This window comes from Paenirhodobacter sp., assembly GCF_047600745.1.
In the GTDB taxonomy this organism is placed as follows: Bacteria; Pseudomonadota; Alphaproteobacteria; order Rhodobacterales; family Rhodobacteraceae; genus Rhodobacter.
In genome coordinates this window covers 1-54,495 of sequence record NZ_JASGKI010000005.1, presented here as the reverse complement: position 1 = coordinate 54,495, position 54,495 = coordinate 1, and the positions used below count along the sequence as shown (strand labels likewise).

The 54,495-nt window shown below is 64.2% G+C and carries 58 protein-coding genes and 8 pseudogenes (1 of these 66 only partly in view); 34 read left to right on the top strand and 32 right to left on the bottom strand.

Annotation, left to right across the window (positions count from 1 at the left end):
* Positions 1-1,069, bottom strand: the 5' portion of a protein-coding gene (locus tag QM789_RS18905; RefSeq protein ID WP_420353408.1) for an ABC transporter substrate-binding protein. The gene continues 251 nt to the left of window position 1, outside the view; 1,069 of the gene's 1,320 nt are visible here — the first part of the coding sequence; it begins with the start codon at positions 1,067-1,069; the stop codon falls past the left edge of the window.
* 100 nt (positions 1,070-1,169) lie between these two features.
* Here QM789_RS18905 and QM789_RS18900 point away from each other — a divergent pair, with 100 nt between their 5' ends.
* Positions 1,170-2,156 (top strand): sugar-binding transcriptional regulator, encoded by a 987-nt coding sequence (locus QM789_RS18900; RefSeq protein ID WP_420353407.1) that lies wholly within the window; start codon positions 1,170-1,172, stop codon positions 2,154-2,156.
* A 104-nt stretch (positions 2,157-2,260) separates the two neighbouring features.
* A complete protein-coding gene (locus QM789_RS18895; protein WP_420353406.1) occupies positions 2,261-2,659 on the top strand; it encodes a GntR family transcriptional regulator in 399 nt (132 codons plus the stop codon).
* Here QM789_RS18895 and QM789_RS18890 read toward each other — a convergent pair.
* The 8 genes and pseudogenes from QM789_RS18890 to QM789_RS18855 all read right to left on the bottom strand — a co-directional run bounded on the left by QM789_RS18890 (position 2,651) and on the right by QM789_RS18855 (position 7,907).
* Positions 2,651-3,532: pseudogene (locus tag QM789_RS18890) on the bottom strand (IS5 family transposase). The gene QM789_RS18895 and the pseudogene QM789_RS18890 overlap by 9 nt on opposite strands.
* A gap of 87 nt (positions 3,533-3,619) precedes the next feature.
* Positions 3,620-4,919: pseudogene (locus QM789_RS18885) on the bottom strand (IS701 family transposase).
* Positions 4,920-5,003: 84 nt separating this feature from the next.
* The gene (locus QM789_RS18880; RefSeq protein ID WP_420353405.1) at positions 5,004-6,113 is read right to left on the bottom strand and encodes a hypothetical protein; all 1,110 of its coding nucleotides are present in this window, start codon (positions 6,111-6,113) and stop codon (positions 5,004-5,006) included.
* Entirely contained in the window at positions 6,076-6,447 is a 372-nt protein-coding gene (locus QM789_RS18875; protein ID WP_420353404.1) for a toxin-activating lysine-acyltransferase, read from the bottom strand. Before QM789_RS18875 ends, QM789_RS18880 begins: the two co-directional genes overlap by 38 nt.
* Positions 6,444-6,935 carry a hypothetical protein gene (locus QM789_RS18870; RefSeq protein WP_420353403.1) on the bottom strand — a complete coding sequence of 164 codons (492 nt, stop codon included), beginning with the start codon at positions 6,933-6,935 and terminating at the stop codon, positions 6,444-6,446. The genes QM789_RS18875 and QM789_RS18870 overlap by 4 nt, the downstream gene beginning before the upstream one ends.
* Positions 6,936-7,091: 156 nt before the next feature.
* Positions 7,092-7,310 (bottom strand): hypothetical protein, encoded by a 219-nt coding sequence (locus tag QM789_RS18865; RefSeq protein WP_420353402.1) that lies wholly within the window; start codon positions 7,308-7,310, stop codon positions 7,092-7,094.
* 129 nt (positions 7,311-7,439) lie between these two features.
* A complete protein-coding gene (locus tag QM789_RS18860) occupies positions 7,440-7,604 on the bottom strand; it encodes a hypothetical protein (protein WP_420353401.1) in 165 nt (54 codons plus the stop codon).
* A 132-nt stretch (positions 7,605-7,736) separates the two neighbouring features.
* Complete coding sequence (locus QM789_RS18855) at positions 7,737-7,907, bottom strand: hypothetical protein (protein ID WP_420353400.1); 171 nt, start codon at positions 7,905-7,907, stop codon at positions 7,737-7,739.
* Between the two features lie 666 nt (positions 7,908-8,573).
* Here QM789_RS18855 and QM789_RS18850 point away from each other — a divergent pair.
* Together QM789_RS18850 and QM789_RS18845 are read left to right on the top strand one after the other, a co-directional pair.
* Entirely contained in the window at positions 8,574-9,362 is a 789-nt protein-coding gene (locus QM789_RS18850) for a MetQ/NlpA family ABC transporter substrate-binding protein (protein WP_420353399.1), read from the top strand.
* Complete coding sequence (locus QM789_RS18845; RefSeq protein WP_420353398.1) at positions 9,350-9,613, top strand: hypothetical protein; 264 nt, start codon at positions 9,350-9,352, stop codon at positions 9,611-9,613. The genes QM789_RS18850 and QM789_RS18845 overlap by 13 nt, the downstream gene beginning before the upstream one ends.
* Before the next feature lie 705 nt (positions 9,614-10,318).
* Here QM789_RS18845 and QM789_RS18840 read toward each other — a convergent pair.
* Positions 10,319-10,838, bottom strand: a pseudogene (locus QM789_RS18840) (peroxidase-related enzyme).
* Between the two features lie 63 nt (positions 10,839-10,901).
* Between QM789_RS18840 and QM789_RS18835 the strand changes: the two are divergent.
* Together QM789_RS18835 and nac are read left to right on the top strand one after the other, a co-directional pair.
* Positions 10,902-11,108, top strand: a complete 207-nt coding sequence (locus QM789_RS18835) for a hypothetical protein (protein WP_420353397.1) — start codon at positions 10,902-10,904, stop codon at positions 11,106-11,108.
* Positions 11,109-11,835: 727 nt separating this feature from the next.
* The gene (gene nac, locus QM789_RS18830; RefSeq protein ID WP_420353396.1) at positions 11,836-12,735 is read left to right on the top strand and encodes a nitrogen assimilation transcriptional regulator NAC; all 900 of its coding nucleotides are present in this window, start codon (positions 11,836-11,838) and stop codon (positions 12,733-12,735) included.
* Here nac and QM789_RS18825 read toward each other — a convergent pair.
* Positions 12,732-13,640 (bottom strand): DMT family transporter, encoded by a 909-nt coding sequence (locus QM789_RS18825; RefSeq protein ID WP_420353395.1) that lies wholly within the window; start codon positions 13,638-13,640, stop codon positions 12,732-12,734. The genes nac and QM789_RS18825 overlap by 4 nt on opposite strands.
* A 244-nt stretch (positions 13,641-13,884) precedes the next feature.
* Here QM789_RS18825 and QM789_RS18820 point away from each other — a divergent pair, with 244 nt between their 5' ends.
* The 6 genes from QM789_RS18820 to QM789_RS18795 are packed head-to-tail and all read left to right on the top strand — an operon-like array spanning position 13,885 to position 18,363.
* Positions 13,885-14,193 (top strand): acetyl-CoA carboxylase biotin carboxyl carrier protein, encoded by a 309-nt coding sequence (locus tag QM789_RS18820; RefSeq protein WP_420353394.1) that lies wholly within the window; start codon positions 13,885-13,887, stop codon positions 14,191-14,193.
* Positions 14,190-15,542: an acetyl-CoA carboxylase biotin carboxylase subunit gene (gene accC, locus QM789_RS18815; RefSeq protein ID WP_420353393.1), complete on the top strand. Its 1,353-nt coding sequence runs from the start codon at positions 14,190-14,192 to the stop codon at positions 15,540-15,542. Before QM789_RS18820 ends, accC begins: the two co-directional genes overlap by 4 nt.
* On the top strand, positions 15,539-15,907 hold the full coding sequence (locus QM789_RS18810; protein WP_420353392.1) for a hypothetical protein: 369 nt from the start codon (positions 15,539-15,541) through the stop codon (positions 15,905-15,907). Before accC ends, QM789_RS18810 begins: the two co-directional genes overlap by 4 nt.
* A complete protein-coding gene (gene pxpB / locus QM789_RS18805) occupies positions 15,904-16,584 on the top strand; it encodes a 5-oxoprolinase subunit PxpB (protein WP_420353391.1) in 681 nt (226 codons plus the stop codon). The genes QM789_RS18810 and pxpB overlap by 4 nt, the downstream gene beginning before the upstream one ends.
* Positions 16,581-17,576: a biotin-dependent carboxyltransferase family protein gene (locus QM789_RS18800; protein WP_420353390.1), complete on the top strand. Its 996-nt coding sequence runs from the start codon at positions 16,581-16,583 to the stop codon at positions 17,574-17,576. Before pxpB ends, QM789_RS18800 begins: the two co-directional genes overlap by 4 nt.
* Positions 17,577-17,592: 16 nt before the next feature.
* The gene (locus QM789_RS18795) at positions 17,593-18,363 is read left to right on the top strand and encodes a LamB/YcsF family protein (protein ID WP_420353389.1); all 771 of its coding nucleotides are present in this window, start codon (positions 17,593-17,595) and stop codon (positions 18,361-18,363) included.
* A gap of 55 nt (positions 18,364-18,418) precedes the next feature.
* Here QM789_RS18795 and QM789_RS18790 read toward each other — a convergent pair whose 3' ends face one another.
* The 4 genes from QM789_RS18790 to QM789_RS18775 are packed head-to-tail and all read right to left on the bottom strand — an operon-like array spanning position 18,419 to position 22,346.
* Positions 18,419-19,522 (bottom strand): ABC transporter ATP-binding protein, encoded by a 1,104-nt coding sequence (locus tag QM789_RS18790; RefSeq protein WP_420353388.1) that lies wholly within the window; start codon positions 19,520-19,522, stop codon positions 18,419-18,421.
* Positions 19,523-19,531: 9 nt separating this feature from the next.
* Positions 19,532-20,605, bottom strand: a complete 1,074-nt coding sequence (locus QM789_RS18785; protein ID WP_420353387.1) for an extracellular solute-binding protein — start codon at positions 20,603-20,605, stop codon at positions 19,532-19,534.
* A gap of 29 nt (positions 20,606-20,634) precedes the next feature.
* A complete protein-coding gene (locus QM789_RS18780) occupies positions 20,635-21,438 on the bottom strand; it encodes an ABC transporter permease (protein WP_420353386.1) in 804 nt (267 codons plus the stop codon).
* The gene (locus QM789_RS18775) at positions 21,435-22,346 is read right to left on the bottom strand and encodes an ABC transporter permease (protein WP_420353385.1); all 912 of its coding nucleotides are present in this window, start codon (positions 22,344-22,346) and stop codon (positions 21,435-21,437) included. The genes QM789_RS18780 and QM789_RS18775 overlap by 4 nt, the downstream gene beginning before the upstream one ends.
* Positions 22,347-22,773: 427 nt before the next feature.
* Here QM789_RS18775 and QM789_RS18770 point away from each other — a divergent pair, with 427 nt between their 5' ends.
* The 7 genes from QM789_RS18770 (at position 22,774) to QM789_RS18740 (ending at position 28,692) form a co-directional block, all read left to right on the top strand.
* Positions 22,774-23,520: an SDR family oxidoreductase gene (locus tag QM789_RS18770; RefSeq protein ID WP_420353384.1), complete on the top strand. Its 747-nt coding sequence runs from the start codon at positions 22,774-22,776 to the stop codon at positions 23,518-23,520.
* 15 nt (positions 23,521-23,535) lie between these two features.
* Positions 23,536-24,738: a pyridoxal phosphate-dependent aminotransferase gene (locus QM789_RS18765; RefSeq protein WP_420353383.1), complete on the top strand. Its 1,203-nt coding sequence runs from the start codon at positions 23,536-23,538 to the stop codon at positions 24,736-24,738.
* Positions 24,738-25,430, top strand: a complete 693-nt coding sequence (locus tag QM789_RS18760) for an SDR family NAD(P)-dependent oxidoreductase (RefSeq protein ID WP_420353382.1) — start codon at positions 24,738-24,740, stop codon at positions 25,428-25,430. The genes QM789_RS18765 and QM789_RS18760 overlap by 1 nt, the downstream gene beginning before the upstream one ends.
* A gap of 735 nt (positions 25,431-26,165) precedes the next feature.
* A complete protein-coding gene (locus QM789_RS18755) occupies positions 26,166-26,363 on the top strand; it encodes a CopG family ribbon-helix-helix protein (RefSeq protein ID WP_420353381.1) in 198 nt (65 codons plus the stop codon).
* A gap of 721 nt (positions 26,364-27,084) precedes the next feature.
* On the top strand, positions 27,085-27,324 hold the full coding sequence (locus tag QM789_RS18750) for a type II toxin-antitoxin system VapB family antitoxin (RefSeq protein WP_420353380.1): 240 nt from the start codon (positions 27,085-27,087) through the stop codon (positions 27,322-27,324).
* Between the two features lie 242 nt (positions 27,325-27,566).
* Positions 27,567-27,746 carry a hypothetical protein gene (locus QM789_RS18745; protein ID WP_420353379.1) on the top strand — a complete coding sequence of 60 codons (180 nt, stop codon included), beginning with the start codon at positions 27,567-27,569 and terminating at the stop codon, positions 27,744-27,746.
* A gap of 214 nt (positions 27,747-27,960) precedes the next feature.
* Positions 27,961-28,692 (top strand): DeoR/GlpR family DNA-binding transcription regulator, encoded by a 732-nt coding sequence (locus QM789_RS18740; protein WP_420353378.1) that lies wholly within the window; start codon positions 27,961-27,963, stop codon positions 28,690-28,692.
* On the opposite strand, the gene QM789_RS18735 is transcribed toward QM789_RS18740, so the two are convergent.
* A complete protein-coding gene (locus tag QM789_RS18735) occupies positions 28,678-29,232 on the bottom strand; it encodes a hypothetical protein (protein WP_420353377.1) in 555 nt (184 codons plus the stop codon). The two genes, QM789_RS18740 and QM789_RS18735, sit on opposite strands and share 15 nt — an antisense overlap.
* 362 nt (positions 29,233-29,594) lie before the next feature.
* Here QM789_RS18735 and mprF point away from each other — a divergent pair, with 362 nt between their 5' ends.
* Both mprF and QM789_RS18725 read left to right on the top strand, forming a co-directional pair.
* Positions 29,595-32,225 (top strand): bifunctional lysylphosphatidylglycerol flippase/synthetase MprF, encoded by a 2,631-nt coding sequence (mprF, locus tag QM789_RS18730; protein ID WP_420353376.1) that lies wholly within the window; start codon positions 29,595-29,597, stop codon positions 32,223-32,225.
* Positions 32,222-33,562: an AcvB/VirJ family lysyl-phosphatidylglycerol hydrolase gene (locus QM789_RS18725; RefSeq protein WP_420353375.1), complete on the top strand. Its 1,341-nt coding sequence runs from the start codon at positions 32,222-32,224 to the stop codon at positions 33,560-33,562. Before mprF ends, QM789_RS18725 begins: the two co-directional genes overlap by 4 nt.
* Here the strand turns inward: QM789_RS18725 and speB are convergent.
* Positions 33,559-34,536 (bottom strand): agmatinase, encoded by a 978-nt coding sequence (gene speB / locus QM789_RS18720; protein ID WP_420353374.1) that lies wholly within the window; start codon positions 34,534-34,536, stop codon positions 33,559-33,561. The genes QM789_RS18725 and speB overlap by 4 nt on opposite strands.
* A 74-nt stretch (positions 34,537-34,610) precedes the next feature.
* On the opposite strand from speB, the gene QM789_RS18715 reads away from it, so the two are divergent.
* Positions 34,611-34,775 (top strand): hypothetical protein, encoded by a 165-nt coding sequence (locus QM789_RS18715; RefSeq protein WP_420353373.1) that lies wholly within the window; start codon positions 34,611-34,613, stop codon positions 34,773-34,775.
* Between the two features lie 51 nt (positions 34,776-34,826).
* Here the strand turns inward: QM789_RS18715 and QM789_RS18710 are convergent, their stop codons facing one another.
* From QM789_RS18710 to QM789_RS18700, 3 genes are all read right to left on the bottom strand, one after another.
* Positions 34,827-36,371 carry an alkaline phosphatase gene (locus QM789_RS18710; RefSeq protein ID WP_420353372.1) on the bottom strand — a complete coding sequence of 515 codons (1,545 nt, stop codon included), beginning with the start codon at positions 36,369-36,371 and terminating at the stop codon, positions 34,827-34,829.
* Positions 36,372-36,616: 245 nt separating this feature from the next.
* The gene (locus QM789_RS18705) at positions 36,617-37,624 is read right to left on the bottom strand and encodes an alpha/beta hydrolase family esterase (RefSeq protein WP_420353371.1); all 1,008 of its coding nucleotides are present in this window, start codon (positions 37,622-37,624) and stop codon (positions 36,617-36,619) included.
* Positions 37,625-37,650: 26 nt separating this feature from the next.
* Positions 37,651-38,067, bottom strand: a complete 417-nt coding sequence (locus QM789_RS18700; RefSeq protein ID WP_420353370.1) for a CopG family transcriptional regulator — start codon at positions 38,065-38,067, stop codon at positions 37,651-37,653.
* Positions 38,068-38,506: 439 nt separating this feature from the next.
* Between QM789_RS18700 and QM789_RS18695 the strand changes: the two genes are divergently transcribed.
* From QM789_RS18695 to catB, 6 genes and pseudogenes are all read left to right on the top strand, one after another.
* Entirely contained in the window at positions 38,507-38,713 is a 207-nt protein-coding gene (locus tag QM789_RS18695) for a cold-shock protein (RefSeq protein WP_420353369.1), read from the top strand.
* A 93-nt stretch (positions 38,714-38,806) separates the two neighbouring features.
* Positions 38,807-39,088: a DUF982 domain-containing protein gene (locus QM789_RS18690; protein WP_420353438.1), complete on the top strand. Its 282-nt coding sequence runs from the start codon at positions 38,807-38,809 to the stop codon at positions 39,086-39,088.
* A 1,527-nt stretch (positions 39,089-40,615) separates the two neighbouring features.
* Positions 40,616-40,999, top strand: coding sequence for a hypothetical protein (locus QM789_RS18685; protein WP_420353368.1), 384 nt, complete (start codon positions 40,616-40,618; stop codon positions 40,997-40,999).
* Between the two features lie 160 nt (positions 41,000-41,159).
* Positions 41,160-41,204, top strand: a pseudogene (locus tag QM789_RS18680) (hypothetical protein); the annotation flags it as partial.
* 53 nt (positions 41,205-41,257) lie between these two features.
* Entirely contained in the window at positions 41,258-41,488 is a 231-nt protein-coding gene (locus QM789_RS18675; RefSeq protein WP_420353367.1) for a hypothetical protein, read from the top strand.
* Positions 41,489-41,637: 149 nt separating this feature from the next.
* Positions 41,638-42,273, top strand: coding sequence for a type B chloramphenicol O-acetyltransferase (gene catB / locus QM789_RS18670; protein ID WP_420353366.1), 636 nt, complete (start codon positions 41,638-41,640; stop codon positions 42,271-42,273).
* Positions 42,274-42,656: 383 nt separating this feature from the next.
* Here the strand turns inward: catB and QM789_RS18665 are convergent, their stop codons facing one another.
* The 3 genes from QM789_RS18665 to QM789_RS18655 all read right to left on the bottom strand — a co-directional run bounded on the left by QM789_RS18665 (position 42,657) and on the right by QM789_RS18655 (position 45,055).
* Complete coding sequence (locus QM789_RS18665; protein ID WP_420353365.1) at positions 42,657-43,436, bottom strand: hypothetical protein; 780 nt, start codon at positions 43,434-43,436, stop codon at positions 42,657-42,659.
* A gap of 157 nt (positions 43,437-43,593) precedes the next feature.
* Positions 43,594-43,725, bottom strand: a complete 132-nt coding sequence (locus QM789_RS18660) for a class I SAM-dependent methyltransferase (RefSeq protein ID WP_420353364.1) — start codon at positions 43,723-43,725, stop codon at positions 43,594-43,596.
* Between the two features lie 52 nt (positions 43,726-43,777).
* On the bottom strand, positions 43,778-45,055 hold the full coding sequence (locus QM789_RS18655) for an NADH:flavin oxidoreductase/NADH oxidase family protein (RefSeq protein WP_420353363.1): 1,278 nt from the start codon (positions 45,053-45,055) through the stop codon (positions 43,778-43,780).
* Positions 45,056-45,192: 137 nt separating this feature from the next.
* Here QM789_RS18655 and QM789_RS18650 point away from each other — a divergent pair.
* A pseudogene (locus tag QM789_RS18650) lies at positions 45,193-46,492 on the top strand (IS701 family transposase).
* A gap of 67 nt (positions 46,493-46,559) precedes the next feature.
* Positions 46,560-46,967, top strand: a complete 408-nt coding sequence (locus QM789_RS18645; protein WP_420353362.1) for a MerR family transcriptional regulator — start codon at positions 46,560-46,562, stop codon at positions 46,965-46,967.
* A 314-nt stretch (positions 46,968-47,281) separates the two neighbouring features.
* On the opposite strand, the gene QM789_RS18640 is transcribed toward QM789_RS18645, so the two are convergent.
* From QM789_RS18640 to QM789_RS18620, 5 genes and pseudogenes are all read right to left on the bottom strand, one after another.
* The gene (locus QM789_RS18640; protein WP_420353361.1) at positions 47,282-47,824 is read right to left on the bottom strand and encodes an AAA family ATPase; all 543 of its coding nucleotides are present in this window, start codon (positions 47,822-47,824) and stop codon (positions 47,282-47,284) included.
* A gap of 23 nt (positions 47,825-47,847) precedes the next feature.
* The gene (locus QM789_RS18635; RefSeq protein ID WP_420353360.1) at positions 47,848-48,687 is read right to left on the bottom strand and encodes a DUF429 domain-containing protein; all 840 of its coding nucleotides are present in this window, start codon (positions 48,685-48,687) and stop codon (positions 47,848-47,850) included.
* 79 nt (positions 48,688-48,766) lie between these two features.
* Positions 48,767-49,867, bottom strand: a complete 1,101-nt coding sequence (locus tag QM789_RS18630) for an NADH:flavin oxidoreductase/NADH oxidase (RefSeq protein ID WP_420353359.1) — start codon at positions 49,865-49,867, stop codon at positions 48,767-48,769.
* Positions 49,868-50,051: 184 nt separating this feature from the next.
* A complete protein-coding gene (locus tag QM789_RS18625) occupies positions 50,052-50,285 on the bottom strand; it encodes a hypothetical protein (RefSeq protein ID WP_420353439.1) in 234 nt (77 codons plus the stop codon).
* Between the two features lie 193 nt (positions 50,286-50,478).
* Positions 50,479-50,892: pseudogene (locus QM789_RS18620) on the bottom strand (transposase); the annotation flags it as partial.
* Positions 50,893-51,156: 264 nt separating this feature from the next.
* Between QM789_RS18620 and QM789_RS18615 the strand changes: the two are divergent.
* Positions 51,157-51,372 (top strand): type II toxin-antitoxin system Phd/YefM family antitoxin, encoded by a 216-nt coding sequence (locus tag QM789_RS18615; protein WP_420353358.1) that lies wholly within the window; start codon positions 51,157-51,159, stop codon positions 51,370-51,372.
* Entirely contained in the window at positions 51,369-51,770 is a 402-nt protein-coding gene (locus QM789_RS18610) for a type II toxin-antitoxin system VapC family toxin (protein WP_420353357.1), read from the top strand. Before QM789_RS18615 ends, QM789_RS18610 begins: the two co-directional genes overlap by 4 nt.
* Positions 51,771-51,988: 218 nt before the next feature.
* Here the strand turns inward: QM789_RS18610 and QM789_RS18605 are convergent, their stop codons facing one another.
* Together QM789_RS18605 and QM789_RS18600 are read right to left on the bottom strand one after the other, a co-directional pair.
* On the bottom strand, positions 51,989-52,114 hold the full coding sequence (locus QM789_RS18605; RefSeq protein WP_420353356.1) for a hypothetical protein: 126 nt from the start codon (positions 52,112-52,114) through the stop codon (positions 51,989-51,991).
* 167 nt (positions 52,115-52,281) lie between these two features.
* Positions 52,282-52,854, bottom strand: coding sequence for an SRPBCC family protein (locus tag QM789_RS18600; protein ID WP_420353355.1), 573 nt, complete (start codon positions 52,852-52,854; stop codon positions 52,282-52,284).
* A gap of 124 nt (positions 52,855-52,978) precedes the next feature.
* Between QM789_RS18600 and QM789_RS18595 the strand changes: the two genes are divergently transcribed.
* Positions 52,979-53,305 (top strand): hypothetical protein, encoded by a 327-nt coding sequence (locus QM789_RS18595; protein ID WP_420353354.1) that lies wholly within the window; start codon positions 52,979-52,981, stop codon positions 53,303-53,305.
* Here QM789_RS18595 and QM789_RS18590 read toward each other — a convergent pair.
* On the bottom strand, positions 53,272-53,646 hold the full coding sequence (locus tag QM789_RS18590; RefSeq protein WP_420353353.1) for a hypothetical protein: 375 nt from the start codon (positions 53,644-53,646) through the stop codon (positions 53,272-53,274). The two genes, QM789_RS18595 and QM789_RS18590, sit on opposite strands and share 34 nt — an antisense overlap.
* 131 nt (positions 53,647-53,777) lie before the next feature.
* Between QM789_RS18590 and QM789_RS18585 the strand changes: the two are divergent.
* Positions 53,778-53,934 (top strand): annotated as a pseudogene (locus QM789_RS18585) (transposase); the annotation flags it as partial.
* 14 nt (positions 53,935-53,948) lie between these two features.
* On the opposite strand, the pseudogene QM789_RS18580 reads toward QM789_RS18585, so the two are convergent.
* Positions 53,949-54,495, bottom strand: a pseudogene (locus QM789_RS18580) (IS66 family transposase); the annotation flags it as partial.

Sequence of the window (54,495 nt, the reverse complement as noted above, 5' to 3'; positions counted from 1 at the left end):
GGTATTCGGCATTCGCGTAGAGCGAGTTCCGCGTGCCGGGAGGAGCGGCGCGCCATCCCTCTTTCGAGGCGACGAGTTCGGTGTATTCCTTCGACGTCGCCCAGGCGATAAAGGCCTTCGCGGCCTCGGCCTTCTTGGACGATGCCGGAACGGCCAGGTTCCAGGACCACAGCCAGTTGCCGTGATTCTCGACGCCTTCCCTGTTCGGGAACTGCGCATAGCCGACCTGATCGGCCACCTTCGATTCCTTCGGGTCGCTCACGAAGCTGGCGGCGACGGTGGCGTCGATCCAGATCCCGCATTTGCCCTGCTGAAAGAGTGCGAGGTTCTCGTTGAAACCGTTGGTGGAGGCGCCGGGAGGGCCGGCCTCGGCCATGATCGCCACATAATCGGTCAGCGTGGCCTTCCACTCGGGGCCGTCGAACTGCGGCTTCCAGTCCTCGCCGAACCAGGCCGCGCCGTAGCTGTTGGACATGGCGGTCAGGAAGGCCATGTTCTCGCCCCAGCCTGCCTTGCCCCGCAGGCAGATGCCGTAGACCTCGGCGTCCTTGTCGGTGATCGCGCGGGCGGCGGCGAAGATCTCGGTCCAGGTCGGCGTCTCAGAAAGCGTCAGCCCCGCCTTCTCCACCAGATCCTTGCGGTACATCACCATCGCAGATTCGCCGTAAAAGGGCGCGGCGTAGAGCTTGCCCTCGACCGAAAGCGCGCTGCGCACCGCCGGCAGCAGGTCGTCCGCGTCATACCCCTCCGGCAGCCCGTCGAGCGCCAGAAGCCAGTTCTGCCGAGCCCAGATCGGCACTTCGTAGTTGCCGATCGTCACCACGTCATACTGACCGCCCTTGGTGGCGATGTCGGTTGTCACCCGCTGACGCAGGGTGTTTTCCTCAAGCGTGACCCATTGCAGCTTGATGTCGGGGTGCTGCGCGGTGAAATCGTCCGTGAGCTTCTGCATGCGGATCATGTCGCCGTTGTTCACGGTGGCGATGGTCAGCGTGGTCTCGGCCCAGACGGGCAATGAAAGAGCGCCAAGCGCACAGGCCCCCCAAAGAGAGCGGATCATGGCAGACATTGAAATTACTCCTCCTCGGGATGCGACATTTGCCCGCATCACTGGCAAATGCTCGACAAAAGTGAAAGAGTTGTCAAACCCAATTTTTTCGGAATGCGCGATGAGACACGAGACGAAGCATGAACCGCAGCGAAACAGGAGGCTCGATCAGGCCGCCAAGGCCGCCTGGCTGTCCTATGTCGCGGGGCGCACGCAGGACGAGATCGCGGAGGAGATGGGCGTCTCGCGCCAGACGGTGCAGCGGCTGGTGGCACAGGCGCAGGCCGCCGGCATCCTGCGGATCCGCATCGACCATCCGCTGGCGCATTGTCTGGAACTGGGCCAGCGGATGAAGGAACGCTTCGGGCTGCGGTTCTGCGAAATTGTGCCCTCGGCGGGGGGGCTCTCCGGGGTCGGGATGGCGGTGGCGACGTTTCTCGAACGGGAACTCGCCCGCAGCCAGCCCCTCACGCTCGCCATCGGCACGGGGCGCACCCTCCATGCCGGGGTGCGAGAGATCATGCGGATCGACTGCCCCCGGCACCGCATCGTTTCGCTGACCGGCAACATCGCTCCCGATGGCTCAACCGCCCATTACAACGTGCTGTTTTCCCTGTCGGATCGGGTGACCGCGCGCAGCTTTCCCCTGACGATGCCGGTGATCGCCGCCACGGCGGAGGAATGCGAGGCCCTTCGGCGCCAGCCCGGAAACGCACGGGTGCTTGCCATGGCCCGCGAGGCCGAGATCGCGCTGGTCGGGATCGGCGCGCTCGGCCCCGACGGCCCGCTGCTGAAGGACGGCTTCGTGAACGCCGGGGAGATGGCCCGGCTGACCGCCGCCGGCGGCGTGGGGGAAATCATCGGCCGCGCCTATGACCAGAACGGCAACGACCTCCCCCCGGATGGGCGGGTCGCCTCCGCCCCCCTGCCGGAGGGGCCGGACGCGCTGGTGGTCGGGGCCGGAATCGGGGCCGGAAAACATGCCGCCATCCGCGGCGCGCTCCTAGGCCGCAAGCTCAACGGGCTGATCACGGACGAGAACACCGCCCTCTGGCTGCTGGCCGAGGAGGGCAACGCCGCTCCGGGCGGAACGGGCGCGCCAACCTGACGAGGCCATGGTTAACACAGCTAATCCGCGACGATCCTGACGACCATTTCTCTCTGGCCGCGCCCCTCGCCGAATGGATCATCGCCGGGACCATTCCGCCCGATGTGTGGCTGCGGCAGGATCACATCGCTGCGGAATTCGGCGCGAGCCATGTTCCCGTGCGCGACGCGTTCCGGCAGATCGAAGCGCAGCGCCTCGCGGTCAGCGAGCCGCGGCGGGGCGTCCGGGTCACGTCCTTGGACATGGCCGAGATGTGCGCCGCGCTGGAGACACTGGCGCTCCGCCATGCCGCGCCGAATCTGACGCCGGACATGCTGGCCGAGGCCGACAGAGCCACCCGAACAGCGGAACAGCCAGCAACGTGCGGCAAAGCGAACCGCCTCTTTCACCGCACGCTTCTGGCCCCCTGCGTCATGACGCAGCTGATGGCCAGCATCGACGACCTGCATGCCGCAATCGCGCGGTTTCTCGTCGCGGCCTGGCGATCTGTTAGGTCATGTTGACGGATAGCGGATCCAGAGCCTGATGCAGGCGACGTTTACGAAGCCGAGGAAGCTGTCTGCGGGTTTTGTCGTAGCGGGTTGCCAGGCGACGACTGTTCTTCAGCTTGTTGAAACAGCGCTCGACCATGTTACGCAGCGTGTAGATGGCCATGTCGACGACCTTGCGAACCTTCCGGTTTTTGCGCATCGGTATCATCGGCAGGGCGTTGCGGCGTTCGATATCTTCCCGAATTTTTCAGAATCATAGCCCCTATCGGCAACCAGAACGCCGGGCTGGGGCAGATTGTCGGCCATCACCAGATCATAGCCGCTGTAGTCGGAATCCTGTCCCGGCGTGATCTCGATCCTCATCGGGAGGCCGACGCCGTTGACGCGGAGATGGATCCTGGTCGAGAAGCCACCTCGCGAACAACCGAGAGCTTCTTTCGGAGTCCCCGTTATCGGGTCGAAAAGCCCACCGGGCGTTTCTTTGCCTCAAACTGCGCCTGCCGCGTGGTGTTGGGCCCGGATCACCCTCGTCGGTTCGCTCGAACCGGTGCCGCTCACCGGGTCGATGTCGACCATCTGAAGCTTGTCGGGTGTAATCCCTGCGTGGTTCAGCGCGTCCAGGATGTCCTCCCACAGCCCGGCCAGGGTCCAGCGGCGGAACTGGCGATAGACCGACGACCACTTACCGAACTCTTCGGGCAAGTCCCGCCACGGCGCGCCAGTCCCCGCAATCCAGAAAATACCATCCAGAACAAGCCGATGGTTGGAGGCCCTGCACCCATTTAGGTGCCTGACGGCACGAATGAAACCCGCGAAAAAGGCCCACTCAGCGTCGGATATCAGGTTGCGGCCAAGATCATCTCCAAAGCAGAGATGAGATTGAATCACAGGATGCCGACCGCTGGAACCCCTTTTGTCAACACGTCCTAGCACTACTTTGGCAGAAGTTTGTTGAGTATTTTTCGCCACTTCCTACGGCAGTGGGGACAGTTGGGCGGCGGCTGACTGAGCTGGATCAAGATCGTCTGCCTGATAGCTGGTAGGCTCGGTTGCGGCGGGGGAGCTGGGGCCCTTTTTTTTCCCACCCGCTGCCTTCAGGCGTCGGGCTTGCAGGAAGGAGAACGCGATCATGGTCATGAGCGCATGTCGGTGCAGGCCCTGCCATGATCGGCCCTCGAAGTGGTCAAGGCCCAACTCTTCCTTGAGCTGCTGATGGGCTTGCTCACAGACCCAACGGGCCTTGATGGCCCCGGCCAGTTTCTTGAGCGGTGTGTCGGCCGGCAGGTTGCTGAGGTAGTATTTGCGCTCGCCGGTGGAACGGTGCTCGCCGACCAGCCAGACCTCCTCGCCGGGCAGATGCTGCTGGCCAAGATTGCCAATGCGCTGCGGCGGTCCGTCGGCGACGCGGACACGCATGGCAGCGAACCGGGCTGAGAGCTTGCCTTTCGTGCCGCGCCGCCAACTCACGGCCTGCCACTTCGCCTTCTCAAGTATCTCCTGCGCCGGACGAGATGGGACATCGGGGACATGGTTCTTACGCGGTCGCCCGCGACCGGCGATCGGGAAGATCAGGGCAACGTTGGCCGGGTAGACCTTCTGCTTGTGAGGGATGCCCACGGCCCAGGTCAGTCCACGCTCGGTGAGCGCCTGCCGGAACGGGCCAGACAGGCCATAGCCGGCGTCGGCCAGGATGCCGCCAAAGCGCGCACCTGCGCTGCGCACACGGTCGATCTCGGCCAATGCGATCTCCGGCTTGGTACGGTAGGTGCGCGCCTCGTCAGGAACCTTTGCCCGATCCATGCGCGCCGTATCACTGGTCCAGCTTCTCGGGCAGAAACAGCCGAAGCCCGATCATCACGGGCACTTCGCCTGATGCCAGCGTCACCGACACAAGGGTCTGGCAGTTGGCGTTCTTGCCGAGCGCCGACGCGTATTGCGGTGCGACCCCAACCGAGGCACGCCCCTTCTTGGGCAACGCGGTATCATCAATAATCAGCCAGGCATCGCTGCCACCAACCAAGGCGTCTGCCTGCCGGCACAGTTCCTTCTCCAGCGGCGCGCTGTCCCACAGCGCGGCACCAATAAAATGATGAAGTTGATCATAGCCAATCCCGGGCGAACGCATCGCCATGGGCTGCACGCTCTTGCGATCGCCAGGACCAATCAGCCCCTCAACGTAAGCCGGACACATCCGCGCCCTGCGACGATCGCCCAATGTTGCCACAAAGGGACGAAGCCACTCCGCCAGATCGTCCCGCCAATCATCCGCCATCGCCAGCCTCCACAAGCTGGCACTCTATGAATCACCGCAAGTGACTCTTGGGAATCCTGAAAATACACTTCTGCCAAAGTAGTGCTAGTCATCAGATTTCACCGCAAAAGGCTGGAACTTCCACGACAACACCAAGGATACTGTATTGTCGACTATCGATCGCCACGCTTCATTTTCATAAGTGGTGGTTGGTAAAGATGGGAACATAAGGTACATCTCGAGACGAGATTCGCGGTGTAGGACGTAGCCGATACAACCTGGATTTGGCGGAGCCATATCAGCCACCCAAGGGGTGCAATCTATGTCCACGGCGATATCTCCATCATCCCCGTAGATCTTAAAGATGGATCTACCAGTTGGCCGCTCGACATGATCTCGTGGCAGCCTCGGAGAAGGGCCTTCTCGATATCCAACGGCGCTGGCTCCAATATTAAATTTTTTGCGCTCAAACAGTTCAGTCAACGGCCATTCATTAATATTATCTGTGTTTGGTGATGCCCAGGAAAACCTCACAACTATCTGTTCACCTTTGAACCCTTTTGGTTTAATTATGAAGTCGGGATCTCGTCCCCTCGCCTCGAAAGGTGCCTCTTTCCGCCGCTCAGCTACGCCACTGGAAAAATACTCTTTCGGCAGTGGCAAACCGCTTGGAAGCATATAGGCAAAATCACCTGGCCCAGCAGGTAATACATTTTCAGAAGTTCGTGGGATTCGGCTGGCCCACTTTTCTTCCTCTGCGGGAGTAAATGGAGTATTGAGATATTTTTCGTAAATTGTCCTGAGAGGCAAAAGCTCAGACTGGGACATTGTGGGCGTAATGTACCCTGCAGGAAGAAGGATCCATCTCCCCGAGTATTTGAATAATATTAGATCTGTTGATAGTGTAGCGGATACGGCTTCGGTTGACCAAGCTAGGCCCGTTAAATCAGGCATCATGCCATCCGCGGAACTTGGTGTAGAACCTGACAATAGAATCCCGGCAACTAGAAGTGACTGCGACGCAGCACGCCAGAAACTTTGACTAGTGACGCAATTTTCCTGTTTCGCGAGGTTGAATAGGCGTGTGATGCCATCGCTGACGCGCTTACTTGGAGCAACGTCCAACAATAGGCCGCCTGTTCTCAAAGAAAACGTCGTAAATATGAAAGTATCCAAATTAGATCCACTTCGTGGATTGTAACGCAGCCAGATCATGTTTTCCCTTCAATGCAGAATACTCAGCCAATACTACGGGAAATGGTTTCTCGGTTTCTTCCGGCATTTGCTTTTCAAAAATGCGAACCTCGACCGGCTGTAGCGTTGTTGCTCCCGGTCGTCGTATGTCCGGCACCTGCGCGTGTTTGATGTGGAACCGCCGCGCCAAGATCGCGGGCATGACCAGCGCCTCGATCTCAGTCACCTTCATCTCTCGCCCAACCGGATCCTGTGTCATCAGCCAGGTGATCTCGCCCAGGATCTCCGCAACTGTTTTCCCGCCCACGGGATTTTTGGGGTGATTTGGTGCCGCATCGGGTGATTCGTGGGTCATGCAGAGCATTCAAAAATGATCATATTGCGTTTAATATGCCATCCGTAATCGAAACTGTAAAGCGGGGAGATCTGCGGCCAGAAGATGGATGGAGAAAAAGGCCTTGCCCGATGAACCTGACGGAGAAGGTCTATCCGAAGCGCCACATGACACTTCAAGTTCGCATTTTCCTGTATGAATTTCAAGCTCAGCGAGCAGATGATTCCTGAAAAGCCTTGACCTCCTCCAGCAGTCCCCACTTTTAATTCACCTGAGGAAAATCTGGTGTATTTTGTGAAAATGTCTTTCAGCCGCATCTTCGTGTACTTGATTTTCATATCGGCATCAATGAGATGTATATCCAGGCCTGCGGAATTATAACTATTTTTCTTGTTAGAAATATCAACGCAACGGAAATATAAATCACCTTTATAAATCACGAAACGAATGACCTGCGAAAATGTGAAGTCTGGATGCCGATACTGATTCCGCTCAGGATTCCTTTTCACCTCCGTTTCAACTGGGAGGTCGTGAACAATTAGGCCCAAAGCGTGTCTGTTTTTTGGTGGGGGCGGGCGCGTATGATCCAGAAGAAGAGTTGCAACAGCAGGGGCGTGTTGCGGATGACCTCGACATAGGCGTACGCGGACACGGCCAGCACGCAGCTATGCGACAGGCGCGCCATCCCATCGTGACACCAGACACCTTGGCCAGAACGATCCGGCCACCGCGACCTTGAGCGTGTTGAGCAGCACCTCCACAATCGCGCGCAGATAGCTGCACCCTGCGGTGAAGAGGATTGGCGCCTCGCCGATCTGGAACCCGGTGGCATGGCGCAGAAAGCCAAAGCCGGGTGCAATCCCCGCCCGTTGCAGGGCCTGCACCACATTATGCCCCAGAGACCCGGGGCTCCGGTCCCCACCATTCGGCCAGCGCGGCCCGCCTGCCGCGCGGATGTCTGCCCGCGAAAGGGCCCATCGTAACGGCGGCGCGTAAAGCGGCCCGCCCTTCGATCACAACGGGTTGCGGCCCCGCTCCCAGCCCGGCGGCGTCAGGTTGCGATCATGGATTTCGCTATGATTTCCAATGGTCTTGATGATCGTATAGGCCCATTTCGAATCGAAACCGATGATCTCGGCCAGCGATGGATCAATGTCCGGAAATCGTCGAGATTCCACGAGGTGATGCCTCGTTCCTCGACCTGGACCCGCGCGCGTACCGTGCAGCTTGCCACCTCAAGCCAGCGGTCATCGCCCGCCGCGATCGCCGGGGCCAGCGGCTCTTTTGGCGGCCGTTCGGGCAGCAGGACGTCATCGTCGGGGGTCTTGAGCCGTTGGCAGCTTGCCGACCAGATCAGAGCTGTCCGGCGTGCCGAACACGGCGATCGACAGCGCCTTGCCGATGTCGACGAAGAACCCTTTCCATTTGCGGTCGCTGCCGGGTGAAAAACCGGGCGTGCTGCCGCTACCGGGCTTGATCACCCCGCGGTCCTGAATGCACTCAGGCGTTGGCCCCGGGCGGCAGGAATGCGCTAAACAAGGCCGCGCAGCGCGCGACGGAAGGAGCCTGTCACGCTCGTGATAGGTTCCTTATGGCCGCCTCAATGCGCATATCACCGACGAACAGCCATCCACCGTCAACATTGCAATCTTCTTTCATTTAATTATTCCATCAGGCTATATGCCGGACACGAGAAGCTTTCCGAAAACACCCTCGGTTGGAAAAACTACCTCGCGGCCCGCCTCCGAACCAACCCCGCATCGGATCAAGCCGCATTTGGCACGCGTGATTGATAACACGAACGACTGCCAGGGACGACGAAACAGATTGCCACGCTCCTGAGGGACTATCCGGATCCGGGTGTTACGACATTCGCGCTCTCCGCATGTGGAGGCATCTGACCGGATCTTCCGGCTGCCAGGCAACCCCATGATGACGTATCGTAGCAACCAGACCAGTCGGATTTTCGACATCCGCGCGACCGCCGGATAAACGGCATTGCGGCTTTCATGGAAAATTCTTCCACCATAGCGTCGCAGCGAGAAACCGGTCTCTCCGCGTATCCCTGTCAACGAAATGGCCCGGCTGGGATTTCTGCCCTAGGCTAGTTCTGACGCGACAAGTCGATAAAGCAGGAGTCCCCCACAATGATCCGGATGCTGAGCCTTGGGCTGGTGCTGATGACAGGTCCATGTTTTGCACTGAATATCGGCGTGACGCCGGGTGCCCTTGCCGATTCCGTCGAGACCGCGGCCCGGGAGGCCCGCGCCCAAGGGTTGAATGTGACAATCACGGAATTCAGCGATTGGACCACACCGAATGTCGCGCTGGCGAACGGTGACCTTGATGCGAATTACTTCCAGCATCAGGCATTCCTGGACAACGCAAATAGGGAAGGTGGTTTTGGCCTGGTGTCGGCGGGGATCGGCCTGCTGCCCAATATCGGGCTGTATTCCGAGAAATATTCCACCATCGACGAATTGCCCGACGGCGCCCGTGTCGCGGTGGCGAATGATCCGGTCAATCAGGGGCGCGGCTTGGCGTTACTTCAATCCGCCGGGTTAATTACTTTGCGCGCAGGTGTTGGCGCAAACGGCACTCTGGACGACATAACCGAGAATCCGAAACATGTGCAGATTATCGAAATCGAGGGGCCGCAGCTTGTCCGGGCATTGTCGGATGTTGACTTGGCGCAAGGATACCCCGCGCATTTCGTCAATGCTGGAAAGCCCGACATTGCCGGGCGGGCGCTACTCTATTCTGGCGCCGAGGACGACTATTTCGCAATCCGTTTCGTGACCCGCGCCGATCACCGTGACGACCCCGACCTCTTGCGGTTTATCCGCATTTACCAGACATCCGAGGCCGTTCGCGAAACGATCTCGGCCTCCTATGCCCGCAACCCCGCGCTTTACACGCTGCCATGGCTCAACTGACCGGAGCCCATCATGAACTTCCGCTCGTTGCCTTTTCCCTACTGCTCGCTTTCTCGGCCTATACGGAGCCGTGGAAGATCGGCATGGGGCCCGACGCCTGTGGCGATGAGGTCTCGCTCGCCGCCAAAGAGGCCAGAGCGCAGGGTTTGGGTGAGGAGCCGATCAAACGGAGGCTGGATCACACCAAATGTCGTGCTGCCTTCGGGCGATATGAACTTGAATTTCATCTGGCATGTGTCGTTCATGAATAATGTCCAGAATCAATTTCCGCTCCGTCGTGTCCATAATTTTGGCGAACCTCGACTTTATTCGTTCCGAATCGACAGTCTCAATGACATCATGACGGCTGTGCCGTCGCCATCGGCTATGATCCAGGAACCCTTCGGCACGAATAACGCCAGCCTGCCTCAGCGTTCTTTCCATAGTCGCGCCCAGCCGCATCGCGGATCATGCTGCGGAACGGGATGCGGTCCCCGGCGAGGAACACGTCAGGCTCGAACACCGGAAACGCCCTGACAGGCGTCAGCAGACGAAGCCGATCCAGGCCCATTTCCGCCGGGGTGGTTCCCGGTCCGAACCATCCAGGTTGGCCGTGCCGAAACATGAGCGTCCGAATGCGAGCCGTGCCGTGTCGCCCTGTCCGGCAGCAGAAAACCTCGAAAGCGGATCAGGCATCGCACTCCGCATCATCGCCAGCATTGGACATGACTGGAAAACGGGATGACATACTCAACTTCCTGCGACGTCCACCCATAATTGGTTGTGACGACGGGCGAGAACCGTTTTGCGAAGGTTCTGTTGGGATAGCGTGGAATGCCACGGACCCGCAAGACGCGTTCCATGCCGTGCCCATGCGCTGGAGCACCGGCGTTGAGAGCGACTTTGGCGACGGCGCGAAGCATGCCCGCCCGAACGGCCTTTGCCGTCGTTAAGCCCGGCCGTTTTTTCGCAGTATATCAGCGGCCAAGGGCATAGAATTCATCGTTCGGCCGCATGCTCGTGACATTCGCAAGCCGGTTCGGCATTCCGAAAAAGTCGAAATCGTGGCACTATCCCAAGCGTCTTCTTCTGTGAAACCCTGCGATTTTAGGATTTTCAAAGCACCCTCGCCAACTTTGCGGGCCTCCGCCGAGACCTTGACGGAAAAGTCGATCATCGCCTTCCGGGGATCGGTAATGTCGGCCTTGCGACAATTGATCGCCACCTGATCGTCGATCAGCGGATTCTTCGCCCGAATGCGCGGGATCGCTCCATGCGCCACCACGCAATACTGGCACTGGTTGAGATTGCTGCTGGCAATCACGATCATCTCGCGCTCGGCCTTGTTCAAATTGCTGGGCTTGTCCATCAGCGCGTCGTGACAGGCGAAGAAGGCCCGGAATTTGTCTGGACGATGCGCGAGAACGAGGAACAATTTCGGAACGAAACCGGATCTCTCCTGAACGCCTCGATGCGTTCACGAACGTCATCGGGCATTTCGGAAAGCGGCTGATAGGCAATCGTGCGGCACTCCTGAGAAACTCCTGTAAGGATAGGCAGTTGGCAAAGGATGATACCGTTCCGGTGATCCGCCGTTTGGCGGCGGGGATGACGTCGGCAACTGCAAGGGGCTGCATCAAGAAGACCGGGATCGGCTTGATCATCGCATCACCTGTCGCCTGCGTCGGGCTGTGTCCCGAACCGTTTGAAGAACCCAATGCCAAAGGCATTGAGCGGAATGGTGTTCCGGTCGAGCTTGGCGTGTAGAAGCGCGCCTTCCTGTCCCATCCAAAAGAAGGCGGCCAACCGCGCGCAATCGGCCTCTCGGGGAATCTTCGACGTTCGCCTTCCAATCCGTGAATGCCGCCGAAATCCGGTCCGGAACCGTTTGGACAGAACGCCCATTTTCTGACCGAGATTGCCGATCAGACAGCCGCTCCGGAAATCATGACGTGCCATGCCCGCGCGCAAAAGCTGACTGCGGGCCGACCCCTCTTTGCGCAGACGGTCCCGCTTCCGCTGGAGGGGTGTGGCTTCGATCATGGGAATTTATCAGACCGAACGTCTCGTTGCATCAAGCCGAGAGATCGGCATCCGGGCGACCCATCACAGGGGACGAACCTTCATACCGCGACCTTTCTGCGGCCCCTGCCCGGCGGCGCGATGGTGGGGGCATCACGCTATATCGTGCGGCGACCGAGGGCCCGTCGCGGACGAAAGGAAATGCCCCATGGCCTGATATGAAAGCGTCCCCTGCCGATGTGATCACAGAACCCGCTGACGTTCTGCCCCCTGTCCGCGGCATGGGAAATCTTTCGGGCGATACCGGCTCGCGCGGTTTCTCCAGATTGCTGCCGAATTACGCGTTCGCGCGCCCGGCTGTGAGCGCACAACAGGCGGATGGCATATCGCGAAGGGTCGGTCCGCGGCCGCACTGGCCGCGACGCCACAGGCTTGTTACAGATGCCCCGTGCCGGATTGAGACGGAGAAGTCATGGATATCAAGCGCCTGCGGTCTTTCATCACGATTGTCGATATGGGCAGCATCACCCGCGCGGCGGATATGCTGCATATCGCGCAGCCCGCACTCAGCCAGCAGCTTGCCTCGCTCGAAACCCATTTCAAGCAGAAGCTGTTGATCCGCAGCCAGCAGGGCGTGATGCTGACCGAGGCGGGAAAGGTCGTCTATCGCCATGCGCAGGTCATCTTGCGGCAGATGGAGCAGGCGCAGGCGGATGCGCTGACGGCCGGGCAGGTGCTGCGGGGGCGGGTTTCCGTCGGGCTGGCGCCGTTCAGCCTGGCGGCCTCGCTTTCCGTGCGGCTGTTTTCCGAAATGCGCGCCCGGCATCCGGGGATCCTCCTGCATATCGTCGAAAGCACCGGGCAGGCCTATTCGCAGCTGATCATGAACGGCAGGCTGGAACTGGCGTTGCTGCATGGGCAGGGGCCGATCAAGGGGGTGAAGCTGCAACCGCTGGGGCGGGAGACCTTCGTTCTGGTGGCGCGCAGGGGGATGGTCGCGGGGCCGGGGCCGCTGACTGTCGCGCAGCTTTCGGGCCTGCCGATGCTGTTGCCGCCGTCCTACAATTTCGTCCGCCGGGCCATCGACGTCGCCTTTGCCCGCAGCCGCAGCGAGTTGAACGTCATCGGGGAATTCGAGGCGGTGCGGACGCTCTCGCGCGCGGTGGGCGAAGGTCTGGGCGCGACCATCATGCCCAATGCCATCGCCGAACGGATCGTGTCCGAGGGCGAGGATATCGAAATCCTTCCGGTCCACAGCCCGACGATGACCGAGGTCGTTTCGCTCTGCGTATCGGATCAGATCCCGCTGTCGGAACCGGCGATGGCGGTGCGGGATCTGCTGCTGGAACTGACCGCGGATCTGGGGGGCTAGCGCGCCGCGGCGCGTTTCAGCGCCCGCTCGCGCCAGATCGTGAACAGCCCCGCCGCCGCGACCACGATGGCGCCGACAATCGTCGCCGGTGCGGGCGACTGGTCCAGCACGACGATGCCGATCAGGATCGACCAGACCATGGTGGTATATTCAAACGGCGCCAGCAGCGAGGCATGGGCATGGCGCAGGCTGAGCGTGACGAGGATCTGCGCCATGCCGCCAAAGACCCCGCAGCCGATCAGCAACAGCAGCTGGACCGGCGTCGGCATCACCCAGCCAAGGAAGATGGTCGCGAGGCCGATCCCCGTCGTCATCAGCGAGAAATAAAGGACGATCGCGCCGGGCTGTTCCGATGCGTTCAGATGCCGGATCTGCACCGACGAAATCGCCGAACACAGCGCTGCGATCAGGGCCGCGACACTGCCGATGATGGCGGCGCTGCGCAGCCCGTCGCCGCCGATTTCAAGATGCGGCGACAGCATGATCAGCACCCCGAGAAAGCCGACGACAACCGCCGTCCAGCGATAGATCCGCACCTTTTCGTGCAACAGCACCGCGGCGAGGAAGACGGTGAACAGCGGCGCCGCATAGCTCAGCGCCGTGGCATCGGCGAGCGGGATATAGGCCAGCGCGAGGTAGTTGAAGAACATGCCCCCCGTGCCGGAAAACCCGCGCACCAGATGACCGCCGAAGTTCTGCGTCCGGACCAGCGCAAGGATATTCCCCTGCATCGCCAGCCAGATCAAGAGCGGCAAGAGCGCCACGAAGGAGCGGAAGAACACCACCTGCCCGGTGGGGACCGCGCCGTCGAGCCCCTTGACGCAGGCGAGCATCAGGGTCGCGCAAAGCGCGGCGAGGATCTTCAGCACGATGCCGTTTCTGGGATTCACGGGTCTGGGATTCAAGGCGGACCTCCGGGGCGGGTGCCCCCTGTTCACCATTCCCGGGGCGGGCTGTGAACCTCTGATCGGCCTCCATTGGAAAGTTGTCTGACCCTATCAGCGGGACGTTTGTGCTAACCCCGAAAGGCCCGCGCCCTGCGGCGCCCTTTCACCGTTACAGGCCGATATGGATATTTCAAAAATCAGAGCCCTCATCGAGATGTTCGGCGAGTCCCGCCTTGCCGAACTGGTCGTTTCGGAAGAGGGCATGAGCGTGCGCATCCTGCGCGGCGATGCCGCCCCGCTCCCCCCCGCGCCTCCCCCTGCGCCGGTGCCGCAAAAAGCCGCCACGATCCGCGCGCCGATGTTCGGCATCGTCCATGCCGCCCCGAACCCCGGCGCCGCGCCCTTCGTTTCGGTGGGCGATCGGGTCGAGCCCGGCCAGCCCGTCTGCGTCATCGAGGCGATGAAGGTTTTCAGCGTCATCGCCGCCGATCGCGCGGGCACCATCGCCCGCATCCTGTTCGAGGACGGCGCCGAGGTGGACGTCGACCAGCCGTTGGTGGAATACGCATGAGCGCCTTCGACACCGTTCTGATCGCCAATCGCGGCGAGATCGCCGAACGCATCCGGCGTGCCTGCGCGGATCTGGGGTTGCGCAGCGTTGCCATCTGCTCCGCCGCCGACCGGAATGCGCCCTATGGCGCGCGGGCGGACCAGTTCCTGTGCATCGGCCCGGCGAAAGCCTCGAAAAGCTATCTCAACATCCCGGCGATCCTGCTCGCCGCGCGGGTGACGGGGGCCGGGGCGATCCATCCGGGCTATGGCTTTCTGTCGGAAAATGCCGGTTTCGCCGAGGCGATCGAGGCGGAGGGGCTGACCTTCGTCGGGCCGCCGTCCTCGGCCATCCGCACCATGGGCGACAAGATCGCGGCCAAGCGCGCGATGCTTGAGGCGGGGGTGCCCTGCGTCCCCGGCCCGGACGAGGCCCTGCCCGACGACCCGGCGCGGATCGCCCGCATCGCCGCAGAGATCGGCTATCCCGTCATCGTCAAGGCGGCAGGCGGCGGCGGCGGACGCGGGATGCGCGTGGTCGCCACGGCGGCGGAACTGGCCGAGTCCGTCGCCATCACCCGCGAGGAGGCACGCAACGCCTTCGGCTCCCCGGCGCTCTATATCGAGAAGTTCCTCGAACATCCCCGCCATGTCGAGATCCAGGTGCTGTGCGACGCGCAGGGCCACGCGGTCTGGCTGGGGCATCGCGACTGTTCCATGCAGCGCCGCCACCAGAAGGTGGTCGAAGAGGCCCCTGCCCCCTGCATCCCCGCCGACATCGCCGCCCAGGTCGGCGCAAGCTGCGTCGAGGCCTGCCAGCGCATCGGCTATCGCGGCGTCGGCACCTTTGAATTCCTTTATGAAAACGGCGCATTCTACTTCATCGAGATGAACACCCGCCTTCAGGTCGAACATCCGGTGACGGAAATGACCTCGGGCACCGACATCGTGGTGGAGCAGCTCAAGGCGGCGATGGGCCGGCCGCTCGGCTTCGCGCAAGAGGATGTGACCTGCACCGGCCATGCCTTTGAGTGCCGCATCAACGCCGAGAACCCGGAAACCTTCGCCGCCGCGCCCGGGGTCATCACCGGGGTGCATCTGCCCTCTGGGCCGGGGGTGCGGGTCGATACGCATATCGAGCCGGGCTATCGGGTGTCGCCCTTCTACGATTCCCTGATCGCCAAGCTGATCGTCCATGCGCCCGACCGCGATCAGGCCGTCGCCCGGATGCGCGCGGCGCTTGATGACATGCGTATCGAGGGGATCGAGACGAACCTGCCCCTCCACCGGGCGATCTTCCGCGATCCGGCGTTCTGCAAGGGCGGGACCGACATTCACCACCTCGAACACTGGCTCCGGGAGAAGGCATGATGGACAGGCTGACGGATCCCGAAACGCTGCGCGATCTGGCGCGCTGGCTCGAAGCGGCATCGCTGAGCTCGATCGAGATCACGCAGGGCGATACCCGCATCGTCGTCCGGGTCGGCGCGGGGGCCGAAGTCGCGCGCCCGCAGGCGACCGAAATCACCGCGCCGATCGCCGGGCATGCGCTGAACGCCCACCCGCTGCGCGCCGCCTCCACGGATGTGGCGGCGGGCGAGGCGGCGGGTTTCGTGCGGGTCGGGCCGGTCCTCGTGCCCGCCCTCGCGCCGCGGGCCGGGCATGTGACGGGCCGGGCCGCGGAGGGCGCGCTGATCGGCTTCGGCGACACTCTCCTTTCGCTGGAGGCGAAATGAACACTCCCGCAATTGTCACCGCGACCGAAGCGGCGAAAGTCTCGATGATCGGAAGCCGGGCCTTTCTCGTCGAGGCGCCAGGCGCCTTCGACCTGCCCGCGCAACGGCGGATCTGGGCTCTGGCGCTGGCGCTCGGCGCATGGCCGGATGTGCAGGAAATCATCCCGGGCATGACCAACCTCCTGGTGGTGCTGCATGCCACGCCCGCCGACCCTCAGGCGACGCTCGACCGTCTGGGCACGGCCTGGGGGGAGACGGTCGAACTCGACCGCCCCGGTCGCCTGATCGAAATTCCGGTGCATTACGGTGGCGAAATGGCCATCGACCTGCCCGCGATCTGCGATTTCAGCGGATTGCCCGCCGCCGAGGTGATCGCCCGCCATCACGCCCGGACCTACACCGTCTTCGCGCTCGGCTCTGCGCCGGGGTTCGGCTATCTGCACGGGCTCGACCCCACGATCTTCATGCCGCGCAAGAAGGTGCCCTCGCTGAACATGATGAAGGGCACGGTGACGATCGGCGGCATGCAGGCGGGGGTGTCCGTCCTGACCGGGCCGAACGGCTGGAACGCGCTCGGCTATGCCGAGATCGAGGTCTTCGACCCGCATTCCCCGCATCCCGCCCTGATGGCGCCCGGCGACAGGGTGCGCTTCCTGCCCGAAAGGATCGAACTGTGATCGAGATACTGGCAACCGGCCCGCTGAACACCGTGCAGGATCTAGGGCGGTTCGGCTACCGCAATATCGGCGTGACAACGAGCGGCGCGATGGATCCGCTGGCGCTGCGCGCGGGCAACATCCTGCTGGGCAATGCCGAAGGCGCGGCGGGGATCGAGGTGCAGACCTTCCCCTTTCGTCTGCGGTTCGCGGAGGATGGCGCGGTGGCGATCACCGGCGCCGACTGCCGCCCGGTTCTGGACGGTGTGCCGCTGCCGCCGTGGTGGGCGCTGCCGGTGCGCGCGGGGCAGGTGCTGGAACTGACCGCCCCCGTCAGCGGCGCGCGGTGTTACCTGACGGTTGCCGGGGGCATCGACGTGCCGGTGGTTCTGGGCTCGCGCTCCACGGCGCTGCGCGGCGATTTCGGCGGGCTCGACGGGCGGGCACTGCAACCGGGCGACCGGCTGGCCTGTGGTGCGTCGGCTTGTCGCCTACCGCCCGGGGGGCTTGGTGTGGTGCCGCCCGAAACCGCGCTGGCCGCGCATTTCCCCGAGCGCGACGAGAGTGGCACGCTGATCCTGCGTGCGCTGCACTCGGGCGAGCATGACCTGTTCGGGCGCGACGCGGAGCGGTTCTGGACGCAGGAATGGAAAATCTCGGCGCAGAGCAACCGCACGGGCTATCGGCTGTCGGGCACACCGATCCACCCCGATGCGCCGGTCGAGATGCGCTCGCACGGGCTGGTGCCGGGCGTGGTGCAGGTTCCTCCGGCGGGCGAGCCGATCATCCAGATGAGCGACGCCAATACCGCCGGCGGCTACCCCAAGATCGCCGGGGTGATCGAGATCGACCTGTGGCGGCTGGGCCAAGCGCGGATCGGCAGCCGGATCCGGCTGAAACGCGTGGATACCGCCACCGTCCTCGCCGCCGAACAGGCGGTCGAGGCATGGCTTTCCGACATCCGCCACACGGCGGCGATGGTGACAGACGCGCTGGCCGGGATGGCTGGCTGACAGGCAAGGAGCGAAGATGAAGATCGACCTCAATTCCGACATGGGCGAGGGCTTCGGCGTTTTCCGGGTGACGGATGACGACGCGCTGATGGGGGTGGTGTCCTCGGCCAATATCGCCTGCGGGTTTCATGCGGGCGATCCGCAGATCATGACGCGGATGGTGCGGCAGGCGAAGGCGCGCGGCGTGGGTATCGGCGCGCATCCCGGCCTGCCCGATCTGCAAGGCTTCGGTCGCCGGGAACTGCCCTTCTCGCATGACGAGATCCGCCAGCAGATGCTGTATCAGATCGGCGCGCTGGCGGCGATCGCAAAGGCCGAAGGGGTGAGCCTGTCCCATGTCAGCTTTCACGCGGCGATGGGCAACATGATCAACCGCGATCCGGCGCTGGCCGCTCTGTGCATCGCGGCGATCAAGGCGGTGGATCCCGATCTGATCGTGTTTTCGATGCCCGATACCGTGATCGAGCGCGCCGCCACCGCCGCCGGGCTGAAGACGCTGACGCTGTTTCTGGCCGATCGGGCCTATGACGCGCAGGGCCATCTGGTGCCGCGCGGGGTGCCGAATTCGGTGATCACCGCGGAACCCGCCGTGCGCGCCCGCGTGCGGCAGTTCCTGACGGATGCGACGGTGACGACGATCGAGGGGACTGTCCTGCCGGTGCGGGCGCGCTCGATCCTGATCCATAGCGACACGCCCGGATCGCTCGACCTCGCCCGGATCGTGCGCAGCGAGATCGAGGCGGCGGGCGGCACCGTTGCCCCGGCGCGCGAGGTTCTGGCGCAATAACGGCCTAGGCGCTGGTAAAGCAAAGGCCCGCTTGAAAAAGCGGGCCTTTGGGGCGTCAAGCGGCTTCGCTCAGCGGCACGACATGGTTGCTGTCCGCGTCCCAGCTGATCCGCACACGGTCGCCAACGGAGGACACCGGGCCCCAGCTTTCGGTCTGGGTCTGGCGATAGGCGATGACTTCGGTGCCGTCCTTCAGCCGCAGGTAGTATTGCAGCATGAATCCCCGGTAGACGACCTGTTCCACCATCGCGACGGCGGTATTCGGCGCGTCGGTTTCGCCGGTTTCCAGGGGCCGCACGGTGATCGCCTCGGGGCGGATCGTCACCATCACCCGCTTCGTCACCAGCCGCATGTTCGCCACGTCGAGCGCAATGCCCGAGGTGGTCATCAGCCGCGCCCTGCGCCCCTCGCGCGAGACTTCCTCGGCCTCGAAGAAATTCGACGCGCCGATGAAGCCCGCGACGAATTGCGTCGCCGGGCGCTGATACAGATCGGTCGCCGAGGCGATCTGCTCCATCCGCCCTGCGCGCATCACGGCGATCTGGTCGGCCATGGTCAAGGCCTCGTCCTGATCGTGGGTCACCATGATCGTGGTCAGGCCAAGGCGTTGCTGCAACTGACGGATTTCAAGCTGCATCTGCTCGCGCAGCGATTTGTCCAGCGCGCCCAGAGGCTCGTCCAGAAGCAGCATCGACGGTTCGATCACCAGCGCGCGGGCCAGCGCCACGCGCTGCTGCTGCCCGCCCGACAGTTGCACGGGGATGCGGTCGGCCAGGTGGCCAAGCTTGACCAGATCCAGCGCCTTGCGCACCTTGTCCTCGCGCTCCGAACGGGAGAACCCGCGCATCTCCAGCCCGAAGGCGACGTTCTCCGCCACCGTCATGTGCGGGAACAGCGCGTAGTTCTGGAACAGCATCCCCATGTTGCGCCGATGCACCGGCGTCTTCGTGATCGGCTTGCCGCCGATCACGATTTCCCCGGAGGTCGGATCGACCAGCCCGGCGATCATCCGCAGGCAGGTGGTCTTGCCGCAGCCCGAAGGCCCGAGCAGCGCGAGCAATTCCCCCGCGCCGACGGTCAGCGTCACGTTGTCGACCGCGACGAACTGGTTGTTGTATTCCTTGGTCAGGTGTTCGAGCCGGACTTCGACGGATTCCATGTCGCCTCCTCAGCCTGCAAAGGTCTGGTTGTATTTTTCGAGCCATTCGGCCCGGCGCGGGATGATATAGTTCCAGTCCGGGGTGAAGAGGTTCAGCTCCTCCATCCTGGCCTCCGGATAGGCCAGATATTTCAGGCTGTCGTCGGAGAATTCCACGCCCTTGACGGTGGGCGCGGAGAGCGTCGCCTCGGCCAGCATCTTCTGCACCTCGGGCGACAGCAGCCGGTCGATCCAGGCCAGACCCAGCTCGCGCTGCGGCGCGCCCTTGACCAGTGCGATGCCGTTGATGCCGGTGAAGGCGCCTTCCTTCGGATAGGTCATGTCGAGCGGCACGCCCTTGCGGGTATGGGGATAGATCGCCTTGGAATACTCGATCCCGCCCACGGTGGCCTGCCCCTGCGCCACCATCATCACCTGTGCCTCGCCGTCATAGATGGTCAGCACATTGGGTTTCAGCTTCGCAAGCTGCGCCCAGCCTTCATCGGTCAGATACTGCGCCTCCTGCAACGATTTGCCGGTGGCGAGCGCGGCGGCCACGATCAGCATCAGCACGCTTTGGGTGTTCTTCGGCGTGTTCAGCAGCATCTTGCGGGCGTATTTCGGCTCGAAGATCTCGGCATAGCTTTCGATCGGCTTCGACATCTGCGGGTTGATGAACAGCCCGGCGATCGAGACGGCAAAACCGACACCGTAGTTTTCCTCGAACAGGTAGCGCGGATAGACATTGGCAAGGTTCGGGATCTGATCCACCGGCAGTTCGTCGATCAGCCCCTCGGCCTTGGCCTGCGGGAAGCCGACGTCATCCATCGACATCACGCTGTAGACCGGATTGTCGCGGGTGGCGCGCAGGCTGGCGATATTGGCGAGCGTCGCGCCCTCGGTCGTCAGCACCTTGCAGCCGAATTCCTTTTCAAAGGCGGGCAGAACCTCTTTCTTGACCAGCCCGCCCTGCGCGGAGTTGTAGACACCCACCTGCAACACCCGGTCCTGCGCCGAGGCGGCGGTGTAGAAATAGGGGGTGGCCAGCGTCGCCGCAGCCGAGGCATGCAGGAAGCGGCGGCGGTTCAGGATCAGTTTCGTCATGCTATTCCCTCACTGTTGGTTTCTATGGATCACATGGCCATCGCGCGGCGCAGCCCGACCATCCGGTCAAGCGCGAGGACGACGACGGCGGAAAGGCCGATGATGATGCTCGACATCGTGGCGACGGAGGGGTCGAACACCGTGCCGATCTGGCGATAGAGCACGACCGGAACCGGCGTATTCGCGGAATCGGCCAGCCACATCGAGACCGGGTAGTTGTCGAAACTGACCATGAAGCAAAAGATCGCCCCCGACGCGATCCCCGGCGCGATCTGCGGAAAGATCACCCGGCGGAAGGTCTGCCAGCGCGTCGCGCCGAGCGTGCGGGCCGCTTCCTCAAGCGAGGGGTTCACCAGTTCGAGGCTGGTCAGCACGGTGCGGATCACATAGGGCGAGGTCACGACCGTATGCGCGATGAGCAGGTTCAGCTTGACCGTCGACCAGCCGTAGCTGGAAAACAGCTGCAAGAGCGCAAGCCCGGTGATCAGTACCGGAAAGATCAGCGGCGAGAGCAGCAGCCCCTTGCACAGCGCCCGCCCGGGGAAATTCCCCCGCACGATGGCGAAGGCCGCGGGCACGCCGAGCAGCAGCGACAGCAGCGTCGTCCCCACCGCCAGAACGAAGCTGAACAGCAGCGCGCCGGTGAATTCCGGGTTTTGCAGCACCGAGACATACCACGAGGTGGTGAATCCCGTCGGCGGGAAGCTGACGAAATAGCCGTCCGAGAAGGAGATGATGACGATCAGCACGATCGGGCACAGCACGAAGGCCATCATCCCGGCGGTGACCAGATAGAGCATGACGGCGGAGGTGCCGGTGAGTTTGCCGCTCATTTCTGGATCTCCCGGAGACGGCGCCCGCCCAGAAGCCGCATGGACAGGGCGTTGATGGCAAGGACGATGAGGACGAGGATCGTGGCGATGGTCGCACCGAAGGGCCAGTCATAGACCGCGATGATCTGCTGTTCCGCCAGATTGCCGAGCATCTGCGACGACGGCCCCCCGATCAGCGCGGGGATCACATAGGCCCCAGCCGACAGCGAAAAGACCAGCGTCACCCCCGCGACAAGGCCCGGCAGGCTCAGCGGCAGGGTGATCCGCAGAAACACCTTCCACGCCGGCGCGCCAAGCGTGCGCCCCGCCTGTTCGAGGTTCGGGTCGATCTTGCCGAGCGCCGAGGCCAGCGGCAGCACCATCATCGGAAAGAAGATGTGCAGCGACCCCACCACCACCGCGACCGGCGAGAACAGCAGCGCCAGCGGCTCCGCGATCAGGCCCAGGTGCAGCAGGACGTAGTTCAGCAGCCCCGTCGGCCCGTTGCCGAGGATGAGCTGCCAGCCATAGGCGCGCACGACCACGCTCACGGCGAGCGGCGCGATGATGATCAGCGTCACGATGCGCGTCACCGCGATATTGCCGCGCACCAGCACGATCGCCACCGGATAGGCCAGGATCGCCGCGATCACCGAGGTGATGAGGCTGATCCGGATCGTGGTCCAGAGCACATCGGTATAAAGCGGCACCTGAAAGAAGCGGATGAAATGTGCGAGCGTCAGCGGCGTGCCGACGCGCCCCTGCGGATCCTGCGTCATGACCGAGAACAGCATGAGCTTGATCGCCGGCATGAAGAAGAACACCAGCAGGAAGATCAGCAGCGGCAGGATCATCCAGTTCGGCGATCCGGCCTGACGGCGCAGCCAACCGCCGGACCGCGTGTCGGTTTCGGAAGATATGGCTTTCATGCGGCCGTCACCGCCGGGTGCGTCACATATCCGCAATGAACGGGGGTTGGTTTTGTCATTTCACTTCCCTGTTTCCGAATTGCCCAAAAAGACCGCAAATATCGCACCCTTTTCTTGACCTTTGCCTTGATGCTGGCCTATTTACGAAAGAGAAGCTCCGCATTGGCTGCTGTGGCGCGTTGTTCAGCGGCCCCGATGGGCTTCTTATGGGGCGATCTTTATGGACCTGCCCCTGCTGTTCATAATATTTTTTGCTTCTGCCGCCATCGCGCAGATTTATGTGCCGCCTGCGCCTGGGGCCCATTGTTTTCCGCTATGAGGCCACAGCGAAGCGGTATTGGAACCTTCCCCGGCTTTGCCCTTAGGGTGGCCCCGAAGCGCAGTATGCCCCGTTCCGGGCATGGGCTGCGCAATGAGGGGATGCGAGATGGACTTTTCCGCCTATAGAACCGCGCTCGTGACGGGCGCTTCATCGGGGATCGGCGCGGCGATCGTGCGTCGTCTGACGCGCGAGGGCCTTGAGGTCCATGCGCTTGCCCGCAACGCCGAGCGGCTGCGCGCGCTGTCCGAGGAAACCGGCTGCCGGTTCCATGCGGTGAGCGTGGACGACAATGCGGCGCTCGAACAGATCGCCGCCGAGGTCGAGGTGGACGTGCTGATCAACAACGCCGGTCAGTCGCGCAAGGGCGATATCCTGAACACCACGGCCGAAGATGTGGATGCGCTGCTCGACATCAACCTGAAATCGGTAATGCACATGGTGCGGCTCTTCGTGCCGGGGATGGTCGCGCGCGACCGGGGCCATGTGGTCAATATCAGCTCGATCGCCGGGCATTACGCCTTTCCGGGCGGGAACACCGCTTATCATGCGTCCAAGGCCGGTGTGCATGCGCTGTGTCAGCAATTGCGCGTCCACCTTTACGGCAAGCAGGTGCGGGTGACCGAGATTTCCCCCGCGCGTGTGGAAACCGAGGTTTTCGGCCGCCTTCTGGGCGATATGGAAGAGGCGCAGCGGCGCTTCTTCGACGAATACGACTCGCTCAAACCCGAGGATATTGCCGAAGCCATCGCCTTTGCCGTTGGCGCGCCGCAGCGGATGGATGTGGCCTTCATGGAAATCCTGCCGACCAAACAGGTTCTGGGCGGGCTGAACTTTGCCAAGCGCGACGCCTGAGGACGGAGACCCGACATGCCCGGTATTGCCGACAGACTGAATTCCGTTTCCGTTTCCGCCTCGGTCGAGATGACGCAGAAGGCCCGCGATCTGGCCGCGCAGGGGATCAAGGTCATCACCCTGTCCACGGGCGAGCCGGATTTCCCGACGCCCCCGCATGCGATCGAGGCCGCCCATGCGGCGGCGCTGGCGGGCGAAACGAAATACCCGCCGACCGATGGCACCCCCGCGCTGCGCGCCGCGATTCAGCGCAAGTTCAAGCGCGACAACAATCTGGATTACGACATTTCGCAGATCCTGACGGCGGGCGGCGGCAAGCAGATCATCTTCAACGCGATCATGGCGACGGTGAATCCGGGCGATGAGGTGGTGATCCCCTCGCCGTCCTGGATCAGCTATGCCGACATCGTGCGCTTTGCGGGCGGCATTCCCGTGCCGGTCGCCTGCCCGCAGGAGAACGGCTTCAAGCTGCGGGCCGAGGATCTGGACGCCGCGATCACGCCGAAGACGAAATGGCTGATCCTCAACTTCCCGAACAACCCCACCGGCGCGGCCTGTTCGCGCGCCGAAATGGCCGCCATCGCCGAAGTGATGCTGCGCCATCCGCATGTCTGGATCATGACCGATGACATGTATGAGCACCTGATCTACGATGACTTTGAGTTCTGCACCATCGCCGAGGTCGAGCCGCGCCTATATGACCGCACGCTGACGGTGAACGGCGTGTCGAAGGCCTATGCGATGACCGGCTGGCGGCTTGGCTTCTGCGGCGGCCCGGCGGATCTGGTCAGGGCGATGAGCAACGTCAACACCCAGAACGCGGGTGGTGTCTCGACGCTGACGCAGGCGGCGGCGGTCGCGGTGCTGGACGGCCCGCAGGATCTGCTGAAGGAACGCGCGGCGATCTACCGCGAGCGGCGCGACTACGTTCACGCGCGGCTCGACGCGATCGAGGGGATTTCCTGCCACAAGCCCGAGGGCGCCTTCTACCTGTTCCCCAACATCGCGGCGCTGATCGGGCGCACCACGGCGGGCGGGCGCAGGATCGAGACCGACCGCGACTTCGTTCTCGCGCTGATCGAGGAGCAGCAGGTCGTCACCGTCCATGGCGCGGCCTATGGCATGAGCCCCTTCTTCCGCCTGTCCTACGCCACCTCGATGGAGCGGCTGGCCGAGGGCTGCGACCGGATCGCGGCCTTCTGCGCCGGGCTGAAGTGATGCTTGATCCGCGCGGCCGGGTGGTCATGGTTTCGGGCGCCGCGCGGGGGCTGGGGCTGTCGATCACGCAGGCGCTTCTGGCGGCGGGGTTCAGCGTTTCGGCCGGGGCGCGGCGCCCCGACCGGCTGCCCCCGGCGGAGCGCCTGACGACCTGGCGCTATGACGCCGAAGAGGACGGCGCGGCCGAGGCATGGGTCGGCGCGACACTGGCCGCCCATGGCCGGATCGACGCGCTGGTCAATTGCGCCGGGATCAACCCCCGCGTGCGGGTGATGGATGAGGGCGAAGAGGTCTTGGATGCGATGTGGCGCGTCAACGTCAAGGCCCCGCTGCGCGTCAGCCGCGCGGCAATGCCGCATCTGATCGCCTCGGGATCGGGGCGGGTGATCAACGTGGCTTCTCTTGCCGGAAAGCGCGTGGGCAGCAATGTCGGCTACGCGATGACGAAATTCGCCGTTGTCGCCCTGACCCATGGCATCCGGCAGGAGGGGTGGGAGAAGGGCCTGCGCGCCACCGCGCTTTGCCCCGGCTATATCGCCACGGATATGACCGCGGAGGAAACCGAAATCCCCCGGGCCGATATGACGCAACCCGAAGATCTGGCCCAGATGGTGGCGTTCCTGTTGCGGATGCCGAATACGCTGTCGGTCGCGGAACTGCTTGTCAATTGCCGCAAGGAGCCGATGCTATAGGTCGTCCGGAAATGCCACTGGCGTAATCTGCCCGCGGGGCGACAGGAAATCCGGGCCGTCCCGGAAATCACGGATCTGACCTTTCCCAAAGAGGATCGGCGCCGCCCCAAAACGGTGTCGGCACCGATGTGCGGATCAACCCCGGGATTTTGCGCGGAGATCAGCCGCGCCTGTTCCGGAGATTTCTGATCAAAACCGTGATCATCGGCTGGGTCCGGTGCAGGAAGGCCGTGACGATCCGTTGCGGGATTTTCCAGTGGTCCTTTTATGCTTGCCGGAAGGATCATCCACCCGGGTAAAGGCCCGGTGAAACATGTCTGGCATGATGCCAGTGCGGATTGGGGCCGAGGTGATCTGCGTGATGCCGGGGAGCGATCCGGGCATCCGGAGAGTCAGGGGGATGATTTTTCCCGGTCATGAAGGCGATATACGCCTGTTCAGCGCCTTCAAGCTTCGTGCGGAATCCCGGGTGGCCAAGACATCAACGAGAGGCGCTCGCCGTTGCTCGTGGCTGTCGCAGGGGGGTTACTTGATCGCCCGGAACGGCGGTTCGACGCGATGGTGGTGCCGGATGACGGGATACCGCGACCAGCCGCTGAATGTGGCGCAGGTGAGGACAGGCCATCCCGATCCCACCCGGAGTCGGGGCGATTTCAGGCAGGGCGCGCGAGGCCTACTCTCTGGCGGGGCTTTCGCGAAGGTGGTTTGGCCTATATAATTATATTGGAGTACACCATGCCGCAGCGCGCTGTATCCGAACCCATCACCATCCGCACGGCCAGGGTGTCGGCGATCAACGCCCTGGCGAGCGCGATGGATCGTTCCCGCAACTACGTCGTCAATCAGGCCATCGAGCAGTATCTGGAAGCCAACGCATGGCAGATGGAGCGGATCACGGCGGGGGTCGAGGCCGCACGGTCGGGCAAGGTGTAGCCTGCTGATGAGGTCTTTGCCGGGATCGCCGCGAAGCACGGCTGGGCACGTTGAAACGTCTGCCGCCCGCGATCTGGTGCAGGCGCTGCGCGAGCAGATGCGGGAATCTGACTTGTCCGTGCTGATCGCGGGCATTACGCCTGAAAATCTTCACGAGGAAGCCGATCTGGGAAAGGGGAAATCATCCCGAGTAGCGCACAGCCTGCGTTCCGGGTAATCCTCGATAGCGGTCGCGTCGTGACGGGATGGCGTTCCGGGTGTTCCGCGCAGCGGCAATCATCCGGATGACCATCACGCGCGCTGCGGGTGGCCTTGCCATCAGCCATCAGGTCGAGCGTCATTCTGGTCCAGGTCGCAGCTCGTGCAACGACCAGTCTTGCGGCGATCGCGGAAATCGTGCTGATGCTGACCGCCGTGAACCGGATTCCCTTCGGCAGCGTCCGCGAACATCATCTCCGCGCTTGTAAGGCTTGGCGCGGAGAGTATCCGCATGTCGCCCTTCGGTCAGCCGCGTGAGCATTGCGAAATGGACGCCACGCTCCCGCAGCACCAGCCCATGCATCGTCCCTCCACAGGACGAACCCACGGTGAAAGAAGCACTCGACGCCTGGGTCCGGGATATTGCTGCCGGAGCAATGGCTTCCGACCGGGCAGACGGTAAAGCCGTCCTCAACCTGACTGCCCCGGCATATACAAAGAATGCAGAGCAAAGGGTATACCCATGGCAATCCTCATCAAAGGCGACGAGATTGACAGATTGGTTGATCGCTACTGTGCCCTGACGGGGCTGAAAAACAAGAGCGAAGCGGTGCGACAGGCGCTTTATGCGCAAATCGAGGCTTTGAGGGCGCCGGAAACGCTGGCCGAGCGCGTCGCGCACGTGCAGCGCAAGGCGGGCTTTGCATCCAGTGGTGACGCAGCGTCTGACAAGGCATTCATGGATGACATGTGGGGCGAGTAGTGTGGATGCAAGCACGGTTGTCGCGGTTCTGACGCAAGAGGTGGAAGCTCCGGCGCTGTTGAGGGCGATGGAAGCGGGGCGCGGGACATTGAGGTTTTCGTCCGTGGTGCGGGTTGAGGCATTGCGGGCGCGGGTCCGCAAGCGGGCTGAAAAGCGCGGCAAGGGACCGGCGACGGCCGGGGATCTATACCCAGGCGCAGGCGCTGGTTGACAAGTTATTTGCGGCGGTTCAGGCACGGGATATGCAGATCACTGAAACGGTGGGCAACGAGGCGTTGCGGGCGCTTTCGGTTTACGGAAAGCAGGTCGGGCATCCGGCACAGTTCAATATGGGGGATGCGCTGAGCTACGCTTGTGCAAAGGTCTGCCATATCCCGCTGCTTTACAAGGGAAGCAATTTTTCAGAAACCGACTTGGCCTGACTTTTCGCTCGGGGGGGAATCGTCCTGATCCGCTTGCCGGATTGATGCCCCGTGACCGCTTTGTGAGCAGACCGGGCCATCCCTCGCACCGCAATGCCGTTGCCCATATTGATCGGATTTGGTCAATATGATTGTATTCATTCAAAACCTTGGGCAGCCTGTCAATCCAAACTTTCCGGACCATGGCGGGCCCCCGGGTCAGGGAGGGAACGGCGTGGCCAGACCATCGGGCAAGACACAACGGATCGCGGCCCTTGCGGAGCTATGCCGGGGCGGCGCGATCGTGCATATCACCGAAGCCGCGCGCCAGATCGGGACGTCGCAGATCACCATCCGGCGCGATCTGGAGGAAGGGGAACGGGGCCTGGTGTGTCTGGGCGGCTATGTCATGCAGGCGCAGGAAGGGGCCGAGGGCTATTCGCTGACCTCCGCGCAGGACCAGGAAGCCGAAGCGAAACGGGCCGTCGCCGTGCAGGCCGCGGCGCTGATCGAGGCGGGCGATACGGTCTTCCTCGACTGCGGTACGACCACGCCCCATCTGGCCGCGCGCATTCCGCCCAACGCCCATGTCACCGTCGTGACCCAGGCCCTGAACATTGCCGAAGCGGTGGCGCGGCTGGAGGGGGTGACCCTGATCCTCCTCGCCGGTCTCTACCATCGGGAGACCGCCAGCTTTTCATCCTCCGAGGCGGTGGCGATGCTGCAAAAGATCAATATCACCAAGGGGTTCTTTTCCGCAGCCGGGGTGCACGAGACCGAAGGCGTCACCTGTTTCCATTTCCACGAGGTCGATGTGAAACGCGCGGCGCTGGCGCGGTCGCGGCAGCGGTATCTGGTGTGCGATCCCTCGAAACTGGGCAAGCTGCGCCCGGCGACCTATGCGCGTCTCGACGCGTTCGACCGCTGGGTCGGCGGCCCCCCGTGCCTCCGATCAGGGCTTCGGTAGCGGGGCAGTTCCGGTTGGGCCTTTTCGGTCACGACGTGTTGGCCGCGCCGAGGCGGGTTCGGTGATCCGGGTGTTTTTCGTCACCGCTCTGCTCTTGCTCATCCGAACAGCCACCTCACCCACTGCATTTGTTGCCCTGCAAAGCGCAGCCACGTTCACCCACTGACGGCTTCCATCCTCGGGCGCGTGTCCGGGCCGCTTCTGCCCCGTTGCGCCCGCCAGAAGCGATCCCTGATCCCGGCGCAGCCCGATGCCGACGACCGGCATGTGCTGACCGTCGCCATCATCGGGCGCTGCGGTGTGCTCGTGACCCAGAACCTCTCTGACTTCCCCGCCAAAACGCTGGCAGCCTTCGGGGTCGAGGCCCGGCACCCGGGCGAATTCCTGCTCAACCCCCCGCACCGCGCTTCCGTGCGCAGGGTGCCGGGTGAAAAATCCGGTTTCGGGGTCCGGGTGTCCCCGCTGCGGGCGGGCAGGCAGATGGTCCGCTACGCCAGACCGTCCGGTCAGGACGCCGGGAATCCTCATTGCCGTGATCATCGCGGCCCCCTCTGCGCCGAAGCTGGGAGCAGAGGGGGCATGAGGCTGGCCGGGGGGACGTCTCCGGGGCCGCCAGTGGTACGGGCACTACCAAAGACCAGCCGCGATTGCCCGATCCGGTCGCGATTTCCGCCGCCTGCCCCGAGGGCGCCCGCGTGCCCGTCGCTGTAGCGGGCGAGATTGTCGCTCCGCCGTCCGCGCCCCGGAAGCGCCCTGCCGGTGCCGCCCGCCCCTCATCCCGGAGGGCGGGGCGCAAAACCTTATGTGATTTGCCGATTCGCATCGGGCCACATAAAGGACGCGCTCAGGCAACAGAGCGTGGTGTCGGCCACGAAGTCGGCCAGAAATTCGGATGGAATCCCGTGGCAGATGCCCTTCCCCAAGCAGGCCAACCGAAGTCGAAGCCCGATCTTCCGTCCGGATCGGTGTTCGCGCGGGCGCGACGGCACCGCACGGCGCTGGCGGTCGTTTTCTCCACGGTGGCCTTCGTCATCGTCGCCATCGCCATCAGCAACATCACCCGCGACGTCGATTATGGCACGGTGCAGGACGCGCTGGCGCGCACCCCCTGGCAGCGCGTCCTGCTTGCCGCAGGGTTCACCGCGATCAGCTTTGCCTGCCTGATCTTCTATGATGTCAAGGCGTTGTGGTTCATCGGCCGGCCCCTGCCCCTGCCGCAGGTGGCGCTCGTCTCGTTCAGCGCCTATGCGGTGGGCAACACCGCCGGGTTCGGGCCGCTCAGCGGCGGGGCGATCCGCTACCGTGGCTACAGCCGGCTGGGCCTGAAGGGCGAGGAGGTCGCCCGCGTCGTCGCCTATGTCACGCTGGCCTTCGGGATCGGCCTCGCGGTGATGACGGGGCTTGCCGTGCTGGTCTTCGCCTGGCAGGTCGGCGGGCTGATCGGGGTGAATGCCGATCTGCTGCGGATCGTCGCGGCGGGGCTGCTTGTGGCGACGGTCGCGGGTCTGGTCTGGCTGTGGCGCGGCCGCCCCGTCACCGCCGACGAGGCGGCGGGCGCGATGGCGACGCGGCTGCCCCCGGTGGGAACCTGCCTGACGCAATTGCTGGTGACGGCGATCGACATCGCGGCGGCGGCGAGCGTGCTTTATGTGCTGCTGCCGGGGGATGTACCGCTGCACTGGCCCGCCTTCGTGGCGCTGTTCTGCGTGGCGCTCGGGCTGGGCGTGCTGAGCCATGTGCCCGCCGGGCTCGGCGTGTTCGAGGCGGTGATCATCGGCGGCCTCGGCCCCGCGGTCCCCACCGAGCAGATCATCGGCGCACTGGTGCTTTACCGGCTGATCTATCACGTCGGGCCGCTCTTCCTCGCGGTGATCGCGCTCGCCATCGGCGAGGCACTCGAATACCGCCGCTCGGTCGCGGCGCTCTGGACGCAGGCGGTGAATGCCGCCGTGGTGCCGCCGCTGATGGCGATGCTCGCGCTGATCTGCGGCGTCATGCTGGTGTTTTCGAGCGTGCTGCCCACGCCACAGGCCAATCTCGACTGGCTGTCGAACTGGGTGCCGATCCAGATCCTGGAGGCCGCGCATTTCCTGTCGAGCCTGCTTGGCCTGCTGCTGGTGATCATCGCGCGCGGGCTGGTGCATCGGATGGATGGCGCCCGGATCGCGGGGATCGTCACCGGGCTCACCGCCATCGCCTTCACCGTGCCCAAGGCGCTGGCGCCCTGGGAGGCGGCGGCGCTGGCGGTTCTGGTGGCAGGGCTCGCGCTCAACCGGCGCTGCTTCGACCGGCGTGCCCGGCTTCTGGCCGAGCCGCTGACGCCGGTCTGGCTTGGCGCCATCGCGGTGATGCTGGTCGCGGCGCTGACCATCCTGTTCTTCGTTTACCGCGATGTGGGCTATAGCCGGGAACTCTGGTGGCAGTTCGAATTCTCCGAAGAGGCGCCGCGCGGGTTACGCGCGATGATGGGGCTGAGCATCGGCGCCGTGGCCATCGCGGTCGCGAGCCTCCTGCGCCCGGCCCGCGCCCGCCCGCGCCCCGCCACGCCCGGGGAAATCGCCCGCGCCACCGCCATCGTCGCCGCGCAGGACGACAGCGGCGGCAACCTCGTGCGGATGGGCGACAAGGCGGTGCTGTTCTCCGAAGATGGCCGCGCCTTTGTCATGTATGCGGTGCAGGGGCGGTCGTGGATCTCGCTCTTCGGCCCGATCGGCGCCGAAGACGCGCGCCCCGAACTCGTCTGGCGCTTCATCGAGGCGGCGCGGGCGGGTGGCGGTCGGGCGGTGTTCTACGAGGCCCCGCCCGACCTCCTTGGCGCCTGCGCGGATGCCGGTCTGCGGGCGCTGAAACTGGGCGAGATGGCCAGGGTGGATCTGGTCGCGCTCGACTTTTCGCAAAGCCGCTGGGGCGAACAGCGCCGGGCGCTGGCGAAGGGCGAACGCGACGGGATGAGCCTTGAGATCCTGCCCCCCGAGGCGGTGCCCGCCGTGCTCGACCGGCTCGAACAGATCTCGGACGCCTGGCTCGGACAGCATGAGGCGCGCGAGAAGGGCTTCGCGCTCGGCCGGTTCGAGCGCACCTTTGTCTGCACGCAGCCGGTGGCTGTGCTGCGCCTGGGCGCCGAGATCGTCGCCTTCGCGACCCTGATGCTCACCGAAACGAAGGCCGAGGCGACGGTCGACCTGATGCGCTTCGGCCCCGGGGCGCCGAAGGGCGCGATGGATTACCTGTTCGGCGCGCTCCTGCGCGAGGCCAAGGCGCAGGGCTTCCGGACCTTCAACCTCGGGATGGCGCCGCTTTCGGGCTTTGCCACCCATGCCGCCGCGCCGATGTGGAACCACTTCGGGCAGGCGATCTTCACCCATGGCGAGCGGTTCTACAATTTCCGCGGACTGCGCGCCTTCAAGGCCAAATACAACCCCGACTGGCAGCCGCGCTACCTGATCGTCGGGGGCGGCGTTTCGCCCGTCGCCGCGCTCGTGGATGTCACGCTGCTGATCGGGGGCGGTTTCAGGGGAGTGGTCGGGAAATGAAATTCGTTCTGGCGCTGGCGCTTATGGCGGGTGCGGCGGCGGCGCAGCCCCCGGCGGGCTACGATGCGGGCATGATCGTCGGGCCGCATGTCTTTCACCCGGCCGGGCAGCCCACGGGCGTGGTCTTCCTGATTTCCGACGCGCAGGGCTGGACCGCTGACGACACGGCACGGGCCGGGGCGCTGGCGGGGCAAGGGGTGGCAGTGGTCGGGCTCGACCTGCCGGGCTGGCTCGCCGCGTTGGAGAGACATCCCGACGACGACGATTGCTCCTATGCCATCGCCGATATCGAGGAACTGTCGAAGCGTCTTCAGGCCGGGGGGTCGGGGGATTACCACCTGCCGCTGATCGCCGGGCGGGGCGATGGCGGCGGGCTGGCGGTGGCGCTTGCGGCGCAGACCCCGGCCTCGACCCTCGCGGGCGCGGTGGCGGTCGATCCCTCAGCGGGGATCGCGCTCAGGGCGCCGCTGTGCACCGAGGCGCCGCATCACCCGGCGGGCGGGCGCGAGGTCTATGGCCTGATGCCCGATGGCCAGTTGAACATGCCCGTCTCCGTGGTCTTCACCCCGGCGGCGCCGGCGGATGCGCAGGCGCATGTGGCGGAACTCGCGCGCGATTATCCGGGCGTTTCGGTTACGCAGACGGAGGCCGCGCCCGCCGATGCGCTCGACACCGCCGTCAGGGACAGGCTCGCGGCCCGGGCCGAGGGGCCGCTGAACCTGCCGCTGACCGAAATGGCGGTGGAGAAGCCCGCGCTCGACACCGTGGCGATCATCTGGTCGGGCGACGGCGGCTGGCGCGACATCGACAGCCAGGTGGGCGGCGCGTTGCAGGCGGCGGGGGTGCCGGTGGTGGGCGTCGACGCGCTGCGCTACTTCTGGAACGAACGCAAGCCACAGGAAACCGCCGCTGACCTCGCCCGGATCATACACCATTATCAGGGCCTGTGGGGGGTGCGGCATGTGTTGCTGATCGGCTATTCCTTCGGCGCGGACATTCTGCCCAACAGCTACAATCTGCTGGATGCCGGGGATCGCGCCTCGGTCGCGCAGATGACGCTCTTGGGCCTGTCGCATCAGCGCGACTATGTGATCCATGTCTCGGGCTGGCTCGGCCTGTCGAGCGGATCGGCCAGTGATCCGACAAAGGATCTGGAGCAGGTTCCGGCGCGGATCGTCCAGTGCATCTATGGCGACGGCGACGACGAAGACGCCTGCCACGAACTGGCCGGGCACGGCTACGAGATGATCGGCCTGCCCGGCGGGCACCATTTCGACGGCGACTATCAGGGGCTGACGCAGCATATCCTGACCGGCCTGCGCGCCCGGCTGAACTAGACGCCGGGCGGTCCTCGGCGCCGCTGGTCGATGCCCTCGGCCATGACGCAGAGCAGCTCGAACAGGATCGTGGCCCCGGTCAGCGCGGTGATGCCGCCCAGGTCGAAGGGCGGCGAGACCTCGACCACATCGGCGCCGACGACGTTCAGCCCCGACAGCAGCCGCACCATCGCCTGCGCCTCGCGGCTGGTCAGGCCGCCAATCTCGGGCGTGCCGGTGCCGGGCGCCATCGACGGGTCGATGCTGTCGATGTCGAAGGTCACATAAGCGGGCCGGTCGCCCAGGATCGCGCGGGCCTCGGCCATCACCGCCTCGGGGCCGCGCGCGGCGCATTCCTCGATGTAGACGATGCGGATGCCCTGCGCCTTGGCCCAGCCGTGTTCGTCCGGGTCGTAGACCGAGCCGCGGATGCCGATCTGCACCATCCGCTTCGGGTCGAGGATGCCTTCCTCGATCGCGCGGCGGAAGGGCGTGCCGTGAGTATAGGGATTGTCGCCGAAATAGCGGTCGTTGGTGTCGGAATGCGCGTCGAACTGCACGAGGCCCAGCGGCTCCCCCCGCGCCCGGGAGAGCGCGCGCAGCACCGGCAGCGTGGTCAGGTGATCGCCGCCGACGCTCAGCGGCACGGCCCCCTCGGCACAGATCGCGGCGATGCCCGCCTCGATCTGCCGCAGCGCCGCCATCAGGTCGATCGGCTGCACCTCCAGATCGCCGACATCGGCCACCGCGATAAGGTCATAGGGCGCGACCCCGGTATGGTGATTGGCCCGGCGCATCAGGCTCGACTGATTGCGGACCTCTCGCGGGCCATGGCGGGCGCCGGGGCGGTTGGTGGTGCCGCCGTCCCAGGGGATACCCACCAGCGCGATGTCGAGCCCCGCCGCGCTCGCCACCACCGGCAGGCGCATGAAGCTCGCTGGCCCCGCGAAGCGCGGCACGACAGCCGCATCCATGGGTTGGTAAAGGCTCGTCATGGCACCCCCTGATGTCCCCGGCAGATGGACGACCATACTACCGCAACGCCCGCTCGCAATAGCCGATGCCCCCTATGCGCTGCCTGAATGCGTTGACCGGGTATCCGGCGATCAGCGTCACCCGATCGCATGGCAGCCAGACCCTGCCCGATGCAACTGCGCGGCTGTTCGGAACATCGAAGCAAATGCTGTCGGCCATGGTCTTCAGGCCGATTCAGATGGCAACGCGCGCGGCATGAACCGCGCGCGCCCTTACGTCCGGGCCTCAGGCGTGGTGCGCCTCTGTTCGGTCAGGCGGCCTTGCGGCGGCGCAGGGCGGCGAAGCCCGCGACGGCGCTGCCCAGCAGCACCACACCGGCCGGCAGCGGGACCGCGGGCGGGGTAGTGTCCAGGCCCGTCGCATCGAGGATCGCCGGGAACAGGCTGCTGTTGGTGATGTAGTCGCCGGTATCGTTATGGCCGACCACCAGCGACAGCCACGGATCCTGACCGATGATATGATCGGTCAGGCTTTGCGCACCGGCACCATGCGCCCACAGACGGGTGTTTTCGTTCATGTGGTTGGTGTGTTGCCATTTGACGCCCGGCAGGTTGCCCTGGCCATTGTTCTGCGGGCCTTCGAAGAATTCCGTGTCGGCATTCGGGCCGAGCGGCATCGAGTTGCCGTGGTCCGTCAGGACGATCAGCATGGTGTCTTCCCAGTTCGAATATTGCTCGACCCAGGAATAGGCCGCGCGGACCGAGGCGTTGAAATCGACCTGCTCCTCGATGATCCGGTCGGTCTGGTTGGCATGTGCCGCCCAGTCCACGGCACCGCCTTCGATCATCGCGAAGAAGCCGTTCTCGTTCTTGCCCAGATGGTTCAGCGCGCCTTTGGTCATCGTTTCCAGCGTCGGCACGTCGCTGATGTAGGCGAGGCCCGAGGGATTGGCACTGTCAACGCCATTGGCCTCGGTGCGGGCCTGTTGCAGGGTGCCGCTGACCTGCGCGACGCCGATCAGGCGACCGTCGACGGTCTTGGAACCATTGGCCAGCGCCTCGAAATCGGCCTTGGTTTCGATCAGTTCCATCGGCCCCTTGCCGCTCTTGAGATCGGTCCAGACCGATTCCGGCGTATAGGCTTCGCCCGCACCGGTGGTCGGGTTGTTCCCCTTGCCGGTTTCGGCGGTATAGACGGCATCGCGCTTCTTGCCGTCATTGTCATAGTCGGGGTTGCCCGCGCCCATGATCACGTCGAGCACGCCGCCGTTGACCATCTCGCGCGCGATCTCGCCATAGTTGTTGCGGCTGATGTTATGCGAACCGAAGCCCGCCGGGGTGGCATGGCTGAACGGAACCGAAGTCACCACGCCCGCCGAGCGACCGGCTTCCTTGAACACTTCGCTGATGTTTTTCAAAACTTTGCCGTCGTTGTCGACGCCGATGGCATTGTTGTAGCTTTTCTGGCCGGTCGCCAGCGCGGTCGAGGCGGCGGCGCTGTCGGTCACGTCTTTCTTCAGGTATTCATAGCCCGCGAAGCTGCCGTCACCGGTCGGCGTCGAATCCAGAACCTTCGAAGGATCATAGCCAAGGGTCGTCGCGTTGCCGCCCGTGGGGGTGGTCGAGGTGTTGAGCGGATAGGTGGTCATGCCCAGCTTGACGTCGAAGCCGTCATAGACCTGCTTGCCCGTGGCGCCATGCTCCCAATAGCTGGCCATGTCCCAGGTGCCGAACGAGGCGCCATCCGAGATCATCATGATGACATTTTTCACCGGGGCGGCATGACCGGCGGCCGGAACGCACAGTGCGACGACAGAAGCCGCAGCGAGGATCTGCCGACGAAGAGACGTTTTCATAGGAACCTCTGAAAGATTGGATTACTTCCGACAGGTTGGTTAACGTGAGTTCATGACCGTTTCCCGAAGGTGTTGTTACGGTTTTGTGACACCTCCGGGGCATGTGGCTCTCTCGTCGCCATCAGCTTGCGGAGCCTTGTGCGGACAGAGGCCGGCGACAAGCTGCCGGATCACGCGCGTGCTTCGATAATCCGGGCGGCTCGGGCGTTGCGCGATCTCGCTGCCGGGTGCGTCCCGACAGGGCGTTATCCAGCGTCACCCTTGCAGCGAAGGAAGAAGCGCACCATCTCGGCGCTGGCATCCGGACCGGCTGAATCGGTATAGGTGCCAGCGGGATTGCCGCCGGACCAAGCGTGGCCCAGACCCTCGATCTTCCAGTATTCCAGCAGCGTGGCCCCGTCGTCCGTGGATGTGGTCTCGCGGATGAAGCCGCGCCCGTTCAGCCGTCCGGAGGTCTGCTCGAACAGCGTCATCCGGGGACCGGCAGTCAGGACGTCGCGGGCGATCCGGTCCGCATTGGCGGGATTGACGGTGCGGTCCGCATCGCCCTGAAAGATGATGGTCGGCGTTGGCCGTGCCGCGCGCGCAGGATCGGCGACCGCCTTCCCCGCCATCGCCGCGAAGGCCGAGGGGACGTCGCGCGCAATTCCATAGGGCAGCCCGGCATGGGTGCCGACCGCCGCGAAGACGTCGGGATAGGTCTGCCCCAGGATCACCGCCATCGCTCCGCCCGCCGACAACCCGGCGACAAAGGTGGCCGAGGACGGAATGCCGTGGGCCTGCGCGACATGGGCGGCGATACCGGCAAGGATCGCGGGCTCGCCCCGGTCGCGGCGCTGATCACCGGGACTGAACCAGTTCCAGCAGGACTGGGCGTTTTCCCCGCGCGACTGCTGCGGATAGACCACGATTAGGCCGTGCCGCTCGGCCAGGGCGTTCATCCCGGTCCCCGCCGCGAAATCGGCATTGGTCTGGGTGCAGCCGTGCAGCATGACCACCAGCCCGGTGGCGGCGCTTGCCGGGACATAGGTCAGGTAGTCGCGCCCACCCGCCGCGCAGGTGAAACGGTCGGTCGTCAGGCTGGCGCCGGGCGGCAGCACGTCCGGGGCGGGGGCCTGCCTGTTCAGCAGATCGGCCATGGGGGAAAGCGGGCTTCGCTCATCATCCGGCATCAGCCCGTGCTGCGCCAGCGTCCGGCGCACGAGATCGCTGGCGGCTGCCCGGCGCAGGGCGCCAAGATCGAAAGGTTTCATGGCGGTGCTCCTTGGATAAGGGGGGCTTAATGGATGCGGCCGGCAAGCGCCTGCCGGACCTCGGTACTGGCTTGCAGGGCGCCCAGAACGGTGATCGAACCGATGACCGCGGCGGCAAGCTCCGGCGCCACGTCGGGCGCGATCCGCGCCAGGCCGACCACCTTGACATGCAGCACCTCACCCGCATCGCGCAGGGCTTCCAACTCGGCGCGGCTGTAGTCGCGCAGGCCCAGTTCCATCGTGTTGCGCTGGATCGAGCGGCTGACGACCTCGCCGTGACTGTCCAACTGGTTGCGGATCGCGGTGCGGATGAAGTCGCTGCGGTTCGAATAGAACCCCTCCTGCACCAGCAGGTCGATCCGCCCGAGATCGACGAAGCCCAGATTCAGGGTGATCTTTTCGCTGTCAGGCGTTTTCTCTCGCAGCGTGCGTGCGGGCGTCATGGCGATTCTCCATCCGTGTGGATGGTATATGGATGCCATATGGCAGCTTTCAAGTCCACCGCAGCGAAATTACCGCTAGCCGCAGGGCGGGCGCTGGCCGTCGTGGCGACGTTGCAGGAAGAAACGAAGACCGATGGCGCCCTGACCAAGCTGCCGACAAGGCGGCCTGAGAAGCGGAAAGGCGATGGCGGAGGGAACCTTGCCCGAACGGGACTACCTGGACACCCCGCCACCATCGAATTCTTCCACGCCTTTTCAACATGTTAAGGCGTAATTCCGAAACATTCGCCGGACGCCCTCGTAATCCGGCCTCTCCCGCCCCATATGTATCGGGCATATCTTGTTTTCGGACTCCTGTTCCTTCTGGCTCAGCATTCGATCTTCAGCTTTGCCAGGCCGCCGCATGATGCGGGCGGCACCAGATGGAAGGAATGTCACGATGGCCAACGGCACCGTGAAATGGTTCAACTCTACCAAAGGCTTCGGCTTCATTGCCCCTGAGAACGGCTCGAAGGACGTCTTCGTCCATATCTCGGCGCTGGAGCGCGCGGGCCTTCGCGGCCTGAACGACGGCCAGGCCGTCACCTATGACCTGGAGCGCGACCGTCAGGGACGCGAATCGGCGGCGAATCTCGTTCTCGCCTGACCTTCAGGGTCGGAACTCCTGAAAGCGGGTCGGCGCCGTGCCAGACCCGCTTTCCTTCGAGCCGGATGGGCGCCGCAGGCGCACCCGGCTCCAATCTTTCAGAAAGACAACGGTTTGATCGAAATCCACTGGGGGGAGCCCCTGTCCTTTATCATGTCGCCCAAGGGCGATGTTCAGACATTCAGCACGATCGAGCAGGCAAGATACTGGCTGCGCAAGAGATGGCCCGTTTCCGACGATGCCCGTCAGCGCGCGCTGGTTCACGTCGAAGCGGCCATGGACTGCCTGACACCCATCGCGACCGCCCGCCGGGCCTTCATCGCGGCGGCGCAAAGCGCGGGCTTCGTCGCGCAACCGCAGCTCCGCGCTGCCTGAAACGCCGCGGGTCATCCGGGCCGGATTGCCCTGGCGCCGCCCTCAGTCATCAGACAAGGGTGCACCGCCGCCGGAACGCGATCCAGAGCATCGCGATGCCCGAAAGGCCCGTTCAGACCGGAAAGCGGTGAAGCCTTTCTTTCTACCGGATAACGGGCTCCATTCCCTCACCCTTCGCTCCGGGTGGCAATCGGAGGCCCAACTTCGACCTCTTGCCCGCCCTCACCCGCCAGCGGCGGCAGCCGATCGACCGTAACCAGATCGGCCGGATCACCGGCCATGTTCGCCCCAGTTGCGGGCTGGCGCGATGGGCCGCATCGCCGACATGGACCAGCGCCGGGGCATAGGGCCGCCGCAATATGCCATGCGCAGAGCGGGCAGGCGTCATCTGGTCGTTGCGGGTGATGACCAGAGAGTCATGGCCTCGGCCCTCCAATCGTCCGGCGAGGCTTCGGGCCAGCATCGGCCAGAAGACCGACGTGATCAGGGTTGGATCGTCGGGCAGCCGCCCGATCGGCAGCCCCCCACCATGCGATCCGCGACCACAAGAGCCCGAACAGGTTGGCGCGATGGAAGGCCCGCCCCGGCGCAGCCGCGGGGGAACGCATATCCAGCCCCCGGTGCCCGGTTCCGGCGGCATCGCCATACATCCGCAGGATCGGGCCGGACAGCGCCCGCGCCCGGCAAGTCCAGCACGGCAAGGCCGACCGGCTGGCCCGAGCGACCGGGCGCGGCGCCTCGAAACACTCGAACAGTGTGACGTCATGGCCATCGGCGGCGGTCAGCAGTGCCGTGGCACCCCCCCGATCCCGGCACCGACGACCGCGATATTCAGTCCCATGGCGGCGGTCATTCCAAAGCGGCACCGGAAAGGCAAGCGGAGGGCCCACGGACGAGCAGGCGTCAAGCTTCCGTTCCATTGGGACAAGTTCACGCTTGTCGGCAATGGCATGTCGGGCAAGATGACCGAGCCACGCGCGGAGAGTTCCATGCGCCCCTGCCTGACCGCCCTCGCCCTGCTCTGGCTGCCGCTTTGGCCAGGTACAACGGCAAGGTGCTGATCTCCTGCGATACCGGCCATGGCGGCACTTGGAGCTCTGCATCGAGCCGGGGGATCCCCGGGGCAACGGCGCCTTCACCTATGCCTTCGGATCCAGCGGACAGCCGGACCTGACCCTGCGCGAGGCATTCTCAGTCGGCACCACCACGCCGTGGAGCGGCGTCGGCAGGGCGATCTGGGAAAGCGTCGGCTCCGCAACGATGGCCATGTCTACAAGGCATGGCACAGCGTGGACCGCCTGACGGAAGACCCAGCCCCGGAGGCCGGTGTAAATGTCCTGCTGGGCGCGGCGGCGGGTACCCTCCGGGATACTCTCGGGCCCTTCATGGTCCGGAACGGAATGAGCCTTCACGAACTGGCGAAGCTCTTGGGCCATACAACCGCCGCAATGTCGGCCAAGTATGTGCACCTTGAAAGCGCCGATGTGGTCGAGAAGGCACGCAAATTCATGCAAGGAAGGTAACAAAATGAACGACGTTGGCGGTTATGTGATCACCGCCCTCTGGGTGCTCGCGGCGTATATTGGGGCCAGTCCCGACCGGAGAGAGGGTGTCAAGCGGGCGCTCGGGTTTGAGGTTGAAACGGTATCTATGACGTGCGCAGTTCGGGCGCGGGAGTATTGGCACTTGCAGGGGCTCCTTAACGGGCTGGGCGAGGCGGACAGCTACATTAAGGACGCCATGCGCCCGCTTTTGGACCGCCCCGACACCAGCCCGTATGAGGCCATGCTTTTGCACAAAGCGTATGGTGTGGTGTGGAGCCGTCGCGACGAGGTTAAGACCGCCAACTCCATGGCTATGGTGGCCGCCACAAGCGGCGTTAGGCTCGGACCATGCCCCGCTGTAGACTAACGACACACTTTCGGCACACTCAGTCATGACCTACACGTCAACCTGAAAAACGAGCAGACAAGTCGTTGGTATTGGCTAGAAATTCCGGATACTGGCTTGGGTCCGAAAACGCGGCAAACTACTGCCCCAATATTTCGCCGACCTGATCGCCTAGGGCGCGATCGGCGCGCGCACGACCGAGAGCCAGATCCACCGCCAGCTTGCTTCGGGCCTGTCCTGCCCGGTGGGCTTCAGGAACGGCTCCGATGGCGGGGGCAGGTGGCGCTGGACGCGATCCGCGCGGCCTCGGCGCCGCAGTCCTTCCCGGCGATCACCCCTGAGGGCCGGGCAGCCACCCCCACCGCGACCGGCAACCCGGACTGCCATGTCGTCCTGTGCGGCGGCGGGCCGAACTACGGGCCAGCGGCGGGCGGCATGAACCCGGGCGGGGACCTCGCTTTCGGGCTTGGCCCGGGCCGCAATCATGGTCACAATGCGTTTCTGACCTGAAGGCGAAAGAAAGCGATGAAGGCCGCGCGACGAACCATCTGAATGCCGCCCCGCGCAGGATGCCGGGGCATGGGCGCGGGGCCAGCAGGCCATCGCGCGGTTTCTGCCTGTGCAAGCGGGCATGACACGAACCATTCAGAGAGCGTCACATGAACAACTTCTTCGAAAGCCCCTTCCGGGGCATCACCCTGGACAAACAGGTCACCAACCCCAACATCATCGTCGGCCGCTACAGCTATTATTCGGGCTATTACCACGGCCACGGCTTCGACGATTGCGCCCGCTACCTGCTGCCCGACGAAGGCGCGGACCGGCTGATCATCGGCAGTTTCTGCTCGATCGGCTCGGGCGCGGCTTTCATCATGGCGGGCAATCAGGGCCACCGGAACGACTGGATCAGCAGCTTTCCCTTCTACTGGATGCCCGAGGTGCCCGCCTTCGCCGGCGCCGCGAACGGCTATCAGCCCGCGGGCGACACCGTGATCGGAAATGATGTCTGGATCGGCTCCGAGGCGATCCTCATGCCCGGCGTCAGGATCGGCGACGGCGCGGTGATCGGCACCCGCGCCCTGGTCACCCGCGATGTCGAGCCCTATGCGATCGTCGGCGGCAACCCGGCCAAGGTGATCCGCAAGCGTTTCGACGACCGGCTGATCGGCCTGCTGCTGGAGATGCGCTGGTGGGACTGGTCCGACGAGCAGTTACATTCCGCCATGCCCGTGCTGACCAGCGGCGAGGTCGAGAAGCTGCACAGGCATTGGCTGGAAAACATCCGGGCCGCATGACAAAAGGCGCCCGCCCCACCTAATTATACCCTCAGCAATTGATCTGGAAATGTCATCTCTAAGCGTTTGAAACTTTTCCGATCCGATCTCGCGAGATACATGTAAATGAGAGTAGTTTCCAAACACGCCTTGCCCCGTCGGCCCCTGGCATATAAAGGCCAGCCATAGTAGAGCCGTTATTATAGAGAGTGCGATTAGGACTCCGTAAAGTTCCATTTCTCCACCCGAGATTTCAGTAGATTTAGCGTCGCCTGGCCTATTGTAGCTGACATTTTCTGTTACCTGCAGGAAACTTTAAGAATTACTGAAGCCGCCAGGTTTATTACTTGCTTTGCCTTTGAGTAATTTTCCATCAATTCAATGTTGTGATCCTTGGATCTCGATCAAACAGAAATTACTGGTGTCGCCTTTATATCCGTTCCACCGTAAGAATAATTGTCGCAAACAATGGCGTTTTGGTATGATATGCACCCTCCTCCTATTGAGGTGGTGCATCTAAATAGACTTGTTGATCCCCATTTGCCGTCGGCAACTTCACTTCTTAAGTCTTGGGCCCACATGAAATATTCGTCCGGACCTATCTGGCTTAGGACGCCATCGCTCGATATAATCAAAATTATGTATAATTCCGGATTATCCCCCACCGGCACCAATCCGTACTTCAACAGTTCTCCGCTTTCTGAGTTTCGGTTAAAATTTAATGATAAAACTTGCGATATATCTCCAGTTAATAAAGTATCCTCATATCCAGAAAATGGATGGATCATAAACTTCCAGCCTGGGTGAAAATCAGGACAAAACTCGATGGCATCGCTCGAAGTTACTTCAAGAACAAGCTCAGCAACTTCTTGTGCACAAGAAGCTGCTGTATCTAAATTAATCTGGTCACCGCCTAACACCTTGCTGCTGCCAGCTATTACGGACAAAAGAGCGCCTGTCGCAATGACAAGTGAATGGCCTGGCCGAAAAGGCATGAGGATATTATAAATTCGGCATTTCACTGTTATAGATCCTCCATGGCTTCTATAGATTACTGAATTTACACACTTCACGTAAAATATATTACTACCTTTATATTTATATTGGTCGAGTATATCTGTCAACGGCGGTGCAAAACCAGGCCAGTTGGTGAGGATATGCGCTATGGCGCGCGCTTCCCACATAGCTGGCGCGTGCCATGGCGCACCGGCCCGTCAGGGCCAATTGTCGTCATGGGCCCAATGCGGATGCGCGGCGGTCATACTCGATGGCGAAGACCAGATCGCCGCCGGGCACCAGCGCCTTATAGATCATGCGGACCAGCCGGTCGAAATCCGCGACTTAGTGGAGGGTCAATGCACTGTAGACCAGATCGAACGCCGCTTCGGGCAGGTCGAGCCTGTCCAGATCGGCGATGCGGTGGTCGATGGCCGGACCCGAGGTCTCCACCCACGCGATCATGTTCTGCGCCATGCCTGCCCCCATGTATAATGCCCCACATTGGCCACGACATGCAGGATGCGTTTCATGGCCGATCCTCTCGCGCCTGATGGCGGGCCTGCAACCAGGCGCGATAGCGGCGGCTGCGCCAGATTGTCCTGATCTGGTCGCAGGCCACCACGCCGGGCACCCAGGCGCGGGGCGTCGGCGGCTTGCCCGCACCCATGCGGCGCAATTGCCGTTTCGCCAGCGCCATTGTGGCCAGGCTCGCCAGCGGGCGGCTTTTCCAGCGCATCACCGGCACATCGGCCACCGCCTCGCCCGCGCGCCAGCGGTTCGGCAGATCGGGCGCCCAGGCCAGTGCCTGCGCAAGGCCGACCATGGCGACGCCGGGGCGACCGTCCTCGGGGGCAAGCGCCGCCTCGGTCGTGGCGCGGCGGCGGATGCCGCCGGTCACCAGCACCGGCATCTGCGCCACCGCCACCACGTCGCGGGCGAAATCGACGAAATAGGCCTCGCGCGCCACGGTGCTGGCGGCGGCGGGGCGGCCGTGCATGGCGGGGCTTTCGTAGCTGCCACCCGACAGCTCGACCAGATCGACGGGCAGATCGTTCAACATCCGCACCACGGCGACCGCATCCTCGGCCCCGAAACCGCCCTTCTGGAAATCCGAGGAGTTCAGCTTCACCCCGACCCCGAAGCCGGGCGAGACCCGCGCGCGCACCGCCCGGACGATCCCGACCAGCAGCCGGGCGCGGTTCTCCGGGCTGCCGCCCCATTCGTCCGTCCGCAGATTGGTCATCGGCGACAGGAACTGGCTGAGCAGGTAACCATGCGCCGCGTGGATCTGCACGCCATCGAAGCCCGCCTGTTCGGCCAGCGCGGCAGTGTCGGCAAAGCGGGCGATCACCGCTTCGATCTCGGCCCCGGTCATGGCGCGGGGCTTCGCGAACAGGCGCGAGGCGCCCTCCATCCGCATCGGCACCGCTGACGGCGCAATGGCCTCGGGCGTCGTCCGGGCAAAGACCTGACGGCCGGGATGGTTGATCTGCATCCACAGCCGCGCCCCGCTCACGCGCCCCGCCGCCCAGTCCCGGAACGGCCCCAGCGGCTGGCTCGCGTCGAGGATCACCCCGGCGGGCCCGGTCACCGCGTCGGGCGCGACCATGACATTGCCGGTGATGATCAGCCCTGTGCCGCCTTCCGCCCATTGCCGGTAGAGCCGGCGCAGGCTTTCCCCCGGCAGGTGGCGCAGGTCGGCCATGTTCTCCTCCATCGCCGCCTTGGCGATGCGGTTCGGAATGGTCTGGCCGTTCGGCAGCGTTAGCGGCTGGAACAGCGGAGATTGGGGGTGATCCGGCATGCGGCGCGATCCTTTTCCATCGTGACGCATCGGGATATAGGGCTTGAACCTACCACTACTTTGGCAGAAGTGTATTTTCAGGATTCCCAAGAGTCACTTGCGGTGATTCATAGAGTGCCAGCTTGTGGAGGCTGGCGATGGCGGATGATTGGCGGGACGATCTGGCGGAGTGGCTTCGTCCCTTTGTGGCAACATTGGGCGATCGTCGCAGGGCGCGGATGTGTCCGGCTTACGTTGAGGGGCTGATTGGTCCTGGCGATCGCAAGAGCGTGCAGCCCATGGCGATGCGTTCGCCCGGGATTGGCTATGATCAACTTCATCATTTTATTGGTGCCGCGCTGTGGGACAGCGCGCCGCTGGAGAAGGAACTGTGCCGGCAGGCAGACGCCTTGGTTGGTGGCAGCGATGCCTGGCTGATTATTGATGATACCGCGTTGCCCAAGAAGGGGCGTGCCTCGGTTGGGGTCGCACCGCAATACGCGTCGGCGCTCGGCAAGAACGCCAACTGCCAGACCCTTGTGTCGGTGACGCTGGCATCAGGCGAAGTGCCCGTGATGATCGGGCTTCGGCTGTTTCTGCCCGAGAAGCTGGACCAGTGATACGGCGCGCATGGATCGGGCAAAGGTTCCTGACGAGGCGCGCACCTACCGTACCAAGCCGGAGATCGCATTGGCCGAGATCGACCGTGTGCGCAGCGCAGGTGCGCGCTTTGGCGGCATCCTGGCCGACGCCGGCTATGGCCTGTCTGGCCCGTTCCGGCAGGCGCTCACCGAGCGTGGACTGACCTGGGCCGTGGGCATCCCTCACAAGCAGAAGGTCTACCCGGCCAACGTTGCCCTGATCTTCCCGATCGCCGGTCGCGGGCGACCGCGTAAGAACCATGTCCCCGATGTCCCATCTCGTCCGGCGCAGGAGATACTTGAGAAGGCGAAGTGGCAGGCCGTGAGTTGGCGGCGCGGCACGAAAGGCAAGCTCTCAGCCCGGTTCGCTGCCATGCGTGTCCGCGTCGCCGACGGACCGCCGCAGCGCATTGGCAATCTTGGCCAGCAGCATCTGCCCGGCGAGGAGGTCTGGCTGGTCGGCGAGCACCGTTCCACCGGCGAGCGCAAATACTACCTCAGCAACCTGCCGGCCGACACACCGCTCAAGAAACTGGCCGGGGCCATCAAGGCCCGTTGGGTCTGTGAGCAAGCCCATCAGCAGCTCAAGGAAGAGTTGGGCCTTGACCACTTCGAGGGCCGATCATGGCAGGGCCTGCACCGACATGCGCTCATGACCATGATCGCGTTCTCCTTCCTGCAAGCCCGACGCCTGAAGGCAGCGGGTGGGAAAAAAAAGGGCCCCAGCTCCCCCGCCGCAACCGAGCCTACCAGCTATCAGGCAGACGATCTTGATCCAGCTCAGTCAGCCGCCGCCCAACTGTCCCCACTGCCGTAGGAAGTGGCGAAAAATACTCAACAAACTTCTGCCAAAGTAGTGCTAGGTTCAAGGTCAAGAGGGCGCCATGAAGATCGGCGAGATCGCGAAAGCAGCGGGGGTGACCACCTCGCGCATCCGCTTCTACGAAAAGCGCGGCATCATCGCACCCGCCACGCGCGGCGCGAACGGCTATCGCGACTACCCCGAGGAACTGGTCGCGCTCCTGCGCTTCATCGAACAGGCGCAAGGGCTGGGCTTCACCCTGCGCGAGATCGCCAGTGTCGAGGTCCGCTCCGGCCAGCACCCGATCCCCTGCGACGAGGCGATCCGCCTGCTGAGCGCAAAGAGCGATGCGGTGGACGTGCTGATCGCCGAAGCGAAGGAGCGTAAGCGCAGGATCGACACGCTGATCGGGGAGTTGCGGAGAAGCCAGGAGGGCGCGGCGCCTGCGTCGCCACCGCAAACCCACCAAGGGGATGGGCTTCGGCGTTGATAGCCGGGGAAGTGACGGCGTGTCGTCATCGAGACCAGGGACACCGTGACCGAAAGCCCACCCCTCTCGCCCGGCTGCATGGTCAGGACGGCGTGGCAGGTCAGTTCCAGCTCATCCATGGAGCGCACGACGAAGGCGGCTTCATCGAACGGGGCATGGGCACGCTGCAACCCGGCGGCAATCTCGCGCAGCAGCGCCAGATTGAAGACGTCCTTGAAGGCCGTGCTGCTCATGTCGCTTACGCCCCCCCTGCCGCCTTACCTGTTCGCACGGAGAGGGCAGACCGTGACGGACTGATCCGATGACCGATGCCGTCACGCGGCCTTCAGCCGTTCCATCGCGAAATCCGCGCGTGCTTCGATCCCCGCCAGCGGCAGTTCGTTGATCTGGTAGCCCAGCCGGGTATAGGTCTCCGCCATGACCCGGCCCGTCGCTTCGGCCTCCTGCCGGTCCTGCTTGCGCTCCGTGTCCTGCGCAAAGATGGCGCCCCAATATGGGGCCAGGAAAACCCGCTTGTTGTAGGGGTGGAGCCTCGCCGCCGTCTCGATATGCGCCGGAACAGGCAGACCACAGAGCGTCAGGTAGCCGACGACATCGGGTATGCCGCGATCCATCAGGACGGGGACATCCATCGCCAGCGCCTCGCGCCACGAACGCAGATCCCATCCCAGCATGAGCTCGGCGAACAGCGCCCGATCCGCCCATGGCAGGGCCGATCCGCCGATCCTGACCTGATCCTGAATGATGGCCCGACCCGCCTCGGGCATGGCGCGGACGCCCCGCCGGGTCAGGGCGTCGATCAGGCTACTCTTGCCGGAGCCGGGGCCACCGGTCACGACGAACATATGATCCGACATGGGCGCACTCTAGGAATTACAGGTCAGGCAGGGTAGGCAGGGTAGGCACCACGGTTGGATTGCGGATCGGCGATCCAGCCTTCCGATGGGTCCACGTCGCTCGGCGCGCCATATCCCCGGTCCCGTTGCGTCCAGGCCCAAGCGGCCTGAACCGCACAAAGCAGCGCATCGAGACGATCGCCTGCAGGATCATCGGCAATATCGCGACCCGAGCGAACCACAAAGCCATACGGGTTTCCAGCCTGTGTCAGCCATTCCAGAATGCCGAGGCGTTTCGTGTGCTGCGTTTTGGTCTGTCTCTTCGGGTTATCGCTTTTGTAGTTGTTCTTGTCCCCCACAAGGTTCCGAACGGCAGCGCCCGGATAGGCTTCGACGATGATCCGGGATCTGTCACCGTCTTCCTTCAGATGCGGAATCATGGCGGGGCAGTTCAGCAGGCGGGGCGCACCTTCGGCATACATCCGGCCGACCGGCACGAAATCAATTTTCATCGGGCTGACACCACCGCACAACACGTCCGTCGCTAGAAAGTATTCCTTGTCACCATAGGGACGCGCCGCCTTGAAGGCCCTGAGTTCCTCGCAAAAGCGGCGCTTTCCGAGTTCGGCCACATGGCGGGTATAGCCCGCCCACGACTCGGGCCAACCGATCCTCTCGATGAACCGGCGCGGCTGACCAAAGGGAAAGTCGATCCCGGCAATCCATTCGCCTTCGCCGTGAAGGAATGCATCGAACCCGGCAAAGGAAGGCCATGGGATCTCATCGACGAGACATAGTTCACCGCCCTCGAACCGGCAGTGCACGCATGTCAGCGGCTTCTTCCCGCTGGGGCTGCTGGTGAAGTCGATGCCATAGATATCCACCCGTTTCCTTCCTTTCATCGTCAATTCGTCGGACGCTCAAGGCAATGCCGCACCTTGCCACATCATCAGGGCCGGCAGCTCATGCCGGGCGAAACAGTTCGCGGTGCATCCGGGGCTGGCAGCGCAGGTATTGCGGCGCGGCGGGCACCTGCGCGCCCAGATGCGCCGCCGCGTGCCAGGGCCAGCGGGGATCGTAAAGGATCCCGCGCGCCAGGGCCACCATGTCGGCGTCACTCGTCGCCACGATGGATTCGGCGTGGTCGAAATCGGTGATCAGCCCCACCGCCACCACCGGCATGTCAACCGCCGCCTTGACCGCGCGGGCCAGCGGCACCTGATAGCCGGGGCCGATCGGGATCTGCTGCCGCGGGTCCAGCCCACCGCTGGAGACATGGATCGCCGCACAGCCCCGCGCCTGCAACTCCCGCGCAAAGGCGATGGTCTGCGCGATGTCCCAGCCGCCCTCGACCCAATCCGTGCCCGACACCCGGACCGAGACCGGGTAATCCGCCGGGACAACCGCCTTCACCGCCTCGAACACTTCCAGCGGGAAGCGCATCCGGTTTTCAAGGCTGCCGCCATGGGCATCCTCGCGCCGGTTCGACAGCGGCGAGAGGAACTGATGCAGCAGGTAGCCATGCGCGGCATGGATCTGGATCGCGTCGAAACCCAGCCGCAGGCTGCGCCGGGCGGTCGCGGCGAAGGCGTCGCGGATGCGCTCCATGTCCCCCTTGCCCAGTGCCTCGGGCGGGTTTTCACCGGCGCTGAAGGGCAGCGCGGTCGGGGCGACGGTCTGCCAGCCGTTCGGCTGCCCGGGCGGGATCTGCGCTCCGCCCAGCCAGGGCTTCCCGGTCGAGGCCTTGCGCCCGGCATGGGCCAGCTGGATCGCCACCGGAATGTCGGACCACCGCCGGATCGCCTGCATGACCGGGACCATGGCCGCCTCGGTCGCCTCGTCCCACAGGCCGGTATCGGCATGGGTGATGCGCCCCTCGGGGCTGACCGCCGTGGCTTCGATGGTCAGCAGCCCCGCGCCGGAAAGCGCAAGCTGGCCGTAATGGATCATGTGCCAGTCGGTCATCCGGCCATCCTCGGCCGAATACTGGCACATGGGCGCGATGACCACGCGGTTCGGCATCGAGAGGCTGCCGGAGGTGATCGGGGTGAAGAGCTGGCTCATACTGCGGCTCCGTCCGGGAGGGTTGCGGTTTACGGGGCAACCTAGCGGATCGGCCACGGTTTCGGAAGCACGGCAGAGGGCAAGGTTTAAGCCGCAGGCGGTATCGGCACGCCGGTGTTCCGGGCACCCGAGGGTTCTCAGGTGTTTGCAGCGCATGACGGCTTCCCGCCCATGCCGCCTCTCCTCATCCATTGATCTGCGGCATGAGGCTATTGCGGATCTCCTGCCCATCCCGGCCCGGGGGGCGATCCGAACAGGCGGCGATATTCCCAACTGCGACGGGCTTCTCATAGCCGATCCGGGCATGATCGGAAAACAGCAGGCGACGGGCCTTCTGATACTGCACCGGCGTCATCGCCGTGACCGCCTTGAAGTGGCGGTGGAAGGTCGCGGGGCCCATCCCGGCGAGCCGCTGCACGTTCAACGGATCCGCGAAGCCCGCGCGGATACAGGCGCATGGCGCGGCCGATCCGCACCATGCGCCTGTCCGCACGGCCGATCTGGCGCGGCGCCCGCCCCATCGGCCCGTTCAGCAAGAGCCAGGTGCTCTCCTGCCGGACCAGCCGCGCCGGGATCGCAATGTCGCGCAGCCGGTCGCACAGGGCCAATATGGCCCTGCCCAGGCGTTGAGTTGCCCGGAGGATCTCATACGGGCTGTGGCGGCAAGACAGTCCTCCCGCCAAAGGTGAGCGTTGCTGCGGATCGGGGGCGGCGCCGCCGGATCACAGTGTGACAGGGCCTCGTGTCGAAGGCACCGTCGCCGGTGACGGTGCCGATCTGTTCCTCCTCCGGAATCTGGTCGTGCAGGTGGGGCAACATGGGGATGTCTGTTGCTGGGGGTGGGCTCCATCGCATGGATGTCACCGGCGGCGGTGGGTGCCGTGCTTGCGTGCCAACCATTCCCCATCGCCGAGGAACTTGATTCCGGGGCTGTCGACCAGCAGGCCCGGAGCACGGCGGCTCGACACCTGCACCTTGATGGTTCTCTGTCGGCGGCTCAGAGAGGAAAACTCCAGAACCGGCCAGGCGCTTGATGCCCTCGCCGAAGATACAGAGGATCTCACTGTCAATCATGGCCTCCAGACCGCCGATCGCGGTCCATGATGCCTGGTCCTGTACCCGTTCCACCTTCGCAATATTCTGATCCAGTGTCGTTCGACGGCCTTGTCGAAGCCGCAGGATTTCCCGGCGTCTGCGCATGGTATCCACGTCGTTTGGATTGACTTCGCAGCGAGGATGAACCAAGTCTTGGTCCAGGTCATATATGGAGTCTTCCGATGGGAATGCAGATGAACATCGCCGAGGCGAAGGCGAAACTGTCCGAACTGATCAGCGCCGCCGAGCAGGGCGAGGAAGTGGTCATCGCGCGCGGCGGCCATCCCGTGGCCCGCCTGGTGCCCATCCATCGCTCCACCGTGCGCATCGGCATCGGCGATGGGCTGGTCAGCCGGGTGCCGGACTTCCTGACGCCGATGTCGGAGGGTGAGTTGAAGGACTGGGAATGACGGTCGTTCTTCTCGACACCCATGCCTTCGTCTGGAGCCTGTTCCTGTCCTCGGCCCTGAGCCCGGCGGCGCGAGAGGCGATCGAGGGCGCTCATACCGTTTTCGTGTCCCCGATCAGCTTCTACGAGATCACGCAGAAACACCGGATCGGGAAATGGCCGGAGCTGGACCCCGTTATCGACCGGCTTCTTCCGCTCTGGGAACGGCATGGCAGTCAGCCGGCACCCTATGGTGCCGAGATTGCGTTTCTGGCCGGATCAATGCTCTGGGAGCATCGCGATCCGTTCGACCGTATGATCGCCGCGACAGCTATGGCGCTCGCCTGTCCACTGATCTCCAAGGACACGGCCTTCGACGACCTGAACGGACGTTCCGGCTGGCATGGCCGGATCTGGTAGGGGCATTCGCGAACGGCCGGTCAGGAAATGCGCGTTCCAGCGTCCCCTTGGCCCTCGCTCGGGCGCGTTCCGCCGCACCTTTACGAACCCGCGATCCGTGGCGAGGAATCGTTCCCGCATCGGCACGTCGATCCTTTGCTGTCCGCCGTGGCCTGCACGGCCCAGCAGTTTGGCATGGGCGGCAAGATCACGGGGGAGCGGCGCGGGGCGTTCCGCCGTTACCTTCCTGGCCTGTCCTCGACGACCGGCCCCATCCTCCGGCCCGGCATCGCCGCTCCGGGCAGGTGCTCCAGCACCAGCGAGCGGTCGCCTGGAAGGATCAGCCGGTTCCAGACCAGAAGCATCTGGCGCTGATCGCGGGGAAGGTTCGCATCACCTTCCGCGCGTTCGCTTGTCGGCGCGGGTTTGCGCGATGTGTGGCACGGGGGCGCTGGCCTTGAAGAGGGTCGGATCGCCTTGTTCACAGGTCGGGATCTGTCCGCGGGGATGCGACGCCAGATGCGTGGGTGCTTCATCTCGGCGAAGCTGCGTAGGGCTGGCCGGGTTCTTCCAGCGCCCAGCGGACGCGCATGTCCCCGGCCCTGGTCGGGGGATTGCGCGAATGCGGTGATAGCGGAGGGGCATCGGCGGGCTCCTGCGCCTGGGACTTGATCTCCGGCTGAACCAGCTTCGCGAGCTTGTGCAGCGACTCCTGCCAGCCGAGATAGCAGGCGTCAGCGGGGATCAGGTCCGGCACGCCCTTCTGCTCGATGAAGAGCTCGGTGCCGACCGAGACCGGTTTCAGATCCACGGCGACCGTCATTTCGCCCGGCATATCGGGATCGTCGAAGCGGTCGGTATAGACGAGGCGCCGGCCCGGGATCAGTTCGAGGTAGCTGCCGCCGAAGGCATGGCTGTGGCCGGTGGTGAAGTTGCGAAACGACATCCGGTGCCGGCCGCCGACCTTTGCCTCCAGCTCGTGGACGGTGCAGAGAAAGCCCCAGGGCGGCAGCCAGCTTGCCACCGCGTCGGGCTCGATGAAGGCGCGGTAGAGTTTTTCGGGCGGGGCCGCGATGACGCGGTGCAGCCGGATCGTGCAGGGCATGGTTTCCTCCTTGATTACCTTGGATATTCCAGTTGCATGGCCACCACATCGGTGGTCCTTGCGCCGTAACGCGCGGCGATCGCAGCAAGGGTCCGGCCGAGGGCTTCGGCGGGCTATCGGGAAGGTGGGGGCGCGCCTCCCGTCCGTCCGCACCCCGGTGGTCGGGGATGATGTGGATGCCGTGCCGGGTCTCGACCGTGCCGCCTGGCTCGTCACCGTCGGGGGCCAGATCCGCGACCAGGCATCGGCCACCAGCGCCAGCGAGACATCATCCACGCCCGGCGCGCGGGCGATACCCGGTTCCTCATGGTTCCAGAAGGCCAGCCGGTTGGCAAGCACCATCGCCGCGAAAGGCCGGGTCAGCGCGAAGGCCAAGGATCACCACGCCCTTCCGGGCCTGGCCTTGCAGCCAGCCTGTCACCGCCGGTTCATGGCGGGGACGATCACATGATCGGCGCCCCGGGAATGCGCTGCGTCGAAGGCGGCGATGGTCATGTCGGGCTGCACGGTCAGCGCGGGAAACAGCCGCAGCGGGCCGGGGCCGGTGGCAAGCGACACCGCATCGGCGCGTTTCAGGAGCAGGTCATCGGTGGTCCCGGTCGCATCGTTGAGGCCGACGATGGCGAGGGGCGCTTCGGCTTCAGCGCTGCGAGCAGGGCGTCGGTCTCCGCCTGCGGCACCGGCGGGGCCAGCGCCACGGATGCGGGCGGCCAAACCCCGCCGCCGAGAGAGCGCCCAGCCCCAGGACGGCCCCGAGGCAACGCAGCGGTACAGGGCGGTCGGATCGCTCATGCCGGTTCCTCCTTCCCCGCGGTGGCCGTGTCGCGATGAGGCAAGCATAGCAAAGCGACCGGCTGGCAGGGAACTGGCCCCCATTTCGACCGGACACCCAGGCCAGAAGATGGAGGCCTGAGCATGTGCTTATGGCTAACGCAGAGATTCACCGACGGCGGCCGCCGTCGCCGCTGGAGGGTGGCGGAGAAGCTGCGGATCGTCGAGGAGACGCTGGAGGATCACGCCCGCATTTCGGTCGTCGCGCGGCGCAATGGCGTGGCGCCGAACCTGTCGTATCGTTGGCGTGGAGCGTCGCCCGTTCAGGTTCTGCAATTCCAGGGCATGAGTGCGTCGAGATTGGCGCCCGGCCATTGGTTTGCGATGCGGGTGAGGGTCTGGGTGAGCCAGGCGGTCGGATCGACGCTGTTCATCCGGCAGGTTTGCAGAAGGGGGGCGATGGTTGCCCATGTGCGGCCACCACCATCTGACCCGGCGAACAGGTTGTTCTTCCGTGTGATCGTCTGGGGTCTGATGGCGCGCTCGGCGATGTTCGAGTCCAGTTCGACCAGGCCATCGGTGAGGAAGCGCTCGAAGAACTCGCGGCGGGAGATGGCATAGCGCATGGCCTCGGCCAGCTTCGATTTGCCGGAGATGCGCGGCAGGGTCTGCTGCCCAGAGCGTGAAAATCCCGGAGACGATGGGGGCCGATACGGTCTGGCGCGCCGCGGCACGGGCCTCTGCCCCCGACAGTCGCCTCCAGCCTCCAGAACTCGGCCATCCGCCCAACCGTGGCGCTGGCGATCTCCGAGCTGCCGGCGGGAAGCTCATAGAACTTCCGCCTGCTGTGTGCCCAACACCCGGTCAGCC

Excerpts from the sequence above, each read along its gene's own strand:
- QM789_RS18900 (WP_420353407.1), top strand. The coding sequence starts at position 1,170 with ATGAGACACGAGACGAAGCATGAACCGCAGCGAAACAGGAGGCTCGAT.
- QM789_RS18880 (WP_420353405.1), bottom strand. The coding sequence starts at position 6,113 with ATGATCTGGCTGCGTTACAATCCACGAAGTGGATCTAATTTGGATACT.
- QM789_RS18875 (WP_420353404.1), bottom strand. The coding sequence starts at position 6,447 with ATGACCCACGAATCACCCGATGCGGCACCAAATCACCCCAAAAATCCC.
- QM789_RS18850 (WP_420353399.1), top strand. The coding sequence starts at position 8,574 with ATGATCCGGATGCTGAGCCTTGGGCTGGTGCTGATGACAGGTCCATGT.
- QM789_RS18845 (WP_420353398.1), top strand. The coding sequence starts at position 9,350 with ATGGCTCAACTGACCGGAGCCCATCATGAACTTCCGCTCGTTGCCTTT.
- nac (WP_420353396.1), top strand. The coding sequence starts at position 11,836 with ATGGATATCAAGCGCCTGCGGTCTTTCATCACGATTGTCGATATGGGC.
- QM789_RS18820 (WP_420353394.1), top strand. The coding sequence starts at position 13,885 with ATGAGCGTGCGCATCCTGCGCGGCGATGCCGCCCCGCTCCCCCCCGCG.
- accC (WP_420353393.1), top strand. The coding sequence starts at position 14,190 with ATGAGCGCCTTCGACACCGTTCTGATCGCCAATCGCGGCGAGATCGCC.
- QM789_RS18810 (WP_420353392.1), top strand. The coding sequence starts at position 15,539 with ATGATGGACAGGCTGACGGATCCCGAAACGCTGCGCGATCTGGCGCGC.
- pxpB (WP_420353391.1), top strand. The coding sequence starts at position 15,904 with ATGAACACTCCCGCAATTGTCACCGCGACCGAAGCGGCGAAAGTCTCG.
- QM789_RS18795 (WP_420353389.1), top strand. The coding sequence starts at position 17,593 with ATGAAGATCGACCTCAATTCCGACATGGGCGAGGGCTTCGGCGTTTTC.
- QM789_RS18790 (WP_420353388.1), bottom strand. The coding sequence starts at position 19,522 with ATGGAATCCGTCGAAGTCCGGCTCGAACACCTGACCAAGGAATACAAC.
- QM789_RS18785 (WP_420353387.1), bottom strand. The coding sequence starts at position 20,605 with ATGACGAAACTGATCCTGAACCGCCGCCGCTTCCTGCATGCCTCGGCT.
- QM789_RS18780 (WP_420353386.1), bottom strand. The coding sequence starts at position 21,438 with ATGAGCGGCAAACTCACCGGCACCTCCGCCGTCATGCTCTATCTGGTC.
- QM789_RS18775 (WP_420353385.1), bottom strand. The coding sequence starts at position 22,346 with ATGAAAGCCATATCTTCCGAAACCGACACGCGGTCCGGCGGTTGGCTG.
- QM789_RS18770 (WP_420353384.1), top strand. The coding sequence starts at position 22,774 with ATGGACTTTTCCGCCTATAGAACCGCGCTCGTGACGGGCGCTTCATCG.
- QM789_RS18765 (WP_420353383.1), top strand. The coding sequence starts at position 23,536 with ATGCCCGGTATTGCCGACAGACTGAATTCCGTTTCCGTTTCCGCCTCG.
- QM789_RS18760 (WP_420353382.1), top strand. The coding sequence starts at position 24,738 with ATGCTTGATCCGCGCGGCCGGGTGGTCATGGTTTCGGGCGCCGCGCGG.
- QM789_RS18755 (WP_420353381.1), top strand. The coding sequence starts at position 26,166 with ATGCCGCAGCGCGCTGTATCCGAACCCATCACCATCCGCACGGCCAGG.
- QM789_RS18750 (WP_420353380.1), top strand. The coding sequence starts at position 27,085 with ATGGCAATCCTCATCAAAGGCGACGAGATTGACAGATTGGTTGATCGC.
- QM789_RS18745 (WP_420353379.1), top strand. The coding sequence starts at position 27,567 with ATGCAGATCACTGAAACGGTGGGCAACGAGGCGTTGCGGGCGCTTTCG.
- QM789_RS18735 (WP_420353377.1), bottom strand. The coding sequence starts at position 29,232 with ATGATCACGGCAATGAGGATTCCCGGCGTCCTGACCGGACGGTCTGGC.
- QM789_RS18725 (WP_420353375.1), top strand. The coding sequence starts at position 32,222 with ATGAAATTCGTTCTGGCGCTGGCGCTTATGGCGGGTGCGGCGGCGGCG.
- speB (WP_420353374.1), bottom strand. The coding sequence starts at position 34,536 with ATGACGAGCCTTTACCAACCCATGGATGCGGCTGTCGTGCCGCGCTTC.
- QM789_RS18715 (WP_420353373.1), top strand. The coding sequence starts at position 34,611 with ATGCGCTGCCTGAATGCGTTGACCGGGTATCCGGCGATCAGCGTCACC.
- QM789_RS18710 (WP_420353372.1), bottom strand. The coding sequence starts at position 36,371 with ATGAAAACGTCTCTTCGTCGGCAGATCCTCGCTGCGGCTTCTGTCGTC.
- QM789_RS18705 (WP_420353371.1), bottom strand. The coding sequence starts at position 37,624 with ATGAAACCTTTCGATCTTGGCGCCCTGCGCCGGGCAGCCGCCAGCGAT.
- QM789_RS18700 (WP_420353370.1), bottom strand. The coding sequence starts at position 38,067 with ATGACGCCCGCACGCACGCTGCGAGAGAAAACGCCTGACAGCGAAAAG.
- QM789_RS18695 (WP_420353369.1), top strand. The coding sequence starts at position 38,507 with ATGGCCAACGGCACCGTGAAATGGTTCAACTCTACCAAAGGCTTCGGC.
- QM789_RS18685 (WP_420353368.1), top strand. The coding sequence starts at position 40,616 with ATGAACGACGTTGGCGGTTATGTGATCACCGCCCTCTGGGTGCTCGCG.
- catB (WP_420353366.1), top strand. The coding sequence starts at position 41,638 with ATGAACAACTTCTTCGAAAGCCCCTTCCGGGGCATCACCCTGGACAAA.
- QM789_RS18665 (WP_420353365.1), bottom strand. The coding sequence starts at position 43,436 with ATGTGGGAAGCGCGCGCCATAGCGCATATCCTCACCAACTGGCCTGGT.
- QM789_RS18660 (WP_420353364.1), bottom strand. The coding sequence starts at position 43,725 with ATGGCGCAGAACATGATCGCGTGGGTGGAGACCTCGGGTCCGGCCATC.
- QM789_RS18655 (WP_420353363.1), bottom strand. The coding sequence starts at position 45,055 with ATGCCGGATCACCCCCAATCTCCGCTGTTCCAGCCGCTAACGCTGCCG.
- QM789_RS18645 (WP_420353362.1), top strand. The coding sequence starts at position 46,560 with ATGAAGATCGGCGAGATCGCGAAAGCAGCGGGGGTGACCACCTCGCGC.
- QM789_RS18640 (WP_420353361.1), bottom strand. The coding sequence starts at position 47,824 with ATGTCGGATCATATGTTCGTCGTGACCGGTGGCCCCGGCTCCGGCAAG.
- QM789_RS18630 (WP_420353359.1), bottom strand. The coding sequence starts at position 49,867 with ATGAGCCAGCTCTTCACCCCGATCACCTCCGGCAGCCTCTCGATGCCG.
- QM789_RS18615 (WP_420353358.1), top strand. The coding sequence starts at position 51,157 with ATGAACATCGCCGAGGCGAAGGCGAAACTGTCCGAACTGATCAGCGCC.
- QM789_RS18610 (WP_420353357.1), top strand. The coding sequence starts at position 51,369 with ATGACGGTCGTTCTTCTCGACACCCATGCCTTCGTCTGGAGCCTGTTC.
- QM789_RS18605 (WP_420353356.1), bottom strand. The coding sequence starts at position 52,114 with ATGCTTCTGGTCTGGAACCGGCTGATCCTTCCAGGCGACCGCTCGCTG.
- QM789_RS18600 (WP_420353355.1), bottom strand. The coding sequence starts at position 52,854 with ATGCCCTGCACGATCCGGCTGCACCGCGTCATCGCGGCCCCGCCCGAA.
- QM789_RS18590 (WP_420353353.1), bottom strand. The coding sequence starts at position 53,646 with ATGAGCGATCCGACCGCCCTGTACCGCTGCGTTGCCTCGGGGCCGTCC.